We start from the raw sequence: 57671 nt of genomic DNA on the forward strand, positions 1-57671 counted from the left end.
GCTCAATACGCAAGCCCTGGCTGATACCCTCATTAATTTTTCGCACACTGTGCAGGTAAATCTGCCAGGGTTGTTCACCGGCGGGCAGGCTGACTCCAGAGCGGTTAGTAAGCGTAATACTGCCAAGAAAGCTCTTATCCTCATTATGGAAGTTGCTGTTTACCGCAAACATGAACTCGGTGTTTGTGGCAAACGCGTTTATTTGCTCCTGGCTTAGTTGTGCCTGTACAGCCAAGGGCATTATTAACGCCGCAATAAGGCTCGCTTTAAACATGCTTACTCCTGGTCCTGGACCTTAGATTCTGATTGTCGCGTGTTAGCATCATATAAAATATAAAATGACAGCGCTATCATTTATGTTAAATAATCGTCAATTAAAGATAAAAGGCGGCCTTGGCCGCCCTGAAAATCAGACTGTCATTCCTAATATCCGGCGGCTTGGCCATCCTTACGAGATTCGGACGCACCATAATAAACGCCGCTTTGCGGGTCTTTGAGAATCGCCTGATAGCCACCATAGGGGCCCACGGCTTCTTGCAGGGTATGGCCTTTTTTCATTAATTCACGGCGCGTTTCCATGCTAAAACCGGACTCCAAGGACACCACACCACCATCGGTCATGATCTCATCGGTGGGCTGGGTTGAGCCAGAGTGCAGAATACGCGGCGCATCCCCCGCCTCTTGCAGGTTCATGCCAAAATCAATCATGTTGATCAGGATCTGCGCATGCATTTGCGGCTGCGTCGCGCCGCCCATCACCCCATAACTCATATAAGGTTTGCCGTTTTTGGTGACAAACGCTGGGATAATGGTGTGAAAGGGCCGCTTGCCCGGCTCATACTGATTGAAGTGCCCTTCTTTAAGCGAGAATAATTCACCGCGGTTTTGCAGCACAAAGCCAAGCTTTTCAGGTGTCATACCCGAGCCCATGCCACGGTAATTGCTTTGGATCAGCGACACCATGTTGCCGTACTTATCCGCCGTGGTCAGGTAGATGGTATCCCCTTCAACCGGGCCGGCATGGTCGCGCTTGGCCGCCTTATTGGGGTCGATGAGTTTGCGACGCTCGGCGGCATATTCCTTGGAAATCAAACGCTGCACCGGAATGTCGTTAAAAGCAGGATCGGCGTAGTACTTGGCCCTATCGGCAAAGGCGAGCTTCTTGGCCTCAACAAAGGTGTGAATATACTCGGGGCTGTCAAAGCCCATGGCGGCAAGATCATAGTCTTCGAGGATATTCAGGATCTGCTGGGCGGCGATACCCTGGCCATTGGGCGGTAACTCCCACAAGGTGTGTCCGCGATAGGTGGTGGCCACCGGCTCAACCCATTCACTGGTGTGGGCCGCCAGGTCTTGGTAACGGATATAACCGCCATTTTCCTGCATATAACGGTCGATTTCCTTGGCGATATCGCCCTTGTAAAAGGCATCGCGACCACCTTCTGCCAGTTGCTTGTAGGTGTTGGCCAATGCCGGGTTTTTAAATATCTCACCTTTTTTCGGCATCTCGCCGTCGGCCATAAAGACCTCTTTAAAACCCGGGTATTCGCCCCGAGCACCGACACTGCGCTGCATGTAATAGGCGATCACCTCGCTGACGGGAAAGCCCTTTTCGGCATACTCGATACTGGGTTTTAAAATTTCTGCCATGGGCAGAGAGCCAAACTTTTCGTGTAACTCAAACCAACCATCAACGGCACCGGGAACTGACACCGGCAGCGGTCCATAGGCGGGGATCTTCCCCTCGTCCTTGGTTATTTTCTTAAGCTCTTCAAAGCTCAAACCAAGCGGTGAGCGACCCGAGGCATTCAAGCCATGCAGCTTGCCATCCTCGGCGGAATAAACAATAGCAAAGAGATCACCGCCGATCCCACAGCCGGTAGGCTCAACCAAACCCAGCATGGCGTTGGCGGCGATAGCCGCGTCAATGGCATTGCCGCCCTGACGCAAGATATTCAGTGCAACCTGGGTGGCTAAAGGCTGAGAGGTGGCAGCCATGGCCTCGCTGGCGATGACTTCGGATCGGGTGGCAAATTCCTTGCCGGTAATGCGATCGTGGGCGAGTGTGGCTGAAGGTGCCAGTAGACTTAGCGAAATTCCTGCTAGAAAAAACCCTCGTTTTATTCGCTTCATAATTCTCTACTCTTTGCTTTTATTTATTAGATAACAAAGTTAGTAGATAAATAACGACCAAGGCAATGGGTTTGCGTTAACGGGGGAAACAAGTGCGATAAAAAACAAAGGCGCCGCCCCGTTACCCTGCCTCTATTTGGCGAGGATAACAAGACAAGCGCCTTGGCAGTAATTAGCCGAACTTACCAGATCTTAACGCGATCTTCCGGCTTAATGTACATTTCGTCGCTTTCTTTCACGTCGAATGCCTTATAGAACTCAGGCATATTTGGCAGCACACCGATTACACGGTAGTGGCTTGGTGAGTGCGAGTCAGTCATCAAACGATTGCGCAGCTCTTCATCACGGTACTTACGACGCCAAATTTGCGCCCAGCCCATAAAGAAGCGTTGATCGCCAGTGTAACCATCCAGAACAGGGGCTTCTTCACCGCCCAGTGATAACTGGTAGGCCTTATAAGCTACGGTTAGACCGCCTAGGTCACCAATGTTCTCGCCCAGCGTCAGCTGGCCGTTCACATTAGCGTCTTCAAACGGGGCATATTCGTTGTATTGCGATACCAGCTGCTGACCACGCTCCTGGAACTGCGCCAAATCTTGCTCGCTCCACCAGTTACGCAGGTTACCGTCACCATCGTATTTCGAACCCTGATCGTCGAAGCCATGACCTAGCTCGTGACCAATTACCGCACCGATGGCGCCGTAGTTCACCGCGTCATCCGCTTCCAGGTTAAAGAAAGGCGGTTGCAGGATGGCCGCAGGGAAAACGATTTCGTTGTTCACTGGATTGTAGTAAGCATTTACCGTTTGCGGTGTCATAAACCACTCGCTGCGATCCACCGGCTTGCCCAGCTTGTTACGCATATCATCGTATGCCCACTCACTGTGACGAATAAAGTTACCCGCTAGGTCGTCCGCTTTAATCTCTAGCGCCGAGTAATCTTTCCACTTGTCCGGGTAACCAATCTTAGGCGTAAACTTGTTCAATTTCTCTTTGGCTGCCACTTTCGTTTCGGCACTCATCCACTCAAGGCCGTCGATGGCCTGGTCGAAGCCTTTGATCAGGTTAGCAACCAGTTCTTCCATACGCGCCTTGGCTTCTGGCGGGAAGTTGTCTTTAACGTACACCTTCCCAAGCAGCTCACCCAGTACCGAGTTGGCTGAGTCTACCGCTTTTTTCCAACGCGGTTGTTGCTCTTCAACCCCACGTAAGGTTGTGCTGTAGAAGGCAAATTTACGATCAACAAATTCCTTGCTTAGCTCATCTGCGTAGTTACTAACAAAATGGAATGTTAGGTAATTCTGCCAAGTAGCCAGGTCGGTTTGCTCGAAGATGCCACCTAGCTTTTCAAAATAAGAAGGCTGACGTACAACCAAATCTTCGGTGTTGATTTTTGATTGCTTTAAGAACTGGGCAAAGTCGAATGCACCGGTTAGCTCATTGGCTTCGGCAACCGTCATCTTGTTGTATGACTTGGTCGCATCGCGGCTTTCTACTCGGCTCCACTGCGCCGTCGCCAGCTCGGTTTCAAGGGCAAGAATATCCTTTGCCGCTTTGTCTGCGTTTTCAACGCCGGCCTTGGTTAGCATGTCCGTGATATAGGTTAGATATTGCGTGCGGATGGTAGAAAACTTCTCATCATCTTTCAGGTAGTAATCACGATCCGGTAAACCTAAGCCCGACTGAGACACATAAAGGGCATACTGACTTGAGTTCTTGGCATCGTTGTTTACGTACCAAGAAAATGGTGTGGTGCCACCTTGAATGCGCAGATCGGCCATTAACGATACCAGTGCCGCTTTATCGGCAACGCCGGCAATCTTGTCCAGGTATGGCTTAAGCGGGGTGATGCCCTTCTCTTCCAAAGCGTCTGTATTCATATAGCTAGAGTAGAAGGCGCCCAGCTTTTGCTCATCGCTGCCCGGTGCCGCCTTGGTGTTTTTAGCCGCCGCTTCGATCACTTCTTTCAGTGCCGCTTGCGATTGGTCATAAAGAGCAGTGAAAGAACCGTAGTTAGACTTGTCGCCCGGAATTTCGGTGCGCTCTAGCCATTTACCATTGATGTGGTAATAGAAATCATCTTGTGCGCGCACTGCGGTATCAATGTTTTCTAGATCAATGCCCGAGCTCAGTTGTTGCACTTGTTTTGTTTGTTCTTTGGCAACGCTTTGCGCTTGAGTTTCGGTATTTGCACTTTGTGCTTGTTCACTACAACCGGTAAGTCCTAATGCCAGCGCCGTTGCGGCCGCTGCTAAGGTTACTTTAAACATATTGTTATCCCATTTTTAATTATGAAAGAGGTGATCCCCAACTAGCCCATATTAAACCCATGGGCGCAGAGCGAGAAACGCAGTTTGTAACAATTTATGAACATAGTTTTTCTAAAATAGCCTGGTTCGCCTTCGGGAAGGCGTAGCGGTGCAATTCGCTTAGCGCCACCCATTCACCCTGCTGACCTTCGGCGCCATGAGGCTCACCGCTGAAGTCGCTAACCTTATGAATATCGAGACGCACCTGTTTGTCGCCATAATCATGTTCAATCAACATAAAGGACTCGCTGCTGTGTACGTCAATGGCGACTTCCTCCAGCAACTCTCTTGCCAATGCCGCGGTGGTCGTTTCACCCACTTCGATTTTACCACCGGGAAACTCCCACAAGCCGCCCTGATGTTTATCATCCGGACGCTTACATATATAGGTTTGCTCACCTCGAAGAATGATCCCCACGGCCACATTTACCACTTTCTGACTCATTAACTGCTCCATAAAAAAAGCGGCATAGGCCGCTTTTTATTCAAGTAAGTGAATACTTAACTTAATTTGCCACAACACTGCTTGTATTTCATACCCGAGCCACATGGACAAGGAGAATTACGGCCTACCTTAGGTTCGGCGCGCGCCGATACCGGGGCCGGCGCTTCACCGCCAACCTGCTCGGCTTCAGCGTGTTGATACTGGCGCGGAGTTTCTTCAGACTTACGATGTTGCTCTTCAACCTTCTCAACATCTTCCTCGGCACGTACCTGAACCTTACTCAGAATGTTCACCACATCTGTTTTCAGGTTCTCTAGCATGTCTGAGAACAGCTCGAATGACTCACGCTTGTATTCTTGCTTCGGATTCTTCTGTGCATAACCACGTAGGTGGATGCCCTGACGCAGGTGGTCCATGGCAGCCAGGTGATCTTTCCAGTGTTGATCCAGGCTCTGCAGCATAACCGCTTTTTCGAATTGGCGAAGTACTTGTGGACCCACCATTTCTTCTTTTGCTTTATATGCGTTAGTGGCTTCTTCAACGATGCGCTCGCGCAGCTTCTCTTCAAACAGCTTGTTGTCTTCGGCAAGCCATTGCTGGATTGGCAAATCAAGTAGATAGTCTGCTTTTAGACGGTCTTCTAAGCCAGGCACGTCCCACATTTCCGCCAGCGATTGTGGTGGAATGTACTGGTCGATTACGCCGTTGATGACATCGTTACGGATAGCATCGATGGTTTCTGAAATATCGCCTTCTTCAAGCAGTTCGTTACGCTGAGCGTAAACAACACGACGCTGGTCGTTGGCCACGTCATCGTACTCAAGCAATTGCTTACGAATGTCGAAGTTGCGGGCTTCCACCTTACGCTGGGCATTTTCAATGGCACGGTTAACCCAAGGGTGCTCAATGGCTTCGCCACGTTGCATACCGAGTTTACGCATCATGTTAGTCATGCGCTCACCGGCGAAGATACGCATGAGGGCATCTTCCATCGATAGGTAGAAACGGCTTGAACCGGCATCCCCCTGACGACCAGAACGACCACGTAGCTGGTTATCGATACGGCGAGACTCGTGACGCTCGGTGCCTATGATGTGTAGACCACCGGCGGCGATGACATCGTCATGACGCTTTTGCCATTGCTCTTTAATTTTTGCGATTTGCTCGTCGCTTGGGTCATCAAGCTTTTCAACTTCGCTCTGCCAGTTACCACCCAGCATGATATCGGTACCACGGCCAGCCATGTTGGTGGCGATAGTGACTTTGCCCGGTAGACCTGCATCGGCAACGATGTCGGCTTCCTGAGCGTGGAACTTAGCATTGAGTACGTTGTGCTGGATTTTCTCTTTACGCAGAAACTGCGACAGGTATTCCGAGCTTTCGATTGAAATAGTACCAACGAGTACCGGCTGGCCACGCTCTTGGCAATCTTTAATGTCGGCCAAGATCGCTTCGTATTTTTCTTCCTGAGTCAGATAAACCAGGTCGGCACGATCATCACGGATCATCGGCTTGTTGGTAGGAATAACCACAGTGTCCAGGCCGTAAATAGACTGGAACTCGAACGCTTCGGTGTCCGCCGTACCCGTCATACCGGCTAGCTTGTCGTAAATACGGAAGTAGTTCTGGAAGGTGATTGACGCCAGGGTTTGGTTTTCATTCTGGATCTTCACGCCTTCTTTGGCTTCCACCGCCTGGTGCAGGCCTTCAGACCAACGACGGCCTTCCATGGTACGACCCGTGTGTTCATCAACAATGATGATTTCATTGTCTTTAACCACGTAATCGACGTCTTTTTGATACAGTTTGTGGGCGCGCAGTGCCGAGTACACATGGCTTAGCAGGGTAATGTTACCCGCCGAGTACAGTGAGTCGCCCTCTTCAATCAAGCCGCGCTCGGTCAGCAGCTCTTCGACTTTAATCTGGCCGCGCTCGGTCAGGTGAACCTGCTTGCCTTTTTCGTCTATGGTGTAATCGCCGTCGCCTTCAACACCTTCTTCGTCTTCTTTTTCTTGCTGGACCAGCTCGGGCACAATTTTGTTGATTTGCGTGTACAGCTCTGATGAATCTTCCGCAGGACCCGAAATGATCAGTGGCGTACGGGCTTCATCGATCAAGATGGAGTCCACCTCATCCACAACCGCAAAGTTAAGCGGACGTTGTACGCGCTCATCGATGCTAAACGCCATGTTGTCGCGCAGGTAGTCGAAACCAAATTCGTTGTTGGTACCGTAGGTAATGTCTGCAGCGTAGGCGTCTTTTTTCTGCATCGGCATCATGCCAGGCACGTTACAGCCAACGGTTAAGCCAAGGAATTCAAATAGTGGGCGGTTGGTTTCGGCGTCACGCTTGGCTAGGTAGTCGTTCACGGTAATAACGTGTACGCCCTTACCCGATAAACCATTAAGGTAAGCTGGTAGGGTTGCGGTCAGGGTTTTACCTTCACCGGTACGCATCTCTGCGATGCGGCCTTGGTGTAATACCATGCCACCTATCATCTGTACATCAAAGTGGCGCATGCCATAAACACGCTTTGACGCTTCGCGTACCACCGCAAAGGCTTCTGGTAAGAGGTCATCTAAACTTGTGCCGTTGTCATAACGCTCACGAAATTCAGCGGTTTTTGCTTTTAGTTCTTCGTCGCTGAGTGACTCTAGTTGGCCTTCTAAGGCATTGATTAGCGCGACCGTTTTACGTAAGTTTTTAATTGTGCGGTCATTGCGACTACCAAAGATTTTGGTAAATATTTTCGTGATCATGATTTAACCGTTACATTCTCATCTGCGTTAAGCGCTCTGGTTTATCCTTCGGGGTCACCCCTAAGGACGCTGCCGAGTCACTTGCGAACTTCGTTTATCCAATTTATACCGCACTCAAGTTACATAAGAGCGACTATTGTGGATCTATTGAGTGTGACTGCTTGAGCGGTGTACTTTTGAGCGACATCATAACAAACTCAATGAATTGCAGCACCTAATAATACCAATTCCATAAGCACTTCCGGTAACTTGCCTTTACAGCAGAAAGCCTATTAAAAACTAATGGCATTGGTATTATCGCTGGCCTATCATAACGTTCAGAGAAATCTTTGCAAACTTAGCAATATAAAGTGGGTCTAAAGTACAGCAATAGAGACTCAAGCATTGCTATAGAAGTGGTGACGATTCAGTCAAAATCAAGAGGTGGATGCCGTTTATGGCAAAAGATCGCTATGCACCAAAACAACTTAACGAGGTGCTGGGACAATTAAACCCGCGGTTCGGTTCGCGCATTGCCAGCTATGGCGCCAAAACTCAGGAGCTGGCCTCGCAACAACATACCCTGCACCAGGCGGTAGGCGAAAACCTGGCGAAAAAGTGCCGGGTAGCCAATATTCGCGATGGCGCCCTGATCATCGAGGCTCACAGCGCCACAGTGGCAATGAAACTCAACTACATCAAGATGGATATTCTCTCGGCATTTCGTCAGCAGGGCTTGGTGGATTTATGTCAGGTGAAAATTGTCACCTCTCCCAATGCGGCACAGCGCGCACCTTTGGCACAGGCGCGGACGCAAAATCAGAAGGTCAGCAAAGAGACCAGTAACACACGCACCATGAGCGAACAGACGGCTCACAACCTTGGAAATGCTTGCCGAACATGCTCCCCCCTCGCTGCAGCTCAAATTAATGCGCCTGGCGCAACACGGCAGACAAAAAAAATGACGCTCTAAAGCGTCATTTTTTATTTTAAATCGTTTCGTGCATTTAAGCTGTCTGCAACTCTAAGGCTGGTGCAGGCATAGATACCGTATCTTCAAACGTTGCCCATTCCCATGCCGACTCAGTCGCCATGATCTTACGTAGCAATTTGTTGTTTAGGTCATGACCCGACTTATACGCCGTTAACTTACCTAAAATGTTGTGGCAGGTCATAAACATATCGCCCACACAATCGAGGATCTTATGCTTAACAAACTCGTCTGCATAACGTAAGCCATTTGGGTTTAACACCTTAAACTCGTCAAGCACAACGGCATTGTCCATGCTGCCACCTAGAGCCAGGTTGTTGGCATGCATGTACTCGATGTCTTTCATAAAGCCAAAGGTACGAGCACGGCTGATCTCTTCGATAAAGTTCTGAGCCGTTATATCCAGGGCAATACGCTGACGACTGTCGTTGATAGCCGGGTGGTCAAAGGCGATTTCGAAATCGATATGAAAACCATCATAAGGTTCGATTTCGGCCCATTTTTCACCTTCTTCTACGCGCACCTTTTCTTTGATACGAATAAAACGTTTGGCTACATTCTGCTCGGCGATACCACCTTTTTGTAGCAGATAGATAAATGGTAGCGCGCTACCATCCATAATAGGTACTTCACCACTATCAAGCTCAACAATCAGGTTGTCGATGCCTAACGCAGCTACCGCAGCAATCAGGTGCTCGGTGGTAGATAAGCGAACGCCGTCTTTATTAGTTAAACAGGTACACAATTGCGTATCGCCCACCGCTTCCGGGGTCGTTTCGAAATCCACAACCGGATCAAGGTCCACGCGACGAAATACTATCCCAGTATTCGCGCTCGCTGGTCGGAGAGTTAAGGAAACCTTCTCACCCTTGTGGAGACCAACACCCGTGGCTTTGACTACTTCTGCAATCGTACGCTGTTTGATCATAGGCTTTCGCTCACTTACTAAACTAAAATTAGACGGCGGATTCTACCACACATCGCACCAGTTAACAAATCAGTTTGTTTTTTAAACTAATCTGCTTGCTTACGCAAGAATGCCGGGATATCGAAATAATCACCGGTTTCATCCTGCTTCTTCGGCGCAGCACTGGCCTTGCTTTCCTGACTTGGCGTCGGCGCACTTGGCTGACTCATAGCCGCACCGGCATTGCTGCTCGATGACTCTTCTACCGGCTTTGACTCTTCAAAACCAGATTGAGTTCCTTGTGTGGCAAAGCTTGGTACAAACATAGAGGTGCTCTGCGTGCTCTGCGTACCTTGAGCGCTCACATCAGAACCCACTGCACGCTTAAAGCCATTATCCACAACACCAAACTGAGGACGACGGTCGCCACCTAGGCCAGTTGCAACAACGGTTACGCGTAGCTCATCGCTCATTTCCATATCGATGGCAGTACCCACAACCACAGTCGCATTCTCAGAAGCCAGGGCCTTAACATGATTACCGACGATCTCGAATTCTTCGATAGATAGGTCCATGCCCGCGGTGATATTAACCAGGATGCCTTTCGCACCGGTTAGATCGACATCTTCAAGCAGTGGGCTTGAAATAGCCGCTTCAGCCGCTTCTTGTGCACGGTCTGGACCCGAAGCCGAAGCCGAACCCATCATTGCCGTGCCCATGGCAGACATAACGGTACGTACGTCGGCAAAGTCGACGTTGATCAGGCCGGCGCGAGTAATTAACTCGGCAATACCTTGTACCGCACCGTAAAGCACGTCATTGGCTTTAGCAAAAGCATCCAGCAGGGTTGTGCCTTTACCCAATACTTTTAGTAGCTTGTTATTTGGGATAGTGATCAATGAATCAACGATTTCCGCTAATTCGGTAATACCCTGATCCGCTGCCGAAGCACGCTTTTTACCTTCAAAATCGAATGGACGTGTTACCACCGCCACGGTCAATATACCCAGCTCTTTGGCAAGACGAGCGACCACTGGCGCTGCACCGGTACCCGTACCGCCGCCCATACCGGCCGCGATAAAGACCATGTCTGCGCCTTGCAGGGCACTTTTAATGGTTTCGGCATCTTCTTCGGCACTCTTCTTACCGATTTCCGGGTTGGCACCGGCACCTAAACCTGAAGTGATCTGTGTACCTAGTTGCACCGTGACATCGGCCGATGACTTACGTAGTGCCTGCGCATCGGTATTGGCAGTGATAAATTTCACCCCTTCGATGTGCTGTTGCACCATGTGTTCTACGGCATTACCGCCGCCGCCACCGACACCTATTACTTTGATGACAGCTTCTTCGCTGTGCTCTTCCATCATATCAAACATTGTTTACTCTCCGACTTGAGTACTAAAACTCACCCTGGAACCATTTAGTAATACGGCTCCACCAGTTACCCTCGTCCGCTTTCGATTTCGTTGCGTTGATCGACTGCATGGTCCGACCATATTGTAACAAACCTACGGCGGTTGCAAATGAGGGATCGCTTACATAATCGGTTAATCCCGTTATCCCTAGTGGACTACCGATACGTACCGGCATTTGGAAGATGTCTTCTGCCACTTCCAAAGCACCGGTCATCTTTGCACTGCCGCCGGTAACAACCAATCCGGCAGCAATTTGATCTTCAAAACCGGAGCGACGAATTTCTTCGAGCGCCAGTTCAAATAACTCTCTAAAACGCGGCTCAACCACCTCGGATAAGGTGTGGCGCGACATAATACGCGAAGGACGTCCGCCAACGCTAGGTACTTCAATTTGTTCTTCATTACTGGCCATTTGGCTGCTGGCACAAGCGTGCTGCACCTTAATGGCTTCGGCATGAGAAATAGGAGTACGGAAAATTTTGGCGATATCACCGGTTACCTGGTTACCCGCCACCGGGATCACCGCGGAATGACGTAAGGCACCGTTAATATAGATGGTGATGTCCATGGTACCGCCACCGATATCCAGTACCGCTACGCCCAGCTCTTTCTCGTCCTCGGTCAGTACCGAATAACAAGATGCCAACGCATTGAAAATAAGCTGATCAACCTGTAAGCCACAGCGTTCGACACACTTTTCGATGTTCTTCGCCATGTCATTGGAACAGGTAATGATATGGGCCTTGGCTTCCATACGCACGCCGCTCATGCCCAGTGGGTTTTTAATGCCCTCTTGCATGTCGATGCTGTATTCCTGTGGCAAGGCATGCAGCATTTTGCGTTCGGCTGAAATTGGCACTGAGCGGGCAATGTGAATCACATTGTCGATGTCTTCATCGGTCACTTCGGTGTTGTTAATTGCAACTACACCGGTTTCGTTCTGACATTGAATGTGCTTACCGGAAATACCCAGATACACAGAGCTGATGCGGCAGTCGGCCATTAGCTCTGCTTCATCGATGGCGCGACGGATAGACTCAGACACCAGGTTCAAGTCATTCACGCCACCCTTATCCATGCCATGGGATACCTGGCGGCCCACACCAACAATGCTGAGCTTGTTGTCATCGGTGATTTCACCGACCGTAGCCACCACTTTCGAGGTGCCCACATCCAAACCGATAACAAGGTTACGTTCTACTGACTTGGTCATACCTTACTCTTTTGTTCTTCTTCCGTTACTGCCAGCGGCTTAAACTGCACCGCAAGCCCGGTATCATATCGCAAATCAACGACATCTACTTGTACATCTTGACGTTTTTTCAAGTGCGGGTAGACATCAATAAATCTTTGTACGCGTTTAGCTTTATCATCTCGCCCTAAATTAAGGCGAATGCCGTTATCCAACCACAGCTGCCAGGCAAAACGCTCCGACAACGCCAGACTCGATAGTTTCAGCCCGTTCACCGCAAACAGCTCCTCAAAGCGATTAAAGGTCTGCCAGGCCTCCAACTCGCTGCCTTCGGGGCCGAACAAGCTAGGCAGCCGATCTTTTATGCCATCCTGCGGCGCGGTGAACACCTGCCCCCGACTATTGAGCAGTTGGTCATCATTCCAAAACGCTACCGCCTGGTGCTCCACCACATACACCTGCAAGGTGTCCGGCCATTGCTTACGTACCGAGGCACTGGCAACCCAAGGTAAATCGGTGACCAACTCCTGCACCTGCTTTACATCGAGCTCAAAAAAGCTATCCAAATCCGCCTGTTTAATGGCCTCGATAATGGCGCGTTCGGCGGTGTATTTGGGTTCGCCTAAAACCTGCAACTGCTTAAGCTGGGCGTCCTTATCACGGACCAGCCAATCGGAGAAGTTGAAGGTCAACTTCAGCACCATGAACACCACCAGCAGAAAAAAACTCAAACCAAACAGCAAGGACCAATTCGTTCCTTGTTTTAGTTCTTTCAGCTTTTCTCTCCATGTCGCCATTTACAGAGTTTGCTCCAATATTTTTACCACTAGCGCGGTGAAATCTACACCCGTAGCCTTGGCCGCCATTGGCACCAGGGATTTTTCCGTCATCCCAGGCACGGTATTAACCTCAAGCAGGTAAAACTCGCCATCATCGCCTTGCATGGCATCGACTCGGCCCCAGCCTTTGGCTCCCACCAGATTAAAGGCCTGCTCCGCCATTTCTTGCAGCTGCGCCGTTTGCGCTGCGCTCAGATCCGCTGGGCAGAAATACTCCGTGGTGCTTGATTGATACTTGGCCTGATAGTCATAAAAACCGCTCGGCGTGCGCATTTCAATAACCGGCAGCGCCTTGTCGGCCAAAATCGATACGGTAAATTCGCGACCGCTCAGCCACTGCTCCACCAACACCTCGTCATCAAACTTAAATGCGGCCTCTAGCGCCTGCGCTAATTCCTCGGCATTGTTCGCCTCGGCCATGCCGATGCTCGAGCCCTCGTGGGAAGGTTTCACCATCACATGACCCAGTTGCGCCATAATCTGGTCACAATCAAAGCCTTGGCTTTTCGACACCACCACGTAAGGTGCAGTGCGCAGACCCGCCACCTGAAACAGGTGTTTACAACGAATTTTATCCATCGCCAGGGCCGAGCCCAATACGCTTGAGCCCGTGTAGGGCAAACCCATAAATTCCAAAGCCCCTTGCAGGGTGCCATCTTCACCGCCACGACCATGCAAGGCGATAAATACGCGCTCAAAGCCCTCTTGAGCAAGCTCATGCAAGGGTCGCTGTGCCGGGTCAAACTGGTGCGCATCGACACCGGCCTCAACCAGAGCCGCGTGCACGGCGGCACCGGATTTAAGCGACACTTCGCGCTCGGCAGATGAACCACCTAGTAAAACTGCTACTTTGCCAAATGGCTGATTCATGACGACACCTGCTGTAACTTTTCAATCTGTAATTCGGTTGCGGCCAGCTTTTTCACTAGCTGACCTATGTTGCCCGCACCTTGGGTGATCACCAGATCGTCATCGGCCAAGGTGGTGGCTAAGACGCTTGCCAACTCATTGTTGTCGGCCACGTGCAGAGGTTCCTTACCGCGCTGGCGCAGGCTGCGACACAGACTCTTGGAGTCGGCACCCACAATCGGCTCTTCTCCGGCGGCATAAACATCGAGCAAAATAAGCTGATCGACGTCGCCCAACACCTTAACGAAGTCTTCGTACAGATCACGGGTGCGGCTATAGCGGTGCGGCTGATAAATCATCACCAGGCGTTTTTGTGGCCAACCATCGCGGGCCGCCTTAATGGTGGCCGCTACCTCACTGGGGTGATGACCATAATCATCCACCAACATCACCTTACCGCGCTCATTGGTGAATTCACCGTAATGCTGGAAGCGACGGCCAATGCCTTCAAACTTCTCCAACGCTTGTAAAATCGCGGTGTCGCCTATGCCTTCATCCTTGGCGACGGCGATCGCCGCGGTGGCGTTCAGAGCATTGTGTTTGCCCGGCATATTCAGAGTCACCTCAAGGCGCTCCCCCTGCTTCGAGGTCACGGTAAAGGAGCAGGTACTGGCATCCTGGCTGAAATCAGCCATGCGATAGTCAGCATCTTCATGCTCACCATAGGTGATTACCTGACGGGAAAAGCGCGGGATCAGCTCACGGGCAACCGGCGAGTCGATACAGACCACGGCCAAACCATAAAACGGCAGGTTATGAATGAACTCCACATAGGTGTCCTTCATCTTTTCCAGGCTGCCCTCGTAGGTATCCATATGATCTTCTTCAATATTGGTGATCACAGAAACCATGGGCTGCAGGTGCAAGAAGGAGGCATCGCTTTCATCCGCTTCGGCAATTAAGAAACGACTCGAACCCACTCGGGCATTACTGCCTGCGCTATTAAGCAAGCCGCCAATAATAAAGGTGGGATCCAGCTTAGCCTCGGCAAAAATACTGGCAACCAGACTGGTGGTGGTAGTTTTACCATGGGTGCCGGCAATGGCTATACCATGGCGAAAACGCATAAGTTCGGCCAACATCTCCGCACGACGCACGATAGGAATACGGGCATTACGGGCGGCGATAATCTCTGGATTCTGCTCATTGATGGCGGTGGAGACAACCACTACAGAGGCATCTTTAACATTGTTCTGATCATGACCGATAAACACCTCGGCGCCCGCTTTGATCAGGCGTTCCGTCATCGCACTTTGGGCGATATCCGAGCCTGTGATGCGATACCCTTCATAGGCTAGAACCTCGGCAATACCACCCATACCAGCACCACCGATACCGATAAAGTGAATGGTTTCAACGCGACGCATGGCCGGTCGCTGACCCTGTTGTTGCGTGCCCTGCTGTTGGGCTGTGCCTGTTGTTACTGTCATTAACTATACTGCTCACATTGTTTTGCAACCGCTGCGGTTGCCTCGAGTTTGGCCAGCGCTTTGGCGCGCTTACCCATCTCGGTAATTAATTCCGGTTGCTGAAAATAGGGCGCCAGCGCCTCAACCACGGCGGCTTGATGAAAAGCGCCCTGCTGCATACACAAGGCCGCATCTCCGCGCACCAAATACTGGGCATTAGCGGTTTGATGGTCATCCACGGCATGAGGATAAGGCACAAACAAGGCCATGCGTCCGGCCGCCGCCACTTCACTGACGGTCAGGGCGCCGGCACGGCAAATAACCATGTCGGCCCAGGCGTAGGCGGCATCCATATCGTCAATAAAGTCGCTGACCTTGGCGTCAAGCTGATGTATCTGGTATTGCTCCTGCACCTTGCTGGAACGACCCTTACCGGTTTGATGCCACAACGCCAGGCTATGCTTTTTCGCCAGCTCGGCAAACACCGCTGGCAAGGTGTCATTTAACACCTGCGCTCCCAAAGAGCCACCCACTACCAGGATGTTGATCGGGGCGTTGACCTCGGCCGGGGCAATATTCATTAGCGACTGACGTACCGGGTTACCCACCACTTGAAAGTCACTTTGTGGCAGAGCACCGGGGAAGGCTCCCAAACAGGTATTGGCCAGCTTGGCCAGCAACTTATTACTCATACCGGCCACGGCATTTTGTTCATGGATCACCAAGGGGATCCCCAAACTCTTCGCCGCCAGACCCACAGGCCCGGTGACATAACCACCCATGGCTAACACCGCCGCAGGACGACGTTTCTTTAAAATCTTCCGCGCCGCAAAAAATGCCTTAGTTATCATAAGCGGCGCTTGGAAAAGGCGCTTTAAGCCGTTACCACGGACGCCCTGAGCGCGAATAAAGTCGATGTCGATACCGTGCTTGGGCACCACATCGGCTTCCATTCTATCATCTGTGCCTATCCAGGAGACATCCCAATCTTGCTCGCGCAGGTATTGGGCCACGGCGATGCCCGGGAAAATGTGTCCGCCTGTGCCACCGGCAACCACTACTAAGGTTTTATTCATGCTGCCTCCTGTACTGCTGTAGGGCTGGGTGCAACACGACGATGCCCACGGGCATTGCCCCTGGAGGTCGCCTGCTTAGTTGCCATCTTGGTTTCAAAATCGATGCGGAATAATACCCCGGCGGCAATGGCCATCACCAGCAAACTGGAGCCACCGTAAGAGATAAAGGGCAAGGTCAGCCCCTTGGTTGGCAAAATTCCGGCGCTGGCGCCAACATTGACCATGGACTGGAATGCAAACCAAATACCTATGCCCAAAGCCAAATAGCCTTCATATTCTTTATTGGCCTTAAGTGCACGTTGGCCTATCAGCAGTGCTCTAAATACCAAGGTACCCAGTAACACCAACACAGTGAATACACCGACAAAGCCTAGCTCTTCGGCAACCACGGCAAAAATAAAGTCATTGTGAGCATGGGGCATGTATTGCAGCTTCTGCACGCTGTTGCCCAGGCCTTGGCCAAACCAGCCACCTTGGCCGTAGGCCATCAGTGATTGCACCAATTGATACCCTTTACCAAAGGGATCATCCCAAGGTTCCAAGAAGCCCACTACTCGGGCCCAACGGTAAGGCTCAAATACGATTAAGGCGATCACCAAGCCGATACCCGAGAGCATCAGGGCAAAGAACTGCCACAATTTGGCACCGGCCAAAAACAGTAAGCCGACCGTGGTCACAAACATCACCACCACGGTGCCAAGATCCGGCTGTAACAGGATCAAACCGGCATACACAACAAAGACACTGATGGGCTTCACAAAACCCTTAAAGTTTTCCTGCACCTCGTCGCGCTTACGCACCAGATAGCCGGCCAGGTAACTAAAGAAAAACAGCTTAGCCACTTCCGAGGCCTGAATATTAATGGGGCCGAAGGGGATCCAACGCTTCGAGCCATTGATTTCATTGCCGAGCACCAGCACCGCAACCAAGAGTCCCAACCCCATAAATAGCAGGTAGGTGTTGGCGACCTTCCACCATTGCATTTTTACACTGGTTGCCAGGATAAATAAAAATAGCGCCATCACCATAAACACCGCCTGACGCACCATAATATGATACGGGTTATCGAACAGGCGCTCGGCTTCTGGCATGGACGCACTGGTTACCATCACAAAACCAATCCCTACCAAACACAGCAGGGTATAAAGCAGGGGAACGTCATACAACTGGCCCGAGGGTTTCAGATGCAAGAGGTCTTTAATGCGATCCCAACTCATGCCTCCCCCTCATGCACCTGTTGTGCAAAGTCGTTACCGCGCATCATGTAATTGGCATACATATCCAGACTGGCACAGGCCGGTGCCAGTAAAACAATGTCGCCAGCACGAGCGCAGGCTTTGGCGCAACGCACCGCTGCGGCCATATCACTGACCTGATGAGCACCGGGCTTGAGTGCTGCAATGGCGGCACCATCTTTACCCAAACAAATCAGTTCATCGACCTGGTTGACCAGCGGCTGTTGCAAAGGCGTCAAATCGGCCCCCTTGGCATCGCCACCGGCAATTAAAATCAAGCGTCCCGGTTCGTCGGCAAAGCCGTTAATCGCGGCTATGGTAGCCCCCACATTGGTGGCCTTAGAATCGTTGAAGTAGCGTACCCCATCGAGGGTATCGACATACTGGCAGCGGTGATCCAAGCCGGTGAATTCCTGCAACGCCCGCTCAAACACGCCGGCGTCAAAGGCGAAAGGATGACATAAGGCCATCACTGCCAGCACGTTTAAACGGTTATGACTGCCGGGCAACAAACTGCTGGCACAGGGCAAAATAGGCTGTTGACGAAAGGCAAAGTAGGCTTCACCCTCGTGCATCATGATATGGTAGTCGCCCTTGTCTAGGCCAAAGCTCATGCGCTCGGCGGTATTATCCTGCTGCGGCTCGGTGGCGGCGTCGTCGCTATTGTAAACGGCAAACTCACAGCCCTGATAAATACGCTGCTTGGCATCTATATAGCCGCCCATATCCTCATATCTGTCCATGTGGTCTTCACACAGATTCAAAATACAGGCGCTTTTCGCTGCTAGGCTGGAGGTTGTTTCCAGCTGGAAGCTCGACAATTCTAAAACATAGGCATCGGCGTCCTGGGCCAGTAAATCCAATACCGCAGTACCGATATTACCACCAAGACCAATATGCAGACCGCCGCGCTCGAGCACTTTGGCCAGCAGGGAAACCACGGTCGACTTGCCGTTAGAGCCGGTCACCGCCAGCACCGGCTTGGTATTGATACGGGCAAATAGCTCAACATCGCCGATCACCTCCACACCGGCGGCAATGGCTTGCTGCACCTCGGGGGTGGCCAGGGCAAGTCCCGGACCAATCAAGATTAAATCGAAGGATGTCAGGTCGGCATCAGCCAAGGAACCAAAACGTTGCTCCAGGTGCGGTACGTAAGAGTCTAACCACAGTTGCGTGGGCACCTGTTGGCGCGAGTCGATCAGCACCGGCGCTAACTTATGGGCATGCAAAAAACGCACTGTGCCCAGGCCGGAAACACCCAGCCCAAGCACCGCAATACGTTTATTTTTAAGCGTCTTGATATAGCCCATTTACCTAATCTTCAGTGTTGCCAATCCAGCAAGTACCAGCACGATAGAAATAATCCAAAAGCGCACGATAACACGCGGCTCCGGCCAGCCCTTTAATTCGTAATGGTGGTGAATAGGCGCCATGCGGAATATCCGCTCGCCCCGTAACTTATATGAGCCCACCTGCAGGATCACCGACACAGCCTCCATCACGAAGACCCCGCCCATAATCACTAACACCAACTCCTGACGCACCAACACGGCGATAATGCCAAGCGCACCACCCAGGGCCAAAGAGCCCACATCGCCCATAAAGACCTGTGCCGGATAGGTGTTAAACCACAAGAAGCCCAGGCCGGCACCGACGATGGCGGTACAGACCACAACCAGTTCACTGGTCAGCGGCAGATGCGGCAGGTGCAGATAGCTTGAAAAGTTCGCATGACCGGTCACATAGGCCATGATCGCCAGCGCCGAGGCCACTAAAATGGTTGGCACTATGGCCAAGCCGTCAAGGCCGTCGGTAAGGTTTACGGCATTGGACGTACCCACCACGACGAAATAGGTCATGATGATGTAAAAGAGGCCCAGTTGCGGCATCACGTCTTTAAAGAAAGGCACTATCAGGGCGGTTTCCGCCGCCTGCTGCGAGCTGGCATACAGGGCAAAGGCAACGACCAGGGCAATCACCGATTGCCAGAAGTATTTCCATTTGGCAATCAAGCCCTTCGGGTCTTTACGAATAACTTTGCGATAATCATCAATAAAGCCCACCACGCCGAGTGAGCCAATCACAAACAAGGTGGCCCACACGTATTTATTGCTTAAATCGGCCCATAACAGGGTACTGACAAAAATTGCCCCCAGGATCAGCAAGCCCCCCATGGTTGGGGTGCCCGACTTGCTTAAGTGAGACTGCGGACCGTCGTCACGTACGGTTTGACCGATCTGCATGCGCTGCAATGCGGCAATGAGTTTCGGACCAAAATACAAAGACAGCATCAGCGCCGTCAAAATTCCTAAGATGGCTCGAAGCGTTAAATAAGAAAATACATTAAACCCGCTGTAAAACTGGGTTAGGTATTCAGCCAGCCACACTAACATTACTTCTCTCCCTCGCCGGCTAACTGTTTGCCATGCGCCACTAAATCTTCCACTAAAAGCTCCATGCGAGAACTGCGCGATCCCTTCACGACTACCGTAATTTTTTGTTGTGTATGTCGTAAGTCCTTAAGCATTTGCTCAAGAAGTTGGTCGCGCCCAGAAAAGTGGCGTCCGGCTTGTTCATAGACATCACTGGCGTACGGCTTAATACGCCCAGAGAATAGACGGCTTCAATGCCTTTTTGCTTGGCATATTCACCTACTTGTTGATGGTATTCACGAGCGCCTTCGCCGAGTTCATTCATGTCGCCGAGAGCTAATACCCTGAAACCAGGCACTTGCGCCAATAAGTCAATGGCCGCTTGTACCGATCTCACGTTGGCATTGTAAGTATCGTCAATGACTGTAAGCTGACTTGTTACCTCGATAATATTCACGCGCCCTTTCACCTGCGCCATGTTGGCCAGGCCACTAGCCACGTCCGCCAGGCGACAGCCCAGGCTGCTGGTTAATGCCGCCGCTATCAACACGTTGGTGACATTGTGCTGGCCGGGCATGGCCAGGGTCACGGGCACCCGCTCATCAGCATTGCAAAGCATAAAGGAAGGCCGAGCCAAGGCGTCTAATGTCACCTCTTCGGCCCATACATCCAGGTGTTCGCTGGTTGAAAACTGTTTAACCCGGCGAGTCCCCAGGCCATCGAGCCATTGTTGTTTAAACTCGCTGTCGGCATTGATCACCGCCACACCGTCCTCTGCCAGGCCCGTGAAAATTTCGCCTTTGGCGGTGGCCACGCCCTGCAGGGAGCCAAAGCCTTCGAGGTGCGCCTCGGCCACATTACAAACCACAGCCACATCCGGCTTGGTCAAAGCCGTGGTATAGGCAATTTCGCCAAGATGATTGGCACCGAGCTCGATCACAGCGTATTGATGCTGAGGCTCAAGACGCAACAAGGTCAGTGGTACACCGATGTCGTTATTAAAGTTGCCCTTGGTGGCCAGCACCGGGCCTTTTTGTGCCAAGATGGCGGCACACATCTCTTTTACCGTGGTTTTACCCACACTGCCGGTAATGGCGATGGTTTTTGGCGCAACGAAGGCTTTTACCGCGGCGCCAATTTGCCCTAGGGCAATACGGGTGTCGGCTACCACCAGCTGAGGTAAGTGGGTTTCTACCGGATGAGCCACAATCACTGCCACCGCGCCTTGACGCTCGGCGACATCGATAAAGTTGTGGCCATCAAAGTTAGGGCCTTGCAGTGCCAAAAAAACCTCGCCGGCGCACAGAGTGCGGGTATCGGTATTAATATTGCTCAGGGTGCAATTACTGCCCTGATAGCTGATTCCTAAGGTTTTGGCTAACCAATCTAAGTCCATACTAATCATGATGTTGCTCCTTGTGCCAATAACTGCTGCACCAAGGTGCGATCACAAAATGGCAATACCTGATCGCCGATAATCTGGTAATCCTCGTGACCCTTGCCAGCAATAAGGACAATATCGCCCGGCTGCGCCTGAGTGATAGCCAAAGCAATGGCATTGGCTCGGTCAATTTCATACTGCACATCGACGTTGGCACTGAAACCAGCGCGGATATCATCGAGGATGGCTTGTGGGTCTTCGCTGCGCGGATTGTCACTGGTTACCACAATACGATCGGCGTACTTTTGCGCCGCCTTCGCCATTAATGGACGCTTGCCCTTGTCGCGGTCGCCGCCACAGCCGAACACACAGGTAACCTTGCCTGACGCATGCTGATGCAGCGCCTGTAGGGCCAATTCGATGGCATCGGGCGTATGAGCATAATCAACCACACAGGTCAGACCGTTAGCGGCGCTGTAGGCCTGCATGCGTCCGGCGATGGGCTGTAGTTGTTTGCAGGCAGCCAACAACTGCTCTAGTGGATAGCCCAGTCCCAACAAAGTGGCCAGCGCGGCCCCCAGATTATACAGGTTAAACTCGCCAAACAGCGGTAAGGTGACTTCACCCTCGCCCCAACTGCTTTCGATATGCGCCTTCAAGCCATGGGGAAGGAATTGCACCTTGCTGAAATACAGATAACGGCCATGGGTGGGTGGCAGCGTTTTACGGCCATACACCACCAACTCGGGAAATTCATATTTTTCCAGCCAGGTCTGTGCCACCGCATCGTCCTGATTGAGCACCACCAACTCGGCATCGCAATCACGCATCAGGATCAGCTTGGCATCGCCGTAGCTTTGCATATCACCATGGTAGTCGAGGTGATCACGGGATAAATTGGTGAACACTGCGGCCTTAAAACGACTGTTGGCAACACGTCCCTGGATCAGGCCATGAGACGACACTTCCATCGCCACCAGCTCTTTTTGCTGCTCTTTTAGCTGAGCAAAGATCTGCTGCAGCTCAACACTCGAGGGTGTGGTGTTGGCCAGTTCATTGAGCTTGTCCAGCTCACCCCAGCCTAAGGTACCGATAATGGCACTGGGATGTTGGCAATGCTGAGCCAGGGTGGCGATCATCGCCGTAGTCGATGACTTGCCATTGGTGCCGGTTACCCCGACCAAATCGAAGGCATGACTGGGCTGGCCATAAAAGCTCGCCGCCAGCTCGCTTAAACGCAGGCTGAGACGATCAATGACGATAATGCGCGCATCGTCGCAATTTAGTTCACAGCGACTGTCGGCAATCACCGCACTGGCGCCTTGGGCGATGGCTTGCTGAGCAAACTGACCGCCGTCGAGTTGATGACCTTTAATGGCCACAAACACATCGCCACGTTGAACGCGGCGACTATCTAATTGTAATTCGTTGACCAAGCCTATCTCGGTATCGATTCCCCAAGGGGCGAGTACTTCGCGAAGATTACGCATCTCCACCTCCTTTTACTGCTAGGTTGGCTACCGGTTCTAAATCGGGCGCCACGTTCAGAATACGCAGCGCATTGGAAATGATTTCAGCAAAGGCCGGACCCGCGGTGGCACCGCCATAATACACATCACCACCGGGTTCGTTGACCATGACCACCACAGCCAGGCGCGGGTCGCTGACCGGACCGACACCGGCAAAATAGCCGACATATTCGTCGCCGTATCCGCCGGCAACCGCTTTCTTAGATGTACCTGTCTTCGCCGCGACGCGATAACCGTCGACCTTCACCTTGGATGCGGTGCCGCCCTTCTCAAATACGCTTTCCATCATTTCGACAACGGCTTTAGCGTCTTGTTCTTGAAAAACACGCTCTCCGGGTAAGGGTTCTTCTTGTTTTAATATGGTCAGAGGGCGTGAAATGCCGCCGGCACCCAGGGTCGCATAAAAGCGCGCCAACTGGGCCGTGCTCACCGAAATGGCATAACCGAACGACAGCGTGGCAATTTCAAAATCGGACCAACGGCGGTTTGGATAAAACAGGCCGCTGCTTTCGCCTATCATACCGGTGCCGGTGTCGCTGCCAAAGCCTACGCGCTCGAACAGGCCAACAAAATAATCTTTAGGCAGATCTTGGGAGATCTTCGCCACACCCATGTTACTTGAAACCTTGAGGATCTCGCGCAGTGACATCTCGCCACGGTTACGGGTGTCTTGTACCAGGCTGCCACCAACACGCATCCAGCCCGGATAGGTGTCTATGGTATCGTTGGCGTCGATATTGCCATAATCCAAACCGGCCAGGATAGTCAGCGGTTTAATGGTTGAACCCGGCTCGAACAGGTCGGTAATAGCGCGGTTACGACGTTTATGGGGCGCCGCATCTTCCAAATTATTGGGATTAAACGAAGGACTGTTAACCATGGCCAGGATCTCGCCGGTTTTAACATCCACCACCATGGCGGAGCCGGATGTTGCCTTATAGGTCAGTACCGCAGATTTAAGCGCTTTGTAGGCAATAACCTGAATACGCTGATCGATAGACAGCTGAATGTCTTCCGGCTCCACGCGCTGGCGCTCGTCCAAGACGGCAACTTCGCGGCCACGGGCATCCTTACGAATAGTGCGGCGCCCTTCGGTACCGGTCAGCGCTTCGTCATAGAGCTTTTCGATGCCCTCGATACCATGGCCGTCGATATTGGTAAAACCGAGTACATGGGCGGTGACTTCACCGGCTGGGTAATAACGTTTGGACTCGTCAAGCAGGTGCACACCGGGCAGATTCAGCTCATCGATATAGTTGGCCACCGCCGGTGTTACCTGACGTTTTAGGTAGATAAATCGACGGTCTTTGTCGCCGGTTAAGCGGGTATCAACATTGGCACGCTCTAGGCGCAACACATCGGCAAGCTCGCGCCAGCGCATATCCTGCTTGTAAAAGGCGGTCTTAAGTTCGGCCAGGTGAGCCGGACGGTCGAGGATATCCTGCGGATCTTCCCCTTGCTTTTTCGCGCGCTTCACCACCTTGCTTTGCAGGTACTTGTCGATAGCCTTAGGGTCGGCATAAACGCTGACCACGGGCACACTTACAGCCAGCTCTTTGCCCTGACGGTCGAAGATCATGCCGCGCTGCACATGCAACTTTTCTACCCTTACGGTGCGCTTAGCATTTTCACTGCGCGCCTTATCCGGCTCGATCACCTGCAAATAGGCGGCACGGGCCACCAGCGTCACAAAAACCAGCAGCACAGCAGCGCATACCAGCACAAAACGCCAGGTAATTAAATTGTTTGCATTGCTTTTGCGTTTCGCTGCTCTCATGGCACTATCACCACTTCTTCATCTTCACTGGTTGGTCGCTTCATATTCAGCTGCTCGGTGGCAATTTGCTCAATCCGTGCATGCTGAGAATAAAATTCTTCTTCTACCAATAAATAACGCCAATTTAGGTCAAGCTCGTCACGTTCTTGCAGCAGCTTGTCTTGAGCAATCAGCTGCGCCCGTGATAAGTGCGTTACCTGGACTATGGCTAACGCACTGAACAGAATAGAAAAAAGCAGCCCCAACGTTAGCTTGTTGTCAATCAATCCCCGTATAATCTCGACGAAGAGGTTTGGTTGGCGTTTTACTGGTTGTTGGCTCATCCCAATCTCTCGGCTACACGAAGGACGGAGCTGCGCGCACGGCTATTGCGAGCGATCTCTTCATCACTCGGCTTAATGGCTTTGCCTACTGCCTTTAACGTCAGTTCTTTCTTTAATTGTGCGTCGGTTAATGGCAGACCTCTAGGCACAGCCTCTCCCTTGCTCTGCTTTTTGATAAATTGTTTTACGATTCGGTCTTCCAACGAATGGAAGGAAATCACCACCAGGCGACCACCGGGTTTAAGCACCGACAGAGATGCCTGCAGCGCGGTTTGAATCTCTTCTAGTTCGCTGTTGATATAAATACGAATGGCCTGAAAGGTACGTGTGGCCGGGTGCTTGTGTTTGTCTTTCACCGGCACCGCCTCGTCAATTAACTGGGCCAATTGCGCCGTGGAGTTAATCTCGGTGTGTGCTCGGGTTTCGATGATCTTGGTGGCAATACGGCGGGCAAATTTCTCTTCGCCGTACTTTTTAAACACAAACACCATGTCCTCTAATTCAGCCTCGGCCAACCACTGGGCGGCACTGCGCCCCTGGCTTGGGTCCATACGCATATCCAGCGGGCCGTCTTTCATAAAGCTGAAGCCACGTCCGGCATCGTCCAGCTGCGGCGAAGAAACGCCGATATCCAACAAGATACCATCGACCTGGCCGGTGATCCCGGCCGCCTCGGCGACCTCATCAAGGCGCGAAAAGCGACTATGGGCAATGCTAAAACGAGGGTCGTTGGCAAAGCGCTCAGCGGCGGCAATGGCCGTAGGGTCCTGATCTATGGCCTGTAAGCGGCCCTTTTCTCCCAAACGGGCAAGAATCTCGCTGGAGTGGCCGCCACGGCCAAAGGTACCATCGATGTAAATGCCGTCTGGCTTAATTGCTAAGGCATCAATGGTTTCCGTCATCAGTACGGAGATGTGTTGAAATTCTTCGCTCATGCGTGTGCTCGCGCCCTATAGAGTTAGAATGAAAAATCGCCGAGATCTTCATCCTGATCAAAATCTTGTTCTAATTCGATGGCAATATCTTTGGCCATCCGCTCTTGCCACAACGTCTCATCCCAGATTTCAAACTTGTTCGATTGCCCTACTAAGACGATCTTCTTGCCGAGTTTCGCATAATCGCGCAGGTTCGGTGCCAGTAACACGCGCCCATTCTTATCAAGCTGATAATCCATGGCGTTACCCAGCACCAAGCGCTGCATGCGTTTGGCTCGTTCTTTCATATTCGATAGGGCGGCGAGACGCTGTTCAACGATTTGCCATTCACTGAGGGAGTAAAGCAACAAACAGGGGTCGCCAATATTGATGGTGCATATAATTTCGCCGCCATTATCCGCAAGCAGCTGATTACGATACTTGGTTGGTATCGCAAACCGGCCCTTGTCATCAAGGCTGAGTGTGCTTGTGCCGCGAAACATGAGTTAAAAATGCCGTCCGTTTGTTGCTTATTATTGTTTGCGGGTCATAGATCCATAAAGATCCACTTATACCCACAATTTCCCACTGAACTACAGTCTAGGGCTTGACAAGGCTTTTTGTCAAGCAATGAAAGTATGGAAAATGGCGCGAAACCCTAGATAAAATGCGGCCTTAAGGGAAGTCTATGAATTAGGTGGAAAAAAGTGGATCGAGTGATTAGATACCCTGCTTTCGTTCACTTTTTATTCAAGTTTAACCTTGAAAAGCTCAGGCTATTCGCCCCCTAGAGCGGATAAAAGCTAGGTATTTTGTATTAAAAATTGAGCGTAAAAAAGGCAGAAACCGGCTGTGATTAGCCGCCATTTCTGCCCTCGGAGTGCCTTAATAAGGGACTAGATTGAATTCGGATAATTTTACACATAAAGACGCAAGCAAGTAAAAACCAGACAAGAGAGTGTCGCGCCGGGTAGTTACCAACGCGACATAAATTACCACACGCCTAAGCGAAAAAGCGGCGGTTATGAGGGCGAGTAAAGTCGAGGCTGGGTCCCTTAGGCACCACGCGGGTGGGGTTAATTTGCCCATGGCTAAAATAATAGTGACGCTTAATATGGCTAAAATCGGTGGTTTCGGCCACACCCGGGTACTGATACAGCTCACGCACATATTGAGATAAGTTCGGATAACTCTCTATGGTGCGCAGGTTGCACTTAAAATGGCCGAAGTACACGGCATCAAAGCGGATCAAGGTAGTGAATAAACGCCAGTCTGCCTCGGTGAGCCTGTTGCCCACCAAATAGCGCTGCTTACTCAGGCGCAGCTCCAGATGATCGAGGGCCTTAAACAAATCATCAAAGGCTTGCTCATAGGCTCGCTGCGAGGTGGCAAAACCGGCGCGATACACGCCATTATTGATATTTTCGTAAACAAAGGCGTTGATCTCGTCTATTTCGCTGCGCAACTCACTCGGATAAAAGTCTTGTTCGTCCCCAGTCAGGGCGTTAAACGCCGAGTTAAACATGCGTATGATTTCCGCTGATTCATTGCTGACAATGCGGTTGGTTTGTTTGTCCCACAGCACGGGTACGGTCACCCGACCGCTATAATCGGCTTTATTACGCGTGTAGATCTGGTGCATAAACTCGCTGGCAAACAAAGCGTCGCCGCTACTACCTTCTCCTTGATTGAAGGTCCAACCGTTTGAGAGCATATCCGGGCTGACCACGGACACACCTATGTAGTTCTCCAGGCCCTTAAGTTTGCGAAATATCAGGGTGCGATGGGCCCAGGGGCAAGCCAGAGATACATATAAATGGTAGCGCCCCTTTTGTGCCTTAAACCCCGCATCACCACTTGGGCCCGCTTCACCTTCGGCCGTCACCCAGTTACGCAACTGAGCCGCTTCACGGTTAAATTCACCCTGACTCGATTCGGTGTCATACCATTGATCACGCCATTTACCTTGAACTAATAATCCCATGCTGCTCTCCTATTCGATTGTACCAAAACGACCGGCCTGATAGTCCCGCACCGCTTGCATCAACTCTTCCTGCGTGGTCATCACGAAGGGCCCCATATGGGCTATAGGCTGCTCCAAAGGCTCACCGGCCAGGAGCAAAGCGCCGCCTCCGTGCTCCGAGCTAAGAGCAATGTCACTGCCCGGCTCAAGGATCAAGAGATCACCCGCCTTATATTGGCCCTGCGCCAAGCTGCCCGTATGGATATAGACCATCACCTTAGACTGATGTAACGGTGCCAAATCTAGCCGCCCGCCAGGTTGCAGCTCCACATCGGCCAACGCCGCATCTGCCGCCAGATTATTAAGCGGCGACTCGGCCAGCTGTTCTGCCACTTGCCAACGACCACCAAGCGCTCGCAGACGAGCGCCGGCACCATTTTCAATGACCGGCAAGGGAGCGGAGGTAGAATCCTGGTAGCGAGGCGGACGCATTTTGTCGGCACTCGGCATATTGATCCAAATTTGAAAACCATGCAGGCCCTCACTTTCGGCCAAGGGCATTTCACTGTGTATGACCCCACGACCCGTACTCATCCACTGCACATCGCCGCTGCGAATGGCCTTTTGATTACCCAGGTGATCCCTGTGCTCAAAACCGCCTTTTATCAGATAGGTAAAGGTTTCGATGCCGCGGTGGGGATGCGGCGGAAAGCCACCCATATAATCTTTTCGATCGTCGGATTTAAGCTCGTCCAGCATTAAAAAAGGGTCAAGGTAACGACCATCAAAACCGGCCACGCGGCGAATATTAACGCCGTCACCATCCTGGGTCGGCTGAGCGCGTAAAACATGTAAAACTTTCATTGGGTTTCTCCAAAGTTCTGTTACAGCCAGTTTAGTGTGCGTTTTTGTGAATTGTAATGCGGGAAATCAGCAAGGAAGATGCTAATTTTTAGCATACTGAATCGGATGTCCTCTTACATAAAGGGTAACTACTTGTAACTGCCTCACACCAAGAGACACACAGAGTTAAAATACGTGCCTACATTTGACAATTTGTAACCTAAGTTTGCCTGGTCGCCACTGGTCGTTGACAGCATTAGACCCAAAGGATAATAATCCTCCTGCCTTAAGTGAACGTTCGTTTTGTTATGAGATTAAAAGACGATAATAAAAAGCAAGCCATCTATCGCGCTGCCATGCGAGTCGTCACCGAGCAAGGGCTTGCCGGTGCATCCATGTCGAAAATTGGCCGGGCGGCCGGCGTATCGGCATCAACCTTATATGTTTATTTTGAAAATAAGGAAGACATGCTCAACAAGCTGTATGTGATGCTCAAGGAAGAATCGGCAAATGCCTATTTCGGCGACGTGAATAGCGACACCTCGGTAAAGAGTGTTTTTTGCCAGTACATTCGTAATATGTTTGCTTTTTTTATCGCTAATCCCATTATGTTTTCTTTTCAGGAGCAATTTAAAAATTCGCCCAATATCAGTGCCCAGGCGCGTGCACGGGGCCTAGAGTGCGATGCACCTTTACATGAGCTCTACACCCGGGCCGTAACTGAAGGCTTGGTAGTCAGTTACCCTAAGCCGGTTGTACATGCACTGACCATAGCCCCGATCACCCACCTGATCCAGGCTCACCTGAACCGGGAAATCGAGGTGGACGCACAATTACTCGAGGCGACAGTCGATATGGCATGGCGCGCGGTTAGCCGCTAAATCTCTTTAGAGCCAAATACACAAGCAGGTAATACACACCTGTTTTTTTACACCACTTAAAAGAACGAACGTTCGGTTAATAAAGTTAAGTTATTTACCAAGTCATTGCAAAAGTTTTTAACCGTGGAGACACAGAAGTATGAAGATTCAATATTTAGCACCTATCGCCTTTCTAGCCAGTGGCAGTGCCTTCGCCGATTTAGGTGAGGCGGGTTGGAGTGGCGACGTATCCTTTATAGCCAGTGCGCGCAGCCACAAAAGTAACCTTTATAGCGGTGATGATAAGGTCAAAAACGGCACCTTGAATAGCAAGGGCAACAAAGAAGACGACGTGGTTGCCTTCCCTATTGGTACGGTCAAATACACCTTTGGCGATACCAACAACCAGCAATTCTTTATTAATGGCGAAACCCGTGATGGCGTTCGCACCGGGTTGTTTTCCGTTGCCCTGGGTTACCGCGTGGAGGTGGGCGGGAAATCCACTCTGGCCGTGGCCTTGATCCCCAATGTGATCGCCGATGAAGTCTGGCGTGACCCCTACATGACCGACGAGCGCCGCCACGACACCGATATGGGAGATGATGCGGTACGCATTACCTACAAGAATATTCTCGATACCAACTTCTACGCCCAGCTGACCGGATTTAGCCGTAAGGTTGACGATGAAGATTCAGGCCTCAATAGTTACTCCGCGTTTCAAGACCAGCTCGAACGTGAAGGCAATGGTTACTACCTTGAAGCCGGTTATGTATTTGACCTGGGTCCACAGTCGAATTTCAAACTAGGCGCCAACTATAATGATTTCGATGCCGATGGCGAGGCCATGTCCCTGGACGGTTACGGCGTAGAGCTAACCTACACCACAGTATTCGGTAATCACTCCCTGGCTCTGTCGGCGCGCTACCGCAGTACGGAAAATGATGAATTGAACCCTATTTTCAATCAGGTGCAAGAAGATGATCGATACTCGGCCATAGTGGCGTACAGCTATGACAAAATTGAGGGCTGGGACAACTGGTCGTTTGTAGCCTCTGGAGGTACACGTCGCACCGACTCCAACATTGAGTTCTACGACGAAACCGAAAACTTTGCCGCCATGGGCCTGCGCTACCGTTTTTAAAGCCAAGAGCGATGCACAAGGAAGTGATTTAAAGCGAGCTAGATGCTCGCTTTTTTTATCTTCTTTGCCACCGAGATTTGCCTTTTTAAGCAAAACCTTTGGCCGGGCTCACATTTAGCCATTTTCCTCACTAAACTCATAGTAGGTTGAATAACGGCAAGCTTTTTCGCTTGTGGGTATATTTTTATGGCAAAAATTACATTTCATGGCGCAGCGCAAGAAGTAACGGGCTCCTGCCATTTACTCTCCACACCGGCTCTTGGTGAAGTGTTACTCGATTGCGGCATGCTGCAAGGGATGAGAGCAAAACACAAGGTATCGAGAAAGCAGTTTAACTTTAACCCTGGTCGCATAGATGCCGTGATTTTATCCCACGCCCATTTAGATCATTCAGGTCGCTTACCCTCTTTAGTTCATGATGGCTTTAAAGGTCCCATCTATTGCACCGAAGCAACTTCACAATTACTCCCGGTAATGCTTTTTGACGCCCTGGGCCTGTATGAAAATGATCTGATGCGGGAAAACCGTAAATTAATGCGCAAGGGCAAACCAGAAATTGAGCCCCTGTACTCAAAAGCCGATGTGTTGCAGGTGTTGGATTTACTCAAACCCATTGCCTATAAAGAAAGAAAAAAATTAAGTGAGGGTGCTTCACTGTGCTTCTATGATGCCGGACATATTCTCGGCTCAGCCATTGTGGAACTACAATTTGACGACCAGGGTCAGCATAAAACTCTCGTTTTCTCGGGGGATTTAGGCAACAAGGACACCCTGTTGATGAATGACCCCACCTTGCTTGAGAATGCGGACATAGTTCTTATGGAAGGCACCTATGGCGATCGTGAGCATAAATCGCTGGGTGACACCTTAAGCCAGTTTAGAGAAGTGTTGCACACCGCATTTGAAAATGGTGGTAATGTGATGATCCCCGCCTTCGCCGTTGGCCGTACCCAGGAGCTATTGCTGTATCTGGGTAAATTGCAGATGGCCGGTGAGCTGGATAACTGGCAAATCTTTTTAGATAGTCCCATGGCGATAGAGGTCACACAAATTTACGATCAGTGGCTGCCTACCTTGGATTGTGAAGGGGTTAAACCCTTATGCACGGGGGAGCAAACCCTGTTAAAAAACTTTCTTTCCACCTTGCATTTGATGGTGAGCGCCGAAGACTCCATGTCCATTAATAAGATCAGCAAGGGCGCGCTTATTATTGCCGGCAGCGGCATGTGTACCGGCGGGCGTATTACCCACCACTTTAAGCACCGCATTTGGGACAGTCGCAACACCTTAATTTTTGTCGGTTTTCAGGCTTACGGTACGCTCGGGCGCATACTGGTTGAAGGCGCGCAGCACATTAAACTCTTTGGTGACGATTTTATTGTGAAGGCCAATGTAGAAACCCTGGGCGGTTTTTCGGCCCACGCCGGACAAAGAGAGCTGATTAACTGGGTTGCCAACTTTAAAACCCAGCCCAAAGTGGTGCTGGTGCACGGGGAGCCCGACGCCCTAATGGCATTGTCGGAAAAACTGCTGAATGAACACAATATTGAAGCTGAAATACCCATTTTAGGCCAAAGTATCGAGTTTTAACCGGCTTGAAATGTACGAGACTTTTGCGTGAATCAAAAAGCCGCCTGAATAATCAGGCGGCCATGGAGTTTGTTGAGTCAGCACGTCCGCCTAATCGCAATCTGGAATGACTGTAACTCACATGGCTTCGAGTGGTGGGGGATTTTTCAGTGTGTACCAAGCCATGTACCACTGGTACTCGGGCTTATATGACGTTGTTTGGAAGTTTAGCAAAGCGCTTGAAAGATCAATTGGTTAGTTGAGTTAAATATCAAACAGAAAGTTTCCTTTTATAAAAGATAAATCTGTAGTCTATGTTAGACTCTTTTTTTTTGATTTAGTGTGTAGTTGTAAGGCAATCAATGATTAAGGGTTTAATCTCCTTCAAAAATTTCATCCGAAATTGCTTTATACTGATCGTGTTACTTTTACAAAGCGCCAACGCAGCCGCCAAGTTTTCATCATCGCTTTTCTCTCTCCCGCTTTTTTCTGTTGAAAGCAATAACTTATTACCAAGTAAAGAAATATTAAAACTAGCTCAAGACGAACAAGGATTTATTTGGGTCGGTACTCGCAATGGAGTTTATCGTTTTGATGGTTATCAATACCAACCATTATTGGCAACGAACGATGAAGTAAACCTTACCAACATTCATGTCCGTTCGTTACTCGCCGATGGCGATACACTTTGGATTGGCAGCATGACACGTGGCTTATTTAAAGTAAGTTTAAGCAGTGGGCATGCGCAGCAATACTTCCAAGATAAGCAGAACCAAGAAAATAATGACAAAAGCGTTGGCGGCAATCAGGTCAATGGATTGAAACGAGATAGCAGTGGCAGTTTGTGGATAGCCCACAGCTATGGGCTATCCAAACTCGATATTGAAACTGAAACATTCACCCAATTTAAGTCTCTTGATAACGCCACTGATCGGTATTTTAACTATTTACTTGATGTGGAACTTGATAAGAGTGACGACGTTTGGCTCGCTACAGCCAAAGGGATAGCCAAGTTAAATTTAGCAAAGCAGGGGTTTAATCTAGTAACTGACAAAGCGGGAAATGACTCGGTAATTAATGTCGTCGCAAGACGATTATTTACTGCCAGCGACGGCCGCATATGGGTGGGCACTCAACGGCAGGGCACTTATTTAATCGATCCTGCCAGCGACAAGATCAGCAAACTCGAGAGCTCAGCGGGCAAGACTCCAAGTATTGATACTGGCATTGCTGAATCTAAAGCAATTGATGGTGAGCCACGACAAATATGGATCTCCGGCTACGACGGCATTGAAGTACGCCAGGCCACAACAGGCGAAATATTATATAGGTTTGAAGGTAACTTATTGGATAGTTACGGCCTCAAAAGCAACACTGTTTATCCGATACTGACATCAAAATCAGGCCTGATCTGGCTTGGCGTAAACCAATATGGTCTACAATATTTCGTGCCTGATGTTCAGCAATACCAAGTAGTAAACAGGTTCCACCGCGCGCTTGAGCCGGTCTTTTCTTCCTTTATTCAAAATGTGATTAAGGTTAATGTCCAATCCATTTTGGTGCTGAATGCAGATAAGCCCTACCGCGTTAATTTAGCAACGGGTAATGTCAGCCCGTTTTTTACCACGCCGGAATATATCAACACTTCTGTAGTGGGTGGTGTAGTCAATGATGATGGTACTTTTTGGCTGGGCAGCACAAATGGCAGCATAATCAAAACAGATGCCGATGGTAAGGTGCTCTTAGAGCTTACCTTGCCACTGACTAAAAATCAGGGCGTCTTCGTTTATACCTTGGTCAAAGGCCTTAACAACGAGTTATGGATAGGCACAGATCGCGGCTTAGTTAAACTTGATTTAACCACTAACCAACTGTCCCCCGCCTTAGCCGATGGCAAGCCTTTCATTGCGTTTGTCCGCTCACTGTATGTCGATACACAAAACAGGATTTGGGCCGGCACGATTAATGGTGTTGGCGTGATAGAAAGCGGTGAGCTCAATGCAACCATCTACACCGAGCAGCGCCATACCAACAATACCTTAACCAACAATTATATTGTTCAAGTAACAGAGTTGGCTGATGGAAGCTTGATTGTTTACACACGTGGTGGGCTATTTAAGCTCATTTCAGAAACCAAAAATGAAAAGCTATTTGAGCCGTTTGCGGCTGAGTTATTTACTGGTGCAGTGCTTGAAGAAGGCATATTACCAACGCATGACGGTGGTTTGCTCATTGGCGCCGGCAAGAAAGTAACAGCGAATGGGGAGCAGGTGTTAGCTTTAACAGCTAAAGATGGCAATATAGTCAATGGCAGAAGCAAAGCATTTTTTGCCTTAAATAATGATTATTATCTTTATGCCACCTCACATGCCATTACCTTATTTAACAATCAGTTAAAAGCAAATTGGCACTACCAAGCGCCGTTGGCCATCACCTCACTACACATTGATGATGCTGCGTTCAACCTTAACCCCAACACACCTAAGCTCAACTTAACGGCCGAGAATACCGAACTCACCTTACGTATTTCTGCACTTGATTATTCTCAGCCAGAGAAAAACCAATATCGCTATCAACTAATCGGCTTTGATGAGAAATGGCACACTACCCCTTGGGACGTTCGGCAGATCCGCTACACAGGGTTGGCTCCAGGTCAGTATCAACTCAATATTCAAGGCTCTAACAGAAATGGTATGTGGACTGAGCCATCGACAAGCATTGCAGTTACCGTGCAGCCAAAGTTTTATCAAACCTTAGTGTTTAAATCCTTGTTGGTATTGTCAGTGTTGGTATTAGCTTATTGGCTGTTTCGCTGGCAGTTAGCACTGGCCAAACGCAAACAGTGGCAAAAGTTAGAACAAACACAAGCGATAGAACGCGCTGAAATGATGTCTGAATTGATGAATCAGAAAAATCAGTTACTTGCTGAGGTTAGCCATGACTTACGCACCCCCATTTCAATGATCAAATTGCAATTAGAGGCAATGCAAGACGGCATGCTAGCACCGGATGAAAAATCCTATGAGCGGATGCAAAAACGGATCACCAATTTAAACCAGTTAGTGGGCGATATTTACCAACTATCCATGGCTGACAACCATATGCTCCGTTTAGATAAACAGCCCTGCGATATTGCTTGCCTATTGAGTGAAGCCCTTGATGCTTACCAGCCGCTATTAGAACAAAAACAACTGAGTTTAATATTCGATAATCAACTTCCAGAACACAGCGTTTATCTGCTGATGCTTGATGGTGCTCGGATGTTACAAGTGTTTAGCAACCTACTGAAAAACTCTGGTCGTTATACCGACAACGGCGGACAGGTCAAAGTAACGATTAGCGACGACAAAAACAAAGCAAGGCACATTCAGATCACGTTTGAAGACAGCGCCCCAGCCGTGGATCTTGATGAATTAACTCACTTATTTGATCGTCTCTATCGAGCCCCATCCAATAAATCAAAAAGCGCTGACGGCTCTGGCTTAGGTTTATGGATCTGTCGCACCATTGTTGAATCACATCAAGGAGAAATCGACGCTCAGCTCTCGACCTTAGGTGGTATTGCCGTTAATATCTCATTGCCTGTTTCTGTTTTTAGTTCAAAGTGATATGTCCCATACCATCGTTATTGTTGAAGATGATGCAGAAATTGCTGAAATTGTCACCCTGTATCTGCAAGCTGATGGATTTACGGTGAAACACTTTGACGATGGCGCCAGTGTTGCCGATTGGATTAAGACACATTCCCCCGCTCTGTTATTGCTAGATTTAGATTTACCTACAGTCCAAGGCAGTACTGTTTGTAAGCAAGTTAGGGAGTTTTCTACTTTACCAATCATCATGACCACGGCAAAGGTTGACGAAGTAGATCGACTTATTGGCTTGGAAATTGGCGCTGATGACTATGTGTGTAAGCCTTATTCAGTCAAGGAATTGGTCGCTCGGGTAAAAGTAAACTTACGCCGCATAGCATTCTCACAACAACCCAATGCCACAACGACTACACAAATAGCTGTTGATGAGGATACCCTTAGGGTTTGCTATCAGCTGCATTGTGTACAATTAAGCGCCATTGAATTTCGAATACTTCAATTACTGTATGCTCAACCCGAGCGTGTTTATAATCGTCAGCAAATTTTGGACAACGTCTATCACGATTATCGTGATGTTTCAGATCGCACGGTGGATAGCCATATTCGTAATGTGCGTAAAAAACTGTCACAATTACCGATAGGCTTTGAACTTATTCAATCAATTTACGGCGCAGGTTATAAATATCAACCAATGCCAATTTAACTCTTTCCTCAGCCTGATAAAAAATGTCTAAATACTTAAGCCCAGTCTACGCAAACTAAAATACCTACCTAAGCCCTAGTGCCAGCCTTCTCCAGTATTTAGCGATGAGATGCGGCAATCCACTCTCCTACCTCATGCTCACAGCTCACAGCTCACAGCTCACACACTCACAATGATTAGGCTTTGGGTTGCCACCAGCCTACATGATGAGCTTTTTAACAGCCCTGTTAACTGAACAAACACATTTATGTAAGGTGATGCAGAGTTTCAAGAGTGTGAGCTGATTAAAGTTCATCGATTTCCCCTAATAGCACCTTACTATCGTGCGCACTCATTATCCCCAACACATTAAGGAGTCATTTTTGCACATTCACTGCATATTTGTTTTTTAGAATTGGAAAAGGTTTTTAGAGCCATTTTAAAAGACATTGATTTGGGGACTCACTTATGGGCATACACAGTGTTCATCAGCATGTTTTAACTCGGATAAAACAATTCATTGCGATAACCTCGCTTACTCTACCCTGTTTATTGCTATCTACTGCTCACGCTGCCAGCGTCGATAAGGGCAGCATTGGCACACTAAGTAGTGATAACGCGATTACTAACAATCTAACCTTGAGTGGTGATACCACCATAATCACTCAAGCAATAAATCCACAAGCCTCTGGTTTTATTAGCAATGACGGTGGTGAACAGTGGCGTTTTTCAACGACCGACGGTTCATATTTAGACAATGTAGGTGGTTATTATATTCGCTTTGACGGTGCACCTGCGTTAATGGGGATCCCAGCCGAAACCGGCACGCTCACAGTGGGCGCTGGCAATATTATTAACGATGTTTGGACTAATCGTATTTTTAGCCGCCCAGTCGTCTTTGTTGCCTTTGCAGACCCAAATCTGAATAAAGGCGTCAGTATCGTGCCCACAGCACCAATTACGCACGGCAATCAGTTCTTATTTGATATTCGCCAAGCGCCGGGGTTTTCTGCTGACTTGCAAGGCGCCACCTTAAAATACTTTATTGCTGAAGAAGGCTGGCATCGCCTAGCTGATGGCCGCATGTTACTGATTTCCAGTACTGAATTAAAAGATACCGGTTTTACGGGGGCCACGATTGAATTAGGCGCTACGTTCTCCGATGCCGTCACGGTCGCACAGCTTCAACGCCCGATGTTGTATAAAAACAGTTTCGGCTTTCGCCAACTTAACACCATTGAAGTCTATCAAGGCGCCACAGTGACCAGCGGTATTGGCGAAATTTCCAGTATCGGTTTGCGCATGATGCAAGCGAGAAGTGTCGAAGAAGACAATGGTAGTACCGTGTATGGTGGTCGTGTTGGTTTTATGGTGCTCGGAAATATCAGCAGCATTGCTAATCGCTTTAAAACCGTCCGAGATACTAATACTAATATTCGCGGCGGTAGTTACTTAACGGTGCCGCAAACAAACTTTCAGTATTATCAGCATAGTGCGGCAACCTCACCATTATTAAATAAAGCCGCTTGCGCAGAAGATGATGATGTACAAAACTTTTGTACTTACTTATCTGTGCCAGTTGATGCGTTTAGTCGGGGCATATTTGACACCCCACGACTGCCATACGTAAACAGCGATTTTGAGCCACTGCAAATGCAGCGCACGCTTTACTCTGAAATTGAAGGCAGCTGGGAAGGCACTGCTGAAGCCGAATTGGCTGCGCCTGTTACCGATGGTGACAATAAACCTATCGTCGGTACCTTAGCCAAAATGTTCCCTAATTTTGTCGCTGCCAGAGGCTGGGATCATGAAATTATCGGCAGTAATAGCTATTGGCACTGGTTTGCCACCTACCATTACAACACTTGTGTGTTTGATAGTATGAATACCGCATGCGTTGACTACTTACCTGGCGACACTATTGTTCAGGATAGAGCCATCTTATGGCAAGCCAGTACCGTACGTTACGATACCGACGATGACGAGTATATCGGCATACATCATTCGGCAAATCGAGCGCAGGAAATTTTTATTAACCTTGATCAAGGTCGAAATGATCGTGGTCTCTACTTTGAGAGGTTGACACCGCCGAGTTGGGCCGCCAGTGAAACCTTCGATTACTTAAAATTTAAACTGCCAGATACGAACAAGTTTATTAGCCTTACAAGCATTAACGATAGCAGCAAAGAGCTGCTTGAAATAGCAGCAGAACCCTGGCAATTAGCCTTTACCAGAACCAATGCCACCGCCTCTGAACGTTGGTGTTCTACCTGCGAAGGCATTCCGACTTTTCAAACAGGTGATTGGCGAACAAGTGAATCGAGCTATTATGGTGTCGCTGTGCATTCAGATGCCTATTACTACGGCGAACGCCACATCAACGATATCTGGATAAAGCCCCGGGTAAGTAAACTGGGCCAGAGTATGCGGGTTGGTGATTATTTGTTTGCCAATATTCCTTATGGCATCAATCCACAAGATGTATATTGGATTCGATCGGTAACGGGAACCAGAGATGATGCAGAGTGGATTGCCTATGGAGACTATGGCTACCAGGCTACAATGGCCGAGGGCAATCATTACGTCACCCTGTGTATGTACTATAACGAAACCGAGCGCTGCGGCGATTGGTTCAAAGTAGGCAATATTCCTTATGCGGAAAATGTGGCTGTAACCACCATTTCTCCAACGGGCGTCGATTTGGTAGGCAATTATACTTATATAGCGCCCGGTGACGGCAATTACGATGTGGAGTCTCGAAGTCCTCATCAATGGCAAAAGCTAGTTAACGGCGTTTGGCTGGATATCAGCGGCGCAACAGAACAAACTTATGTGGCAAGTGGCTCAGTAGGCTTGCACGTGCGTTTTTGTGTTATTCCACGTTCGCTAGACGGTATAACGGGCCCTGAAGTTTGTTCGGCAGGGGTCGTTATTTATGGCGATAATGACTCGGATGGCATTGCCGATCACTGGGACAGTGACGATGATAATGACGGAGTTTTCGACTGGTATGATGACTTCCCATTTGATAATACCGAGTCACTTGATACCGATGGTGACGGCATTGGTAATAACGCTGATTTAGATGATGACAATGATGGCATCAGCGATGAAGACGAAAGCGCCGGTTTAACCGATCCGTTAAATTACGATACCGATGGTGACGGCACCAACGATCTAGAAGATCCCTTCCCAACCAGCTTTGGCAATTTCCCTGATTTTGATAATGACGGACTTGACGATACCGTCGACGAAGACCGAGACAACGATGGCGTCATTGATTATTACTATCAGGTAGAAGGTAAACCCGGCCTGCAAACACTGATCACTGAAGATGATGTTGTTTTAGCGTGGGCGCGAGTCGATGATGATCCATTTAGCCCATGTCTTGCTAATGAAATTACCGTAACCAGCAATGCAGATAGTGGCCCTGGGACGTTACGTCAAGCGTTAGCCGATTTATGTGCCACTGAACCAGGCGCTGATTTCAATACCATTACCTTTAGCGGTGCGATGACCATCGCGCTTAAGAGTCCGCTGGTAATCACGAAGGGGATGAAAATTGATGGCAATCGTGAGGTGGTGATTGATGGTCAAAATACCACATCACTTTTCGCAGTGGTGATGACCGATCACTTGATGAGCAGTCAGTTTCCACACTTTGTGGGCTTAACCTTGCGTAATGGTTTTAATCAACAAACGGATATTTCAGTAGAGCTTGGCAACCCTGCTGCCCTTACTCCCGCCAGTGCTATCGAAATGCGCACTGCGTCCTATGTGATGCTCGATTTCACCTTGATTGAAAATATGACGGCTCCCGTTATTGGTGGTGAAATTTATAAGCTGTATATGGATAACAGCTTGATTGCCAATGTAACGGGTGATGAAGCGGCATTGGTGACTATCGATGGTCTAATTTCGCTGTATTCGAGCACGATTTATAACAGCGAAAGCGGCACCATTTCAGTACTAGGTGATGGTGGTAAGGCACAGTTGCAAAACAGCTTACTGTTAAATGGCCCAAGCGGTTCTACCGTGTGTGATGTCGCCACTTGGGAAATGCAGACCACCAGCTGGGTGGAAGGCAGCGAGTGTGGCTTCACCTCGACAGGTACCGTGGTGTTAGCAGATCCAGCAAATGGCGATTATCGCCCAATTCCAGGCAGTGCCAGTATTGATATGGGCACCCCGGGCGACGAGGGCGTAGATACCTTCGATTTACTTGGCGCTGAGCGAGTGTTAGGGGAATATAACCCTGATAACCCTGTTGAAGAAGGCGGTCCTATCTATCCACAGCTGGATGTGGGTGCCATTGAATATGACTTTTATGGTGACTTTGACGGTGATGGCACGCCAGATACCAACGATGACTTCCCAACCGACGCGACTGAAACCACAGATAGCGACGGTGATGGCGTGGGCGACAATAGTGACGCACTACCCAATGATCCAACCGAAACATTAGATACCGATCTTGATGGTATCGGTGACAACGCCGACAATGACGACGACAATGATGGTGTTGAGGACGCACTGGATGCCTTCCCTCTAGATGCCAGTGAGTCAATTGATACCGACAACGACGGTATCGGTAACAACGCTGACACCGACGACGATAATGACGGTGTGGAAGACGCCTTGGATGCCTTCCCATTGGATACCAGTGAATCAAAGGACACCGATAACGACGGTATCGGCAACAACGCAGATACTGACGACGATAACGACGGCGTGGAAGATACCTCTGATGCCTTCCCATTAGATGCCAACGAATCACTGGACACCGACAACGACGGCATCGGCAACAACGCTGACTCTGACGATGACAATGATGGTGTGGAAGATGCTTCTGATGCCTTCCCATTAGATGCCAGCGAATCACTGGATACCGACAACGACGGCATCGGCAACAACGCTGACTCTGACGATGACAATGATGGTGTGGAAGATGCTTCTGATGCGTTCCCTCTAGATGCCAGCGAATCACTGGATACCGACAACGACGGCATCGGCAACAACGCTGACTCTGACGACGATAATGACGGTGTTGAAGACTCATCTGATGCCTTCCCATTAGATGCCAGTGAATGGGCCGACAGCGATGGTGATGGCATCGGTGACAACAGCGACCCGGATCGCGATGGTGACGGTATTATCGATACCCAAGAGCCGAATGTTGCGCCTGTTGTTACCTTAGTAGTAGTGCAAAATAATCAATCTGTTTCAAAAGTTTACGCTAATGCGGGCAGCGTGACAGTGACGGCACTGGTTTTCGATGAAAATCCACTCGATAGTCATCACTTTAATTGGGCAAATTCTGACAGTATGCTCAGCATCACAGCGCAAACTAACACGATTGAATTTGATCCATCGGCACTAGAGAACGGCGTGTATAAAATATCGGTAGATGTTTCAGACAATGGCGTTGGTGAATTACAAACTTCAGCCGACTTCTTAATCAAAGTGAATGCTGTCGCTCCTATTCTCTTACCGGGTGCAGACAGTGACGGTGACGGAATTCCTGATGTAGATGAAGGTTACGCTGATAATGACGGAGACCGTATACCGGACTACCTGGATGCCTCCGACAAAGTAAACGAACTGCCACTTATTAGCAGCGGGGTTTTCATGCAAACGCAAGAAGGTCTGCAGTTAAAATTAGGTGATGTGGCTTTCGCAGCTGATAAAACCAATGCGCAAATAACATCTCAAGAACTGACAGAAGTGACTGGTTCAAACAAAGATACTGGCTTTGAGATTGTCGGTCAGTTAGTTGATTTTATTATCTCAGGTATGGAAATAGGCACTAGCGTAAACGTCGTGATCCCTCAATCCTCTGCGATTCCAGCAAATGCCACTTATCGTAAATTTATTGATGGTAAAGGATGGCAAGCCTTTGCTATTGATGCCAAAAACCAAGTTTACTCGGCGGCAGGCGCACTTGGTCAATGCCCCAAGGTGGGTGATGAAAGCTATCAACTAGGGCTAACTGAGGGTCATTATTGTGTGCAACTAACTATCGAAGATGGTGGAGCAAACGATGCTGATGGGCTAGCCAACGGTATCATCCATGACCCAAGTGCTGTCGCGGTCGAAATACCAACGCCAACTGTAAGCGCCTCACTGAATCGCTCTGAAGCAGGCAATTACAATCAAGATGATGGTGAAAAAACGGTTCTGAATTTCTCTATCACAAGCGATTCTGGCGATGCAGAAATCAACAGTTTGACGCTATCTACAAGCGGAGATATGGATGAAGTTAATGATATTGGCTTTGTACAAATCTACCTAGATGTTAACCGAGATGGTATTGCCACTGCGGAAGAACAAGTCGGCCAGGGCAAATTTAACGAAGATAACGGACAACTAACCTTTGAGTTTGAGCAGGCTGTGCAGTTAGTTGTTGGCGAAACCCACTTTATTGTTAGCTATGAGTTTTAGGAGAGGATAATGACAAAAGTAAGTAAACTATTAACTCTTTCTTTAGTATTAATATCAGCCCCCCTGGTTGGCTGTGGTGATAACTCTAAAGATGATGAAGCAGTCACTGAAATTACACCACCTGTAACTAAAACTTTTACGGTAAGTGTAACTGACATACAAGCAACTCAGACAAGTACAGGTAAAGCCATTACAGTGGATATTGACAGCGTATCACAAACAGGCACGCTCACAGTTCAATAATAGACGATCTAGCCACAGCTCTTTTGGGCTGTGGCTAAGCAATCGTATCTTCAGTAAATTAGTTTGATAAAGTTCGAAATTATAAATCGAAGCCACACGCCGTTAAGATTGGACATTAATCTTAAGGAAATCAAACTGCCCGCGACAACACAACCAGCCTATAAAGCCATCAAAATAACTTTATTAAGCTTTTAGCGATAGATATTGCGATGCAATGAGCGTTTACGATGTAAACCACTATTATCACAGGATACATGGAAGTTCGGTGTAATGAAGAAGGATTTTAGAAAACCGCTTGATCTACATAAGCAAATCAAGCGGTTACTAAAATTGATGAGTCAGCCTGTAAGCCGGGTTCTGTCGTGGATAATCATTCGTCTAGACCTTGGATCGCTCCAAGGTTCAAGCAACCTACCCGGTTCCGATGTGGGCCACACCATAAGGAACCCTATTTGGTCTTGCTCCGGGTGGAGTTTACCCTGCTGCCAACTGTTACCAGCGGCCCGGTGCGCTCTTACCGCACCCTTTCACCCTTACCGGTCCCGAAGGACTTAGGCGGTCTTCTCTCTGCTGCACTTGTCGTAGGCTTGCGCCCCCCAGCCGTTAGCTGGCACCCTGCCCTGTGGAGCCCGGACTTTCCTCCCCCTGATCATTTTCGTCACAGGCAGCGATTATCTAGCCGACTCGGGCGCTATTATACCTATTTACACCTAACTAGCCAGCGCCATTACGCAGCTAAATGCTTCGGACATTCGCCCTTGAGCGACAACGGCGTAAAACAACAGAACTACTGCTGTTCCAACATACTTTTATATAATGCGTTTTTCTTTAAACCGAAGTAATCGGCGGCGACGGCGCAGGCCTTTTTGAGTGGCATATCCGCCTTTAACAGCTCAATAAGACGAATAGCCTCGGGATCGATCGTGGTTTTGTCCGCCACCTTTCCCGGCAGCATAAGAACAATCTCCCCTTTTTGACGAGCCGGATCTTCTTCAAGAAACGCGAGCAGCTCCACCACGGTGCCGCTAAAAAAGGTTTCAAAACTTTTAGTCAGTTCCTTTGCCAAAACAACCTGTTGCTGCTCGCCCAAGGCTTGCTGTAAATCATCAAGGCTGGCCATGATCCTGTGCGTGCTTTCATACATTATGCTAGTGATGCCGCTTTCATGAGCCTGTACATAGAACTCTTGGCGGGCCTTACTTTTGGCCGGCAGAAAGCCAACGAACTGGAATTTATCCGTGGGTAACCCCGAGCAACTAACCGCGGCAATGGCGGCACAGGCTCCGGGAACGGGCGTTACCCGAGCACCACTGGCGCGACACAGGCTCACCAGCGCATAACCCGGGTCACTGATAAGCGGTGTGCCAGCATCACTGACCAGAGCGACATTGAGCCCTTCTTCCAACCATTGCAGAACTTGTTGCGCTTTTTGCTTTTCATTATGGTCGTGCAGGGCCATGGTGCGCTTGCTGATCCCCAAGTGCGATAACAGCTTAGCGGTATGGCGGGTGTCTTCAGCCGCGATTAAGTCGACCTCGGCTAGGGTTTTGATAGCACGCTGGCTGATATCATCTAAATTTCCTATGGGCGTCGCGACAATATATAAGGTGCCGGCGTTTGTGTGGGGATGATCGGTTGAAATATCCGCATTGGACATTGAGCTCTCCTGCATCAGTCAGTAAGATAAGCGAATCACACTATGGCCAATTGGAACACAAAGACTGTGCGACTCAAATCGATTGCTGGTTTAGTGCTATTGTCGGGCTTATCAGCCTGCAGCACAACACAAAAGCCCCAAGAAAATGTAAATCCCGCTACAAATATCAGCGCTCCGGCACAGCCCGAAGTGTTGTCGGCACAGCAGCTCTATGCACAGGCGCTAGAATTGAATGGTGACCAGCAAAGATTTAAACTGGTGGCGGCACAGAATCAAGCCCTTGCCGAGCAAGACTGGCAAACCTTACAAAGCGTTAGCGACACCTTGCTGAAGAAGCATCCGCGCTGGCATGTGCAGGCCTTGTTAATTCGCGCCTATGCGCAAATAAAATTAGGCAACCCAAATAACGCCTTACGCGACTCCGCCTCGGTTCAATCCCAACTAAGTACCCCGGAACACTTTTACTGGCATCAATTAGTACAGGGCGCCACCTATGCCCATATGCGCTTAGACAATCAGGCCGTCCCTTTTTTATTGCGCGCTTCGGAAACCGCCGACCGCTATGAGCTTGATGATGCCGAGGTTAATCCGCTACTTTGGCAAAGCTTGCAAGGGCTTACCACGGAGCAACTGCAAAGCTTCAATAATGGCTCCAGCATTCAACAAGGCTGGATACAACTGGCCCTAATCAAACAGCTTTATCTTGGCCAACCGGTAGAATTACATAGCGCCTCCAATAATTGGCAGCGTCGTAATCCTGATCACCCGGCCAGCTTTGCTCTCAATGAGAAAGTCGCCCAGTTAATGCAAGTCGAGCCCTATAAGGTGGCTAACCTGGGTGTTTTCCTTCCCCTGAGCGGTGGTAACCGTACCCTGGGTGAAGCCGTTAAAAATGGAGTGATTGCCGCGCTGGACAAGCACCAGTTTAACGATGTGTATTTTATTGATGCCAACCTTAGCAACGAAGACATTCAAGCGGCCATCATCGCCAATAATATCGACTTTGCCATAGGCCCGCTATTAAAGGGCAATATCAATCGCTTTGAGCAGCAAGCGCTTCTCGAAGGCATCCCCAGCATCTACTTAAACCGCAGTGATTACCTGCGCCAGTCATCGCAACACTTTTATTTTGCTCTTGCACCCGAGCACGAGCTCGACCAAGCCCTCCAGCACTTTATGGCCCAAGGCTTTAAAAAGCCGCTTATTTTGGCCAGCAATGACCGCTCGGGTACTCGCTTAAGTGAATATTTCAGCAATCAATGGCTGCGCTATAACGAGCAAGCCCCCCTGGTTGGCTTGTTTGATAACAACAAAGAAATGGAACAGGCGATCACCGACATTCTCGAGGTGGGACAAAGCAAAGCGCGCATCGAGTTAATTGAAAGCCTGTTTAAACAAGCGGTGGAAAGCGAAACCCGCTCACGCCGCGATATCGACGTGATTTACCTGCTCGCCGACGCCACACAGACTCGCTTGTTAAAACCCTTTTTGGACGTCAATGTCAGCACTTTTGTCGAGCGTATCCCCTTATATGCCAGCTCAAAAAGTCATAGCACGCAAATCGATACTACCGACAAACGCGATTTAAACGGCTTATACTTTACCGAGCTTCCCTGGATGCTGCCAACGACCGGTGTAAATAATATGGCCACTCGTGAGCTAAAAGAAACGGTTCAAGGTCTGTGGCCTAATCAGGCCGACATAGAGCATCGCCTGTTTGCCATGGGCTATGATGCTATAACAGTGATCCCAGAGCTGCGTCAGTTAAGCATGCTACCGGGCAAAAGCCTACCCGGATTAACAGGACAATTAAGCGTTAACAGCGATGGCGAGGTGGTACGTCACCTGGCATGGGCACATTATCAGTCGCGGCAAATAGCCCCGGTGAACCTTAAACATATCAGCCCAACACCGCTATTGAGGCAGCAGCCGCAAGAGGAAACAAGCGATGTTTTGGCAACCGAAGGAATGGCGCAATAGCAGGGCAAAAGGACAGCATTACGAGCTTCTGGCCCAGGACTATCTAGAAAAACAAGGTCTAACGCCGGTCTCTCGTAATTATAATTGTCGTTACGGCGAATTAGACCTGATCATGAAAGAAGGGTTAACCTGGGTGTTTGTCGAGGTTAAGTTTCGCCGTAAACAAGAGTTTGGTGGCGTACTCTATGCTTTAACGGAGCGCAAACAACAGCGGCTACGACGCACCATTGCCCATTATGTACAAAAGCATGACCTGGCGCACTGTATACTCCGTGCCGACTATGTGGCTATTGAAGGCCAGTCGGTACCCCAATTTCACTGGATAAAAAACGTATTATAAATGCAGGAACAAATTAAAGAGCTTTTTACCGAAAGCATCCAAGCGCAAATAGCCGCCGGAGAAGTGTTACCCGGGGTACTTGAATCGGCGTCTCTGAGCATTGCCCAGGCACTGATCAATGGCAATAAACTGCTTTGTTGTGGTGCTTCCAGCTGCCATATGTTGAGCGATCATTTTGCCGCCTTGCTGGTTAACTTTTTTGAAACCGAACGCCCATGCCTACCGGCCATTTCCTTATCGCCACATGCATTAAACCTAAGCCCGCAGCCTAGCGCTACACGCAGCCGGGATATTTTTGCGCGGCAAATAAGAGCACTGGGTGAGCAAGGTGACCTGCTTCTGGTGCTAGCCATCAATGGTAATGAGAAAGCGGTGATCAGTGCCGTCGAAGCAGCACTAACCAAGGATATGACGGTGATAGCCCTCGTTGGAGACGACGGCGGCGAATTAGCCGGGTTACTAAGCGCCAATGACGTGGAAATTCGCATTCCCGCCAAGCGCCCAAGCCGTATTTTAGAATCACACCTTGTCAATCTGCACTGTCTTAGTGAACTCGTTGACATGACGCTGTTTCCTCAGGGAGAAAACTAAATGAATAATAAAAACCTTGTCGCCGTGTTAGTCGGTAGCTTATTACTGCAAGGCTGTGCCGCCGCCGTGGTCGCCGGTACCGCTGGTGCGGTGACCGCCGCCAATGATCGCCGCACCATAGGCAGTCAGATCGACGATAACAATATCGAGATTAAAGCCACCTTGGCTATAAAAGAACGCATAGGTCAACGGGACGACGCCAATGTAACCGTGGTCAGCTATAACGGTATCGTCTTGCTACTTGGTCAGGTGCCCAACGATCAAATGAAGTCACAGGCACAAAGTGCCGCCGAGAGCGCCGATGGTTTGCGTCGCCTGCATAATCAGTTGCGCCTGGGTTCGCCGACGAGTATCAGCACACAAAGTCACGATACCTGGCTTACCTCCAAAGTAAAAACCCAGTTATTGGCGGCCGATGATGTCAGCGGTAACAATATTAAGGTGGTTACTGAAAATGCCGAGGTCTTCTTAATGGGCCTAGTCAGCAAGGCAGAAGCCGAACGCGCGGTGCAAATTGCTCGCAACATTTCCGGCGTTGAGCGCGTTATCAAGGTGTTCGAATACATCTAATAGCCCTCAGAATATTCGCAATAAAAAAGGCCACTTTTGTAAAGTGGCCTTTTTAATGACTAACACTGAATAGCAGGCATAAAAAAGCCACTCATTAGAGTGGCTTTTTTCTTATCAGATAGGCTTACAGAGAGCTCTCAACCATAATCTTCGGTGTTACGAAGATAAGTAGCTCACGCTTCTCATTACGCTCACTGGTTGAGCGGAAGAGTGCGCCCAGGTAAGGAACGTCGCCCAGTAGCGGTACCTTACGAGCCGAGTTGATGATCTGCTGCTGGTAAATACCACCTAGCACCACGGTTTGACCGTTTTCAACCAACACCTGAGTCTCAATACGCTGAGTATCGATGGCGACCGCAGGACCCGTTGCCGTATCTACCGTGTCACCGCGGGTATCCTGGGTGATGGCCAAATCAAGGATAACCTTGTTATCAGGAGTGATATGCGGAGTCACTTCCAGGCTTAGTACGGCCTTTTTAAAGGTCACCGTAGTCGCACCACTCGATGCCGACTGAACATAAGGGATTTCAGTACCCTGCTCGATACGTGCCTTTTTCTGGTTGGCGGTTGTAATACGCGGGCTGGCGATGATCTCACCCTTGTTTTCTTGCTCTAGTGCTGAAAGCTCCAGGTCAATCAAGGTACCATCGGCAAGCTTAGCCACGTGCATACCAATACTGCCCGCAGGGTTAGCTACCGGTAAGTTCACATTCAAGCGGTCGGTAATACTTGGCACAATACCGTTAGCAGCATCGGTTGCGCCTAACAGATTACCCGATACTCCAGTGTCGCCACCTTGGTCACTAAAGCCCCAGCGGATACCCAGGTCTTCTTGAACGTTATCGCGTACCGTTACCATGCGAGATTCGATAACAACCTGCTTCACCGCCACATCCAGAGTTTCAATCAAACGACGCACGTTTTCAATGCTCTTAGCCGTATCCTTGATTAACAAGGTGTTTGTACGGGCATCAACCGACACGCTACCACGACTAGAAAGGATGCTGTTCACGTCGGTTTGCAATAAATCAGCAAACTCTTGCGCCTTAGCATAGTTAAGCTGAATGTATTCGCTGTATAGCGGCTCCAGGTCTTCAACCTGTTGCTTGGCTTTTAGCTCTTTGGCTTCACGAGCGGCTAATTCTTCGGTTGGTGCAACCATTAGAATCGAGCCTTCCATACGCTTATCCAGGCCTTTTACTCGTAGTACGATATCAAGGGCTTGGTCCCAAGGCACACCGTCTAAACGTAGTGTGATGTTACCGGCAACCGAATCACTCACTACAAGGTTAAAGCCATTATAATCGGCGATGATCTGCAGTACCGCACGAATAGAGATATCCTGGAAGTTCAGCGACATGGGACGACCTTGGTAGTCCTTACCATTGCCAAGGAAGCTGCGCTTCGACTCATCTTTTTCCAGAGTAATGGTAAAGATGTTGTCGAGTTGCTGATAGTTGTAATCGAATGCGTCTGTGGTATCGATTTCGATGCGGCTGTTAGAACCTTCTTTAAAGGTTTCTACCATGCTCACCACGGTACCGAAGTCCATCACATCCAATTGATAAAGAAGGTCATCAATGATGTCGGTGTTGTGGAACTCTACAATAACCTTGCCCGCTTGCTCCTGCACATCAATAGCGGCCATGTTTTCTTGTAAGAATACCAATACGCGCGCTTCACCTTCTTCGCCACGACGGAAGTCCAGGGCTTGAATACGGTTGATGTAGTTATCACCTTCGTCTTCTTCGGCAATGGTTTGCGATGCGTCTTGCACTGGGTTATCGGAAACGTGTAGATAGAACAAGTTCTTATCGATACGCGTCTGATAAATTTTCAGGCGATCTAGGTATACGGTTACCTTAAAGCCGTCATTAACAAACTCACTGGTTACCTTCTCTACACCGGCCTTATTAATTAAGACTTCTTCAAGACTTTGCTCATAATCGGCCTCATCAAAGAAAAGCTCAATACGTGCCGGCTCACTGAATACCTGAATCTGGGGTTCGATGTAGATTTCCTCATCGAATACAAACTCTACCTCAGTTTCACCTTCCAGTAATGGGTTGTAGCGAACGTCGTACAACAAGGGTACGGCTGTCGCAAAACTCGACATAAACAGGGTAGCTACTGCGAGTACCAAAGAATAGATACGATTCATTTTGAATGCGTTATTTTGCATTGTGCTGTTACCTTGATTTTTATGAACTGGAATCATCACCTGCCTCCAACATTTCTAGCTTGGTCAGGCGTTCTTTCCAACATCCTGCTCCATCAGGGATTAACTCTAATAATTCTATGTAGTTACTGCGTACCTGAGTCACTTTGCCGTGATACAAGCCAACGTAATTGCCTCTTGAAATTCGGTGTAAGGTATCATCCGATGCCTTCACAAGGGCCCATGTTTGCGGCCCGGTACCGAGTGTGCCTTTCATCGAGAGGTTATCTAGCGGATAACGCTCCAAAGGCTCTTTCTTACGCTGTGGATCCGGGTGTAAGCAATTTTGCACCTGAATCAACTTATCCTGAATTAGCTCAGGCTTTGGCGCCACAAACGGGCTACGTAAGTCGGATGCGCTGTAGGCAAAATGCTCAAACTGGGCAATTTCAGGAATTGGCTCCACCTTGGGCTGCGTACTGGCTTTTACTCGGTTGATAAACTCTTTTTGCTCGGTCGTGTCATCAAAACACCCACTCACTAACAGTGTTAACGAGGCGACTGCGAGGAGTTTTTTCATTATTCATCCCCCTCATAACGGTAAGTCTTGGCGACCACACTAAAGACTAGCTGGTCATCACCTGTAGCTTCGATTTCAAAGTCGTGCAAGCTGATAATACGCGGTAGCTGGGCTACCTTACCGACGAACTCACCAAATTCGTGGTAGCTTCCTTCAACCTCAATCTTGATGGGTAGCTCGGTGTAGAACTCTTTTTTAATCTCTGGCAACCAGCCAATTTTGACAAAGGTCAAGCCACTGGTTGTCCCTACGTAAGAGAGGTCATCCAGCAATCCAGGCGTTTCATTCGAGGTCGGCAACTTTTTCAATAGCTGGGAGAACTTCTCTTCCATCTCTTGCATTTGTTGCTTGTAGATTTCTAGGCGACTGGCTTTGGAGTACTTAAAGCGATAGCTATCGCGCAATTCGACTTCTTTATTTTGCACGTTTTCATAACTAGTGATTTTATCTTCCACGAGCAGTTTATAGCTAAAGAACAACACCAGTCCGGCGGCGAATACACACACCAACCCCTTAACCAGGGCGGGCCATTCACCTATGTTGTCGAACTCCAGCTCACCCCACTCGATATCACTAAAGGCTTTAAAACCTGAACTCATTGTTTCACCTCGTCAATCTCATCGAAGGACTTCACGCTGAATTGCATATTGAAATCACTCAACAAACGAGCCTGTTCTTCCCCGGCGACAATGCCTTGCAGGGATGCTCTTTCTAGTAGGTATGAGCCTTCAACTTGACGAATCATGGTTGATAAGCGGTTGTTAGACTCACTTTTGCCCGTAATCTGAATTGCATCACCGCGACGCTCTAGCGTCGTAAAGTAAACGCCGGAAGGAACGATTTTCGCTACTTCATCCATAATACGTGTACCCAGGTTACGGTTACTTTGCAGCTCTTCAATCAGGCGCATACGCTGTTGCAAGCTTTCTTTTTTCTTGTCCAGCTCACGAATTTCGGCGATACGTTTATCCAGTATTTGAATTTCTCTTACTAGGAAGTTGTTACGTACATTTTGACCATCGATCATGGCACCATAAACTTGGCTAAGTGCAAACATAGAAACAAAAGCGACCACAACCACCATCACCAAGATGGTAACGAAGTTTTGTTGCGCTTCCTTTCGTGCGGCTTCGCGCCAAGGCAGTAAATTTATATGTGGCATGCTGAGAAGCTCCTCAATGCAAGACCCGTGGCGACGGCGAATTGGGCCTTATGCTTGTCGATCAACTCCTGATCAACGCGCGAACCAATTTCCATGCTGGCAAAGGGGTTAACAACAACGGTATGAATACCCAATTCATCGACAAGCAATCTATCCAGGCCATCGATCATGGTCGTACCGCCAGACAAGACAATGTAATCTACTTGATCTTTACCACTGGTGGTCAAAAACATTTGTACGGCGCGACGAACTTGCTGCAGCAAAGAGGTCTGGAACGGAGCCAACACCTCAAAGGTATAGTTAGGCGGCAAATCGCCTGTACATTTAGCCCGCTCCGCTTCGTCAAAGCTTTTGTTGTAGTAGGAAACAATGGTGTTGGTATATTGCTCACCACCGAATACCTGGTCACGGGTATAAATGGTCTCGCCTTTTTGCACCACGCTGACCAAGGTCATCACTGCACCTATATCTACCAAAGCCACCACCTTGTCTTTGGCATCGTCTGGCAATGATGCGTAGGCCACATCCAAACTCCTGCTCAAAGCATAGGTTTCAACATCAACCACCTTGGGCGTGAAACCACCGGCTTCAACCGCTCCGGAACGCGCTTCAACGCTTTCCGTGCGCGCTGCCGATAGCAACACATTGACCTTTGACGGGTCAGCCTCGTTGATGTCGAGCTTTCGAAATCAATGCTTACCTCATCCAGGGGATAAGGGATTAAGCTATCGGCCTCGATTTCGATTTGCGATTCCAGTTCAGCATCACTTAATGACACGTCCATGAAGATCACCTTAGTGATCACCGTCTGACCAGACACAGCAACAACGGCGTGACTAATAGACTTTGGAATGCGTCTTCTAAGTTTTGCGATTACGCGGCCAATCGCCTCAATATCTTGTATGTTACGCTCGGCCATAGCCCCTTTAGGCATAGGTTCGATTGCAACAGCATCGAGACGATAACCCTGGTCCTGCTGTGTTAGTAACACCGCTTTAACAGAGTGTGAGCCAATGTCGATGCCCACCATGGCAGGCACTGACTTTTTGAGAAGTCGATTTAACATAAGACCAACGTGAAACCTTTTTTTATAATTATAATAGACTTATAAATTATTGATGAAAAAATTTTATTCACTTTCTAATCAAGATATACTAGCAACCTCTGCGCTCAATTGGGAGTCCAAATAGGGAATTATCCGTGAAAATATTCAAAAAATTTTTACAAATCCTTTGCATATGTGGCCTCCTGGGCTGTATTACTCTGGTTGCTTTATACCTTTACGTGAAGCCTGACATCCCCAGCGTAGCGGTATTAAAAGATGTAAAGTTACAAACACCAATGCAAGTATTTACGCGGGATGGCAAACTGATCAACCAGTTTGGTGAGAAGCGGCGAATCCCTGTAAAAATCAACGACGTCCCGGAACCACTTCTGAAAGCATTCCTGGCCACCGAAGATAATCGCTTTTATGAACACTACGGTATAGACCCAATAGGTATAGTACGTAGTGCTTTAGTACTAATATCCACCGGTGAAAAACGCCAGGGAGCCAGTACTATTACAATGCAATTAGCGCGAAACTTCTTTTTAACTCGCGAAAAAGCATATATTCGCAAAGTTAAAGAAATATTTATTGCCATCCACATTGAGCAATTATTAAGCAAAGATGAAATTTTCGAGCTTTACCTTAATAAAATAGAATTAGGAAACCGCGCTTTTGGTATTGGTGCTGCGGCCCAAGTTTATTATGGTAAATCGCTCGATGAATTAACTCTAGCACAAATGGCGATGATTGCAGGTTTACCGAAAGCCCCTTCGGCATTAAATCCGATTCGCAACCCGGAACGTGCCAAAGCACGCCGTAATGTGGTGCTCGCGCGTATGTTGGATGAAGGTTATATCAGCTCTTCTGAATATCAGGAAGCTACAAGTGCTCCAATCACCGCGACCTTCCATGGTGCCGAGATAGAACTCTATGCTCCTTATATTTCCGAGATGGCGCGCGCCGAATTGGTGGCCATGTACGGTACCGAACAGGCTTATAATTCGGGCATCAAAGTCTATACCTCGGTAGAGTCAACCATGCAGGCGGCAGCGCAAACCGCGCTTCGCGATAATCTCTATGCCTATGATATGCGCCACGGTTATCGTGGCCCCGAGGCCTACTTATGGCAAGATGGCAGTGACGAGCCCCTAAGTGACCAAGAGTTAGTACGGTACCTAAAAGGCGTTAATACACTGGCAGATCTTCATGCCGGGGTAGTGATGTCTGTTGAAGAGCAAGCTATTACCGTGCTAACCAAAGACAATGAGCGTCTAACCATAGATTGGGAAGGCCTGAAATGGGCACGCACCTTTATCACCCAATCACGTCAAAGCTTTGCCCCAAAAACGGCCGCCGATATTGTCAACCCAGGGGCACAAATCTGGTACCGCTTCAACAAGGATGGCCTTCCCTTATTGGCTCAGCTTCCCGATGCCGCCAGCGCCTTGGTATCGATTGACCCCAAGGACGGTCGCATTAAGGCCATCGTCGGTGGTTACAGCTTTGAACAGAGCCAATATAACCGGGCCGTACAAGCCAAGCGCCAGGTAGGCTCGAATATCAAGCCCTTTATTTATTCTGCGGCTCTGGAGCATGGGTACTCGTTGGCCACCATTATCAACGATGCGCCAATCAACCACTGGGATAAAAGCCAAGGTGTAGCCTGGCGTCCAAAAAACAGCCCGGAAAAATATGTTGGTCCCATTCGTGTTCGCCGTGCCCTGGCCCAGTCTAAAAACGTGGTCTCGGTGCGCCTGATCCGTGGTGTGGGCGTTGATACCGCCGCCGAGCACCTACTTAAATTCGGCTTTAAGGACGAGGATATTCCGCGCAATGAAACCTTGGCCCTGGGCAGTGCCTCGCTAACGCCGTTGGAGTTGGCTCGCGGGATGAGCGCCTTTGCCAATGGTGGTCACCTGGTGGAGCCCTATTTTATTAGTACCATCCTCAACAGCGAAGACGAAGTGCTTTATCAAGCTCAGCCATTACTTGCGTGTAGCAATGAACAGCATCGTAAAAATGAGGTGTTAGCCGAGTTTGCCGAACTCGCTAAGCTCGAAGACTTGGCCACAGGTGAAGCCACTGCCAGCGAACAATTAACAACCGAGCTGCAAATCGACGAGCTGCAATCGCAAGAGCAAGCCATACCCAGCTGTGCGCCACGCGTGATCTCCGAGCAAAACGCCTTTTTAATTGCCGATGCCATGAACAGCGCGATTTGGGGTGGTGGGGACTGGCAACACGGCACCGGCTGGAACGGCACCGGCTGGCGCGCCACCAAATTAAAGCGTCGTGATTTATCCGGTAAAACCGGCACCACTAACAACTCGGTCGATACCTGGTTTAGCGGCTTCAATGCCAATGTCATGACCACGGTCTGGGTTGGTTTCGATAACCCCGGCAACCCCCTGGGACGAACCAGCTACAACAATAATCTCGACCGCGGTCAGATCTTTGGTGCCGAGTCCGGCGCTAAGACCTCACTGCCGGCATGGATCGACTTTATGCGCGTGGCCCTTGCAGATCAACCATACGCGGCGATTGAACCACCCGAAGGATTAGAATCGGTGCGCATTGACCTGAAAACCGGTCTGCTAAGTCATAACAACGACCACACCAGTCGCTTCGAGTACTTTATTAAGGGCACGGCGCCGACCCGTTACGTAGAAAAAGCCCCACCGGTGCTGTTTGAAACCCAGACGCCGGGAGAGAAGGCTCTGCCGACAGAGGACGAGTTGTTCTAACATAAAAAAGCCAGCATATGCTGGCTTTTTTAATTCTGAGCGAAAGCCCTGATTAGTTTAATCGGGTGGCAAGCCAGTAAAGATCAGAATGCACACCCGCAGCGGTGACTTCCTTGCCCGCCCCCGGCCCTTGGATCACCAAGCCGTTATCCTGATACCAGTTGCTATTGACGACAAAAATATTGTCACCGGGGGGCAAGCCCGCCAATGGGTCATTGGTCGGCACCGCTACCAGCCCGACCTTGGCTTCAACTTTCCCCTGCTCAATGCGTAAATCGGCGTTATAACGCAACACCTTCTGCTCTGCCTTGGCTTGCTGCGCGCGCGTCGCTACAAAATCATCCAGTTCACCAAGATCTTCCAGACATTCTTGCCAAGTGCCCTTGGCCAATTGCGCTGGCATTAAGGCGCTAAGCTCAATATCATCCAGCTCCAGCTCTAACCCCAGTTCACGCGCCAAGATCAACAACTTGCGCTGGACATCGCGCCCAGATAAATCTTCACGAGGATCAGGCTCGGTAAAACCAAGCTCCTGCGCCTTCAGCAATAACTGGGAAAACGCCGTGCCGCCATCATAGCGACTGCACAACCAGGATAGGGTGCCGGAAAAAACGCCCTGCAACCGGGTCACCCTATCACCACTGTTTTGCAGATCAGCCAGGGCGAAGTTTATCGGTAGTCCGGCACCAACGCTGGTGTTGTAGCGCCACTGCAAGTTACGCTGAGCCAAGTCCTGTTTCAGGCTTTGATACCAGGCCAAGGGTGCGGTTCCTGCGTATTTATTGGCACTGATTAGATGACAATCGGCCTTGGCAAACTGCGGATAAAGCTGGCTAAAAACCTCACTGGCGGTGATATCGATGACTACCTTGTGCTCGTAATCAAGCTGCGCCAAACGCGCTAACAGCTCGTTATTCGTATAAGGCTGAGCATCTTGCTCCCAGGCCGCTTGCCATTGTTCGGTATCGATGCCACAAGGGTCATAAAGCATGTTTTCGCTGCGCACTAAGGCCACCACCTTAATTTCTATATGCTGACGTAAACGCGCCAATTGCTGGGCAAATTGCGTCACGAAAACCTCGCCAACATTACCCAAGCCAGCCACCACCACGGCCAACTGCCGTTGGGACCCCAACAAACGCTGGTGCAAGTAGCCCAGGCTATCGGCATCAATTTCTTCATCGGTTAACTGCAAAAAATAACCTTCACCTAGATAGCTAAAACGGGCATTTAGGTTGAGTTCGCTCAAACCCTGTTGTGCCTGTTGCTGGCATTTTTCCAACTCTCGCTGTGGTGCAACCAGGGCAAAACCGTTGACATTTGACTCCAGCAATTGGGCGCGCTCTGCAAAGTAATGCAGTAGCTCGGCACTGTGTTGCTGAGGCACCACCAGATACCAGATGCCATCAAGGTCGCAGGCGATAAGACTAGTCTGTAATTTACGTTGTAATTGTTCCAGCTCCCCCTGCTCCAAACGCAAAACCTTAATCACATCCTGCTGCGTCAAGGTGGTAATAAAGTGCTTATGCTTACACCCTCCCTCGCGCACGACTTCGGTGCCCACAGCATCGCTATCATAGGAGCTGCGCACCGTCAGCTTAATGTC

At 49.5% G+C, this 57671-nt stretch carries 41 protein-coding genes, 1 other RNA gene and 2 pseudogenes (2 of these 44 cut by a window edge); 13 read left to right on the forward strand and 31 right to left on the reverse strand.

Going from position 1 to position 57671, the window contains the following annotated elements:
* The 5 genes from C2M29_RS04015 to secA form a co-directional block, all read right to left on the reverse strand.
* On the reverse strand, positions 1-274 hold the beginning of the coding sequence (locus tag C2M29_RS04015; protein WP_105188500.1) for a family 20 glycosylhydrolase. 2354 nt of this gene lie to the left of the window's left edge; only the first 274 of its 2628 coding nucleotides appear in the window; the start codon lies at positions 272-274; its stop codon lies beyond the left edge, outside the window.
* Between the two features lie 149 nt (positions 275-423).
* Positions 424-2133 carry a gamma-glutamyltransferase gene (ggt, locus tag C2M29_RS04020; protein ID WP_105188501.1) on the reverse strand — a complete coding sequence of 570 codons (1710 nt, stop codon included), beginning with the start codon at positions 2131-2133 and terminating at the stop codon, positions 424-426.
* 182 nt (positions 2134-2315) lie between these two features.
* Complete coding sequence (locus C2M29_RS04025) at positions 2316-4403, reverse strand: M13 family metallopeptidase (protein WP_105188502.1); 2088 nt, start codon at positions 4401-4403, stop codon at positions 2316-2318.
* A 94-nt stretch (positions 4404-4497) separates the two neighbouring features.
* Complete coding sequence (gene mutT / locus C2M29_RS04030) at positions 4498-4887, reverse strand: 8-oxo-dGTP diphosphatase MutT (RefSeq protein ID WP_105188503.1); 390 nt, start codon at positions 4885-4887, stop codon at positions 4498-4500.
* A 56-nt stretch (positions 4888-4943) separates the two neighbouring features.
* Positions 4944-7646: a preprotein translocase subunit SecA gene (gene secA, locus C2M29_RS04035; protein WP_105188504.1), complete on the reverse strand. Its 2703-nt coding sequence runs from the start codon at positions 7644-7646 to the stop codon at positions 4944-4946.
* A 436-nt stretch (positions 7647-8082) separates the two neighbouring features.
* Between secA and C2M29_RS04040 the strand changes: the two genes are divergently transcribed.
* Positions 8083-8598 (forward strand): DUF721 domain-containing protein, encoded by a 516-nt coding sequence (locus C2M29_RS04040; RefSeq protein ID WP_325050574.1) that lies wholly within the window; start codon positions 8083-8085, stop codon positions 8596-8598.
* A 34-nt stretch (positions 8599-8632) separates the two neighbouring features.
* Here C2M29_RS04040 and lpxC read toward each other — a convergent pair whose 3' ends face one another.
* The 18 genes and pseudogenes from lpxC to C2M29_RS04130 all read right to left on the reverse strand — a co-directional run bounded on the left by lpxC (position 8633) and on the right by C2M29_RS04130 (position 28727).
* On the reverse strand, positions 8633-9544 hold the full coding sequence (lpxC, locus tag C2M29_RS04045; protein ID WP_105188505.1) for a UDP-3-O-acyl-N-acetylglucosamine deacetylase: 912 nt from the start codon (positions 9542-9544) through the stop codon (positions 8633-8635).
* Between the two features lie 86 nt (positions 9545-9630).
* The gene (ftsZ, locus tag C2M29_RS04050) at positions 9631-10902 is read right to left on the reverse strand and encodes a cell division protein FtsZ (RefSeq protein WP_105188506.1); all 1272 of its coding nucleotides are present in this window, start codon (positions 10900-10902) and stop codon (positions 9631-9633) included.
* A 22-nt stretch (positions 10903-10924) separates the two neighbouring features.
* Complete coding sequence (ftsA, locus tag C2M29_RS04055; protein WP_105188507.1) at positions 10925-12154, reverse strand: cell division protein FtsA; 1230 nt, start codon at positions 12152-12154, stop codon at positions 10925-10927.
* Positions 12151-12930, reverse strand: a complete 780-nt coding sequence (locus C2M29_RS04060; RefSeq protein WP_105188508.1) for a cell division protein FtsQ/DivIB — start codon at positions 12928-12930, stop codon at positions 12151-12153. Before C2M29_RS04060 ends, ftsA begins: the two co-directional genes overlap by 4 nt.
* Positions 12931-13842 (reverse strand): D-alanine--D-alanine ligase, encoded by a 912-nt coding sequence (locus C2M29_RS04065; protein WP_105188509.1) that lies wholly within the window; start codon positions 13840-13842, stop codon positions 12931-12933.
* Positions 13839-15311 (reverse strand): UDP-N-acetylmuramate--L-alanine ligase, encoded by a 1473-nt coding sequence (murC, locus tag C2M29_RS04070; protein ID WP_105188510.1) that lies wholly within the window; start codon positions 15309-15311, stop codon positions 13839-13841. Before murC ends, C2M29_RS04065 begins: the two co-directional genes overlap by 4 nt.
* Positions 15311-16366 carry an undecaprenyldiphospho-muramoylpentapeptide beta-N-acetylglucosaminyltransferase gene (gene murG, locus C2M29_RS04075; RefSeq protein ID WP_105188511.1) on the reverse strand — a complete coding sequence of 352 codons (1056 nt, stop codon included), beginning with the start codon at positions 16364-16366 and terminating at the stop codon, positions 15311-15313. Before murG ends, murC begins: the two co-directional genes overlap by 1 nt.
* Positions 16363-17583: a cell division protein FtsW gene (gene ftsW / locus C2M29_RS04080; RefSeq protein WP_105188512.1), complete on the reverse strand. Its 1221-nt coding sequence runs from the start codon at positions 17581-17583 to the stop codon at positions 16363-16365. The genes murG and ftsW overlap by 4 nt, the downstream gene beginning before the upstream one ends.
* A complete protein-coding gene (gene murD / locus C2M29_RS04085) occupies positions 17580-18914 on the reverse strand; it encodes a UDP-N-acetylmuramoyl-L-alanine--D-glutamate ligase (protein WP_105188513.1) in 1335 nt (444 codons plus the stop codon). Before murD ends, ftsW begins: the two co-directional genes overlap by 4 nt.
* On the reverse strand, positions 18915-19997 hold the full coding sequence (gene mraY, locus C2M29_RS04090) for a phospho-N-acetylmuramoyl-pentapeptide-transferase (protein ID WP_105188514.1): 1083 nt from the start codon (positions 19995-19997) through the stop codon (positions 18915-18917).
* Positions 19997-21381: pseudogene (locus C2M29_RS04095) on the reverse strand (UDP-N-acetylmuramoyl-tripeptide--D-alanyl-D-alanine ligase). The gene mraY and the pseudogene C2M29_RS04095 overlap by 1 nt, the downstream one beginning before the upstream one ends.
* A complete protein-coding gene (murE, locus tag C2M29_RS04100) occupies positions 21378-22847 on the reverse strand; it encodes a UDP-N-acetylmuramoyl-L-alanyl-D-glutamate--2,6-diaminopimelate ligase (protein ID WP_105188515.1) in 1470 nt (489 codons plus the stop codon). Before murE ends, C2M29_RS04095 begins: the two are co-directional and overlap by 4 nt.
* The gene (locus C2M29_RS04105; protein ID WP_105188516.1) at positions 22840-24663 is read right to left on the reverse strand and encodes a peptidoglycan D,D-transpeptidase FtsI family protein; all 1824 of its coding nucleotides are present in this window, start codon (positions 24661-24663) and stop codon (positions 22840-22842) included. The genes murE and C2M29_RS04105 overlap by 8 nt, the downstream gene beginning before the upstream one ends.
* Positions 24660-24986: a cell division protein FtsL gene (gene ftsL, locus C2M29_RS04110; protein ID WP_105188517.1), complete on the reverse strand. Its 327-nt coding sequence runs from the start codon at positions 24984-24986 to the stop codon at positions 24660-24662. Before ftsL ends, C2M29_RS04105 begins: the two co-directional genes overlap by 4 nt.
* Entirely contained in the window at positions 24983-25921 is a 939-nt protein-coding gene (gene rsmH, locus C2M29_RS04115) for a 16S rRNA (cytosine(1402)-N(4))-methyltransferase RsmH (RefSeq protein ID WP_105188518.1), read from the reverse strand. The genes ftsL and rsmH overlap by 4 nt, the downstream gene beginning before the upstream one ends.
* A gap of 23 nt (positions 25922-25944) precedes the next feature.
* Positions 25945-26403, reverse strand: a complete 459-nt coding sequence (mraZ, locus tag C2M29_RS04120; protein WP_105188519.1) for a division/cell wall cluster transcriptional repressor MraZ — start codon at positions 26401-26403, stop codon at positions 25945-25947.
* A gap of 500 nt (positions 26404-26903) precedes the next feature.
* A complete protein-coding gene (locus tag C2M29_RS04125; RefSeq protein WP_105188520.1) occupies positions 26904-27884 on the reverse strand; it encodes a glutathione S-transferase family protein in 981 nt (326 codons plus the stop codon).
* Between the two features lie 9 nt (positions 27885-27893).
* Positions 27894-28727 (reverse strand): pirin family protein, encoded by an 834-nt coding sequence (locus tag C2M29_RS04130; RefSeq protein WP_105188521.1) that lies wholly within the window; start codon positions 28725-28727, stop codon positions 27894-27896.
* A gap of 287 nt (positions 28728-29014) precedes the next feature.
* Between C2M29_RS04130 and C2M29_RS04135 the strand changes: the two genes are divergently transcribed.
* The 7 genes from C2M29_RS04135 (at position 29015) to C2M29_RS04165 (ending at position 43235) form a co-directional block, all read left to right on the forward strand.
* On the forward strand, positions 29015-29587 hold the full coding sequence (locus C2M29_RS04135) for a TetR/AcrR family transcriptional regulator (protein ID WP_105188522.1): 573 nt from the start codon (positions 29015-29017) through the stop codon (positions 29585-29587).
* A gap of 139 nt (positions 29588-29726) precedes the next feature.
* Positions 29727-30707 (forward strand): DUF2860 family protein, encoded by a 981-nt coding sequence (locus C2M29_RS04140; protein WP_105188523.1) that lies wholly within the window; start codon positions 29727-29729, stop codon positions 30705-30707.
* Positions 30708-30893: 186 nt separating this feature from the next.
* Positions 30894-32297, forward strand: coding sequence for an MBL fold metallo-hydrolase RNA specificity domain-containing protein (locus C2M29_RS04145; protein ID WP_105188524.1), 1404 nt, complete (start codon positions 30894-30896; stop codon positions 32295-32297).
* A gap of 341 nt (positions 32298-32638) precedes the next feature.
* Positions 32639-35884 carry an ATP-binding protein gene (locus C2M29_RS04150; RefSeq protein WP_105188525.1) on the forward strand — a complete coding sequence of 1082 codons (3246 nt, stop codon included), beginning with the start codon at positions 32639-32641 and terminating at the stop codon, positions 35882-35884.
* 1 nt (position 35885) lies between these two features.
* Positions 35886-36572 carry a response regulator gene (locus C2M29_RS04155; RefSeq protein ID WP_105188526.1) on the forward strand — a complete coding sequence of 229 codons (687 nt, stop codon included), beginning with the start codon at positions 35886-35888 and terminating at the stop codon, positions 36570-36572.
* A 447-nt stretch (positions 36573-37019) separates the two neighbouring features.
* Positions 37020-42992 carry a choice-of-anchor U domain-containing protein gene (locus C2M29_RS16680; protein WP_233998345.1) on the forward strand — a complete coding sequence of 1991 codons (5973 nt, stop codon included), beginning with the start codon at positions 37020-37022 and terminating at the stop codon, positions 42990-42992.
* 9 nt (positions 42993-43001) lie between these two features.
* Positions 43002-43235 (forward strand): hypothetical protein, encoded by a 234-nt coding sequence (locus C2M29_RS04165; protein ID WP_105188527.1) that lies wholly within the window; start codon positions 43002-43004, stop codon positions 43233-43235.
* A 330-nt stretch (positions 43236-43565) separates the two neighbouring features.
* Here the strand turns inward: C2M29_RS04165 and rnpB are convergent.
* Together rnpB and rsmI are read right to left on the reverse strand one after the other, a co-directional pair.
* Positions 43566-43922: RNase P RNA component class A (gene rnpB / locus C2M29_RS04170), an RNA gene on the reverse strand.
* Between the two features lie 100 nt (positions 43923-44022).
* A complete protein-coding gene (gene rsmI / locus C2M29_RS04175) occupies positions 44023-44892 on the reverse strand; it encodes a 16S rRNA (cytidine(1402)-2'-O)-methyltransferase (RefSeq protein WP_105188528.1) in 870 nt (289 codons plus the stop codon).
* Positions 44893-44958: 66 nt separating this feature from the next.
* On the opposite strand from rsmI, the gene C2M29_RS04180 reads away from it, so the two are divergent.
* From C2M29_RS04180 to dolP, 4 genes are read left to right on the forward strand one after another with little or no spacing between them, the layout of a single operon-like run.
* Positions 44959-46872, forward strand: coding sequence for a penicillin-binding protein activator (locus tag C2M29_RS04180; protein ID WP_158684642.1), 1914 nt, complete (start codon positions 44959-44961; stop codon positions 46870-46872).
* Positions 46841-47212 (forward strand): YraN family protein, encoded by a 372-nt coding sequence (locus C2M29_RS04185; protein WP_105188530.1) that lies wholly within the window; start codon positions 46841-46843, stop codon positions 47210-47212. The genes C2M29_RS04180 and C2M29_RS04185 overlap by 32 nt, the downstream gene beginning before the upstream one ends.
* Complete coding sequence (locus C2M29_RS04190) at positions 47213-47803, forward strand: SIS domain-containing protein (RefSeq protein WP_105188531.1); 591 nt, start codon at positions 47213-47215, stop codon at positions 47801-47803. It abuts the gene before it with no gap.
* Positions 47804-48373 carry a division/outer membrane stress-associated lipid-binding lipoprotein gene (dolP, locus tag C2M29_RS04195; protein WP_105188532.1) on the forward strand — a complete coding sequence of 190 codons (570 nt, stop codon included), beginning with the start codon at positions 47804-47806 and terminating at the stop codon, positions 48371-48373.
* A 124-nt stretch (positions 48374-48497) separates the two neighbouring features.
* On the opposite strand, the gene C2M29_RS04200 is transcribed toward dolP, so the two are convergent.
* The 5 genes and pseudogenes from C2M29_RS04200 to C2M29_RS04220 form a co-directional block, all read right to left on the reverse strand.
* Positions 48498-50591: a type IV pilus secretin PilQ gene (locus tag C2M29_RS04200; protein WP_105188533.1), complete on the reverse strand. Its 2094-nt coding sequence runs from the start codon at positions 50589-50591 to the stop codon at positions 48498-48500.
* Positions 50575-51111, reverse strand: coding sequence for a pilus assembly protein PilP (locus tag C2M29_RS04205; RefSeq protein ID WP_105188534.1), 537 nt, complete (start codon positions 51109-51111; stop codon positions 50575-50577). The genes C2M29_RS04200 and C2M29_RS04205 overlap by 17 nt, the downstream gene beginning before the upstream one ends.
* Positions 51111-51710 carry a type 4a pilus biogenesis protein PilO gene (locus C2M29_RS04210; RefSeq protein ID WP_105188535.1) on the reverse strand — a complete coding sequence of 200 codons (600 nt, stop codon included), beginning with the start codon at positions 51708-51710 and terminating at the stop codon, positions 51111-51113. Before C2M29_RS04210 ends, C2M29_RS04205 begins: the two co-directional genes overlap by 1 nt.
* The gene (locus tag C2M29_RS04215; RefSeq protein WP_105188536.1) at positions 51707-52273 is read right to left on the reverse strand and encodes a PilN domain-containing protein; all 567 of its coding nucleotides are present in this window, start codon (positions 52271-52273) and stop codon (positions 51707-51709) included. Before C2M29_RS04215 ends, C2M29_RS04210 begins: the two co-directional genes overlap by 4 nt.
* Positions 52261-53339 (reverse strand): annotated as a pseudogene (locus tag C2M29_RS04220) (pilus assembly protein PilM). The gene C2M29_RS04215 and the pseudogene C2M29_RS04220 overlap by 13 nt, the downstream one beginning before the upstream one ends.
* 134 nt (positions 53340-53473) lie before the next feature.
* On the opposite strand from C2M29_RS04220, the gene C2M29_RS04225 reads away from it, so the two are divergent.
* Positions 53474-56065 carry a penicillin-binding protein 1A gene (locus C2M29_RS04225; protein ID WP_105188537.1) on the forward strand — a complete coding sequence of 864 codons (2592 nt, stop codon included), beginning with the start codon at positions 53474-53476 and terminating at the stop codon, positions 56063-56065.
* Between the two features lie 52 nt (positions 56066-56117).
* Here the strand turns inward: C2M29_RS04225 and metL are convergent, their stop codons facing one another.
* On the reverse strand, positions 56118-57671 hold the 3' portion of the coding sequence (gene metL, locus C2M29_RS04230; RefSeq protein WP_105188538.1) for a bifunctional aspartate kinase/homoserine dehydrogenase II. It continues 792 nt past the right edge of the window; the window shows 1554 of its 2346 coding nt (coding positions 793-2346); its start codon lies off the right edge, out of view; its stop codon occupies positions 56118-56120.

Source organism: Pseudoalteromonas sp. T1lg48 (assembly GCF_002964785.1).
Classification (GTDB): Bacteria; Pseudomonadota; Gammaproteobacteria; order Enterobacterales; family Alteromonadaceae; genus Pseudoalteromonas.

What these genes read in the sequence shown, in the direction of transcription:
- ggt (WP_105188501.1), bottom strand. Translation starts at nt 2,133, where the DNA reads ATGAAGCGAATAAAACGAGGGTTTTTTCTAGCAGGAATTTCGCTAAGT.
- C2M29_RS04025 (WP_105188502.1), bottom strand. Translation starts at nt 4,403, where the DNA reads ATGTTTAAAGTAACCTTAGCAGCGGCCGCAACGGCGCTGGCATTAGGA.
- mutT (WP_105188503.1), bottom strand. Translation starts at nt 4,887, where the DNA reads ATGAGTCAGAAAGTGGTAAATGTGGCCGTGGGGATCATTCTTCGAGGT.
- secA (WP_105188504.1), bottom strand. Translation starts at nt 7,646, where the DNA reads ATGATCACGAAAATATTTACCAAAATCTTTGGTAGTCGCAATGACCGC.
- C2M29_RS04040 (WP_325050574.1), top strand. Translation starts at nt 8,083, where the DNA reads ATGGCAAAAGATCGCTATGCACCAAAACAACTTAACGAGGTGCTGGGA.
- lpxC (WP_105188505.1), bottom strand. Translation starts at nt 9,544, where the DNA reads ATGATCAAACAGCGTACGATTGCAGAAGTAGTCAAAGCCACGGGTGTT.
- ftsZ (WP_105188506.1), bottom strand. Translation starts at nt 10,902, where the DNA reads ATGTTTGATATGATGGAAGAGCACAGCGAAGAAGCTGTCATCAAAGTA.
- ftsA (WP_105188507.1), bottom strand. Translation starts at nt 12,154, where the DNA reads ATGACCAAGTCAGTAGAACGTAACCTTGTTATCGGTTTGGATGTGGGC.
- C2M29_RS04060 (WP_105188508.1), bottom strand. Translation starts at nt 12,930, where the DNA reads ATGGCGACATGGAGAGAAAAGCTGAAAGAACTAAAACAAGGAACGAAT.
- C2M29_RS04065 (WP_105188509.1), bottom strand. Translation starts at nt 13,842, where the DNA reads ATGAATCAGCCATTTGGCAAAGTAGCAGTTTTACTAGGTGGTTCATCT.
- murC (WP_105188510.1), bottom strand. Translation starts at nt 15,311, where the DNA reads ATGACAGTAACAACAGGCACAGCCCAACAGCAGGGCACGCAACAACAG.
- murG (WP_105188511.1), bottom strand. Translation starts at nt 16,366, where the DNA reads ATGAATAAAACCTTAGTAGTGGTTGCCGGTGGCACAGGCGGACACATT.
- ftsW (WP_105188512.1), bottom strand. Translation starts at nt 17,583, where the DNA reads ATGAGTTGGGATCGCATTAAAGACCTCTTGCATCTGAAACCCTCGGGC.
- murD (WP_105188513.1), bottom strand. Translation starts at nt 18,914, where the DNA reads ATGGGCTATATCAAGACGCTTAAAAATAAACGTATTGCGGTGCTTGGG.
- mraY (WP_105188514.1), bottom strand. Translation starts at nt 19,997, where the DNA reads ATGTTAGTGTGGCTGGCTGAATACCTAACCCAGTTTTACAGCGGGTTT.
- murE (WP_105188515.1), bottom strand. Translation starts at nt 22,847, where the DNA reads ATGCGTAATCTTCGCGAAGTACTCGCCCCTTGGGGAATCGATACCGAG.
- C2M29_RS04105 (WP_105188516.1), bottom strand. Translation starts at nt 24,663, where the DNA reads ATGAGAGCAGCGAAACGCAAAAGCAATGCAAACAATTTAATTACCTGG.
- ftsL (WP_105188517.1), bottom strand. Translation starts at nt 24,986, where the DNA reads ATGAGCCAACAACCAGTAAAACGCCAACCAAACCTCTTCGTCGAGATT.
- rsmH (WP_105188518.1), bottom strand. Translation starts at nt 25,921, where the DNA reads ATGAGCGAAGAATTTCAACACATCTCCGTACTGATGACGGAAACCATT.
- mraZ (WP_105188519.1), bottom strand. Translation starts at nt 26,403, where the DNA reads ATGTTTCGCGGCACAAGCACACTCAGCCTTGATGACAAGGGCCGGTTT.
- C2M29_RS04125 (WP_105188520.1), bottom strand. Translation starts at nt 27,884, where the DNA reads ATGGGATTATTAGTTCAAGGTAAATGGCGTGATCAATGGTATGACACC.
- C2M29_RS04130 (WP_105188521.1), bottom strand. Translation starts at nt 28,727, where the DNA reads ATGAAAGTTTTACATGTTTTACGCGCTCAGCCGACCCAGGATGGTGAC.
- C2M29_RS04135 (WP_105188522.1), top strand. Translation starts at nt 29,015, where the DNA reads ATGAGATTAAAAGACGATAATAAAAAGCAAGCCATCTATCGCGCTGCC.
- C2M29_RS04140 (WP_105188523.1), top strand. Translation starts at nt 29,727, where the DNA reads ATGAAGATTCAATATTTAGCACCTATCGCCTTTCTAGCCAGTGGCAGT.
- C2M29_RS04145 (WP_105188524.1), top strand. Translation starts at nt 30,894, where the DNA reads ATGGCAAAAATTACATTTCATGGCGCAGCGCAAGAAGTAACGGGCTCC.
- C2M29_RS04150 (WP_105188525.1), top strand. Translation starts at nt 32,639, where the DNA reads ATGATTAAGGGTTTAATCTCCTTCAAAAATTTCATCCGAAATTGCTTT.
- C2M29_RS04155 (WP_105188526.1), top strand. Translation starts at nt 35,886, where the DNA reads ATGTCCCATACCATCGTTATTGTTGAAGATGATGCAGAAATTGCTGAA.
- C2M29_RS16680 (WP_233998345.1), top strand. Translation starts at nt 37,020, where the DNA reads ATGGGCATACACAGTGTTCATCAGCATGTTTTAACTCGGATAAAACAA.
- C2M29_RS04165 (WP_105188527.1), top strand. Translation starts at nt 43,002, where the DNA reads ATGACAAAAGTAAGTAAACTATTAACTCTTTCTTTAGTATTAATATCA.
- rsmI (WP_105188528.1), bottom strand. Translation starts at nt 44,892, where the DNA reads ATGTCCAATGCGGATATTTCAACCGATCATCCCCACACAAACGCCGGC.
- C2M29_RS04185 (WP_105188530.1), top strand. Translation starts at nt 46,841, where the DNA reads ATGTTTTGGCAACCGAAGGAATGGCGCAATAGCAGGGCAAAAGGACAG.
- C2M29_RS04190 (WP_105188531.1), top strand. Translation starts at nt 47,213, where the DNA reads ATGCAGGAACAAATTAAAGAGCTTTTTACCGAAAGCATCCAAGCGCAA.
- dolP (WP_105188532.1), top strand. Translation starts at nt 47,804, where the DNA reads ATGAATAATAAAAACCTTGTCGCCGTGTTAGTCGGTAGCTTATTACTG.
- C2M29_RS04200 (WP_105188533.1), bottom strand. Translation starts at nt 50,591, where the DNA reads ATGATTCCAGTTCATAAAAATCAAGGTAACAGCACAATGCAAAATAAC.
- C2M29_RS04205 (WP_105188534.1), bottom strand. Translation starts at nt 51,111, where the DNA reads ATGAAAAAACTCCTCGCAGTCGCCTCGTTAACACTGTTAGTGAGTGGG.
- C2M29_RS04210 (WP_105188535.1), bottom strand. Translation starts at nt 51,710, where the DNA reads ATGAGTTCAGGTTTTAAAGCCTTTAGTGATATCGAGTGGGGTGAGCTG.
- C2M29_RS04215 (WP_105188536.1), bottom strand. Translation starts at nt 52,273, where the DNA reads ATGCCACATATAAATTTACTGCCTTGGCGCGAAGCCGCACGAAAGGAA.